This is a genomic window from Sphingobium sp. LB126 (genome assembly GCF_002795205.1).
Lineage (GTDB): Bacteria > Pseudomonadota > Alphaproteobacteria > Sphingomonadales > Sphingomonadaceae > Sphingobium > Sphingobium chungbukense.
Genome location: NZ_NETV01000001.1, coordinates 3,290,779 through 3,348,213 on the forward strand (window position 1 = coordinate 3,290,779; position 57,435 = coordinate 3,348,213).

51 protein-coding genes and 4 tRNA genes (2 of these 55 cut by a window edge) are annotated in these 57,435 nt (G+C 63.2%); 35 read left to right on the top strand and 20 right to left on the bottom strand.

The genetic code is table 11. From position 1 onward, the window contains the following. The 6 genes from CAF53_RS16055 to CAF53_RS16080 all read left to right on the top strand — a co-directional run. Positions 1-498, top strand: the 3' end of a protein-coding gene (locus CAF53_RS16055) for an arginine N-succinyltransferase (RefSeq protein WP_046762978.1). The gene continues 522 nt to the left of window position 1, outside the view; the window shows 498 of its 1,020 coding nt (coding positions 523-1,020); its start codon lies off the left edge, out of view; it ends in the stop codon at positions 496-498. After that, the gene (locus CAF53_RS16060; protein WP_100238599.1) at positions 495-1,754 is read left to right on the top strand and encodes an N-succinylarginine dihydrolase; all 1,260 of its coding nucleotides are present in this window, start codon (positions 495-497) and stop codon (positions 1,752-1,754) included. Before CAF53_RS16055 ends, CAF53_RS16060 begins: the two co-directional genes overlap by 4 nt. 30 nt (positions 1,755-1,784) lie before the next feature. Beyond that, positions 1,785-2,006 carry a hypothetical protein gene (locus CAF53_RS16065; protein ID WP_100238600.1) on the top strand — a complete coding sequence of 74 codons (222 nt, stop codon included), beginning with the start codon at positions 1,785-1,787 and terminating at the stop codon, positions 2,004-2,006. Positions 2,007-2,159: 153 nt separating this feature from the next. After that, positions 2,160-3,611, top strand: a complete 1,452-nt coding sequence (locus CAF53_RS16070) for a cobyric acid synthase (protein WP_100238601.1) — start codon at positions 2,160-2,162, stop codon at positions 3,609-3,611. A 136-nt stretch (positions 3,612-3,747) separates the two neighbouring features. Next, entirely contained in the window at positions 3,748-5,493 is a 1,746-nt protein-coding gene (locus CAF53_RS16075; protein WP_084733068.1) for a type I secretion system permease/ATPase, read from the top strand. A gap of 5 nt (positions 5,494-5,498) precedes the next feature. After that, positions 5,499-6,881: an HlyD family type I secretion periplasmic adaptor subunit gene (locus tag CAF53_RS16080; RefSeq protein ID WP_100238602.1), complete on the top strand. Its 1,383-nt coding sequence runs from the start codon at positions 5,499-5,501 to the stop codon at positions 6,879-6,881. Here the strand turns inward: CAF53_RS16080 and pelF are convergent, their stop codons facing one another. From pelF to CAF53_RS16120, 9 genes are read right to left on the bottom strand one after another with little or no spacing between them, the layout of a single operon-like run. Then, entirely contained in the window at positions 6,882-8,372 is a 1,491-nt protein-coding gene (pelF, locus tag CAF53_RS16085) for a GT4 family glycosyltransferase PelF (RefSeq protein ID WP_242443455.1), read from the bottom strand. After that, positions 8,372-9,241 carry a hypothetical protein gene (locus tag CAF53_RS16090; protein ID WP_100238604.1) on the bottom strand — a complete coding sequence of 290 codons (870 nt, stop codon included), beginning with the start codon at positions 9,239-9,241 and terminating at the stop codon, positions 8,372-8,374. The genes pelF and CAF53_RS16090 overlap by 1 nt, the downstream gene beginning before the upstream one ends. Next, complete coding sequence (locus CAF53_RS16095; RefSeq protein WP_100238605.1) at positions 9,238-10,179, bottom strand: hypothetical protein; 942 nt, start codon at positions 10,177-10,179, stop codon at positions 9,238-9,240. Before CAF53_RS16095 ends, CAF53_RS16090 begins: the two co-directional genes overlap by 4 nt. Further along, positions 10,179-11,705 carry a hypothetical protein gene (locus tag CAF53_RS16100; protein WP_046762986.1) on the bottom strand — a complete coding sequence of 509 codons (1,527 nt, stop codon included), beginning with the start codon at positions 11,703-11,705 and terminating at the stop codon, positions 10,179-10,181. Before CAF53_RS16100 ends, CAF53_RS16095 begins: the two co-directional genes overlap by 1 nt. After that, positions 11,702-13,456 (bottom strand): hypothetical protein, encoded by a 1,755-nt coding sequence (locus tag CAF53_RS16105; RefSeq protein WP_242443456.1) that lies wholly within the window; start codon positions 13,454-13,456, stop codon positions 11,702-11,704. Before CAF53_RS16105 ends, CAF53_RS16100 begins: the two co-directional genes overlap by 4 nt. Continuing rightward, positions 13,453-14,316 carry an endo alpha-1,4 polygalactosaminidase gene (locus CAF53_RS16110; RefSeq protein WP_100238607.1) on the bottom strand — a complete coding sequence of 288 codons (864 nt, stop codon included), beginning with the start codon at positions 14,314-14,316 and terminating at the stop codon, positions 13,453-13,455. Before CAF53_RS16110 ends, CAF53_RS16105 begins: the two co-directional genes overlap by 4 nt. Next, entirely contained in the window at positions 14,313-15,710 is a 1,398-nt protein-coding gene (pelG, locus tag CAF53_RS16115; RefSeq protein WP_100238608.1) for an exopolysaccharide Pel transporter PelG, read from the bottom strand. Before pelG ends, CAF53_RS16110 begins: the two co-directional genes overlap by 4 nt. A gap of 25 nt (positions 15,711-15,735) precedes the next feature. Continuing rightward, positions 15,736-16,971, bottom strand: coding sequence for a cadherin domain-containing protein (locus tag CAF53_RS28090; RefSeq protein ID WP_242443457.1), 1,236 nt, complete (start codon positions 16,969-16,971; stop codon positions 15,736-15,738). Next, the gene (locus tag CAF53_RS16120; RefSeq protein ID WP_242443458.1) at positions 16,968-19,997 is read right to left on the bottom strand and encodes a cadherin domain-containing protein; all 3,030 of its coding nucleotides are present in this window, start codon (positions 19,995-19,997) and stop codon (positions 16,968-16,970) included. The genes CAF53_RS28090 and CAF53_RS16120 overlap by 4 nt, the downstream gene beginning before the upstream one ends. Before the next feature lie 627 nt (positions 19,998-20,624). On the opposite strand from CAF53_RS16120, the gene CAF53_RS16125 reads away from it, so the two are divergent. Further along, positions 20,625-21,476, top strand: coding sequence for an endo alpha-1,4 polygalactosaminidase (locus CAF53_RS16125; protein WP_269748634.1), 852 nt, complete (start codon positions 20,625-20,627; stop codon positions 21,474-21,476). A gap of 136 nt (positions 21,477-21,612) precedes the next feature. Here the strand turns inward: CAF53_RS16125 and CAF53_RS28095 are convergent, their stop codons facing one another. The 5 genes from CAF53_RS28095 to CAF53_RS16145 form a co-directional block, all read right to left on the bottom strand. Continuing rightward, positions 21,613-21,822 (bottom strand): alpha/beta fold hydrolase, encoded by a 210-nt coding sequence (locus CAF53_RS28095; RefSeq protein ID WP_242443459.1) that lies wholly within the window; start codon positions 21,820-21,822, stop codon positions 21,613-21,615. 33 nt (positions 21,823-21,855) lie between these two features. Then, positions 21,856-22,203, bottom strand: a complete 348-nt coding sequence (locus CAF53_RS28100) for an epoxide hydrolase N-terminal domain-containing protein (RefSeq protein WP_242443460.1) — start codon at positions 22,201-22,203, stop codon at positions 21,856-21,858. After that, positions 22,181-22,570, bottom strand: a complete 390-nt coding sequence (locus CAF53_RS16135; RefSeq protein ID WP_100238609.1) for an ester cyclase — start codon at positions 22,568-22,570, stop codon at positions 22,181-22,183. Before CAF53_RS16135 ends, CAF53_RS28100 begins: the two co-directional genes overlap by 23 nt. A 38-nt stretch (positions 22,571-22,608) precedes the next feature. Continuing rightward, a tRNA-Arg gene (locus tag CAF53_RS16140) sits at positions 22,609-22,685 on the bottom strand. 150 nt (positions 22,686-22,835) lie between these two features. Then, a tRNA-Arg gene (locus CAF53_RS16145) sits at positions 22,836-22,912 on the bottom strand. 137 nt (positions 22,913-23,049) lie between these two features. Here CAF53_RS16145 and CAF53_RS16150 point away from each other — a divergent pair. Further along, positions 23,050-23,556, top strand: coding sequence for a hypothetical protein (locus CAF53_RS16150; protein ID WP_100238610.1), 507 nt, complete (start codon positions 23,050-23,052; stop codon positions 23,554-23,556). A 39-nt stretch (positions 23,557-23,595) separates the two neighbouring features. Here CAF53_RS16150 and ppdK read toward each other — a convergent pair whose 3' ends face one another. The 3 genes from ppdK to CAF53_RS16165 form a co-directional block, all read right to left on the bottom strand. Then, on the bottom strand, positions 23,596-26,298 hold the full coding sequence (gene ppdK / locus CAF53_RS16155) for a pyruvate, phosphate dikinase (RefSeq protein WP_100238611.1): 2,703 nt from the start codon (positions 26,296-26,298) through the stop codon (positions 23,596-23,598). Positions 26,299-26,442: 144 nt separating this feature from the next. Continuing rightward, entirely contained in the window at positions 26,443-28,638 is a 2,196-nt protein-coding gene (glyS, locus tag CAF53_RS16160; protein ID WP_100238612.1) for a glycine--tRNA ligase subunit beta, read from the bottom strand. Then, complete coding sequence (locus CAF53_RS16165) at positions 28,638-29,510, bottom strand: glycine--tRNA ligase subunit alpha (protein WP_100238863.1); 873 nt, start codon at positions 29,508-29,510, stop codon at positions 28,638-28,640. The genes glyS and CAF53_RS16165 overlap by 1 nt, the downstream gene beginning before the upstream one ends. 177 nt (positions 29,511-29,687) lie before the next feature. Between CAF53_RS16165 and CAF53_RS16170 the strand changes: the two genes are divergently transcribed. The 11 genes from CAF53_RS16170 to CAF53_RS16215 all read left to right on the top strand — a co-directional run bounded on the left by CAF53_RS16170 (position 29,688) and on the right by CAF53_RS16215 (position 39,135). Continuing rightward, complete coding sequence (locus CAF53_RS16170; RefSeq protein ID WP_100238613.1) at positions 29,688-30,602, top strand: TraB/GumN family protein; 915 nt, start codon at positions 29,688-29,690, stop codon at positions 30,600-30,602. A 1-nt stretch (position 30,603) separates the two neighbouring features. Continuing rightward, positions 30,604-31,146, top strand: coding sequence for a TraB/GumN family protein (locus tag CAF53_RS29045; RefSeq protein ID WP_277949202.1), 543 nt, complete (start codon positions 30,604-30,606; stop codon positions 31,144-31,146). Beyond that, positions 31,077-31,544 (top strand): TraB/GumN family protein, encoded by a 468-nt coding sequence (locus CAF53_RS29050; protein WP_277949203.1) that lies wholly within the window; start codon positions 31,077-31,079, stop codon positions 31,542-31,544. The genes CAF53_RS29045 and CAF53_RS29050 overlap by 70 nt, the downstream gene beginning before the upstream one ends. Before the next feature lie 110 nt (positions 31,545-31,654). Further along, the gene (locus tag CAF53_RS16180; RefSeq protein ID WP_046762996.1) at positions 31,655-32,269 is read left to right on the top strand and encodes a 50S ribosomal protein L25/general stress protein Ctc; all 615 of its coding nucleotides are present in this window, start codon (positions 31,655-31,657) and stop codon (positions 32,267-32,269) included. A gap of 85 nt (positions 32,270-32,354) precedes the next feature. Further along, complete coding sequence (gene pth / locus CAF53_RS16185) at positions 32,355-32,924, top strand: aminoacyl-tRNA hydrolase (RefSeq protein WP_100238614.1); 570 nt, start codon at positions 32,355-32,357, stop codon at positions 32,922-32,924. Between the two features lie 210 nt (positions 32,925-33,134). After that, positions 33,135-34,763 (top strand): alpha-D-glucose phosphate-specific phosphoglucomutase, encoded by a 1,629-nt coding sequence (locus tag CAF53_RS16190; protein WP_100238615.1) that lies wholly within the window; start codon positions 33,135-33,137, stop codon positions 34,761-34,763. Between the two features lie 83 nt (positions 34,764-34,846). Beyond that, complete coding sequence (locus CAF53_RS16195; protein ID WP_100238616.1) at positions 34,847-35,536, top strand: DUF2490 domain-containing protein; 690 nt, start codon at positions 34,847-34,849, stop codon at positions 35,534-35,536. Positions 35,537-35,619: 83 nt separating this feature from the next. After that, on the top strand, positions 35,620-36,720 hold the full coding sequence (gene ychF, locus CAF53_RS16200) for a redox-regulated ATPase YchF (RefSeq protein WP_100238617.1): 1,101 nt from the start codon (positions 35,620-35,622) through the stop codon (positions 36,718-36,720). Between the two features lie 6 nt (positions 36,721-36,726). Further along, positions 36,727-37,251 (top strand): DNA-deoxyinosine glycosylase, encoded by a 525-nt coding sequence (locus CAF53_RS16205; protein WP_100238864.1) that lies wholly within the window; start codon positions 36,727-36,729, stop codon positions 37,249-37,251. Between the two features lie 65 nt (positions 37,252-37,316). Then, entirely contained in the window at positions 37,317-38,597 is a 1,281-nt protein-coding gene (locus tag CAF53_RS16210; RefSeq protein WP_100238618.1) for an ectonucleotide pyrophosphatase/phosphodiesterase, read from the top strand. Between the two features lie 73 nt (positions 38,598-38,670). Continuing rightward, complete coding sequence (locus tag CAF53_RS16215; RefSeq protein ID WP_100238865.1) at positions 38,671-39,135, top strand: MaoC family dehydratase; 465 nt, start codon at positions 38,671-38,673, stop codon at positions 39,133-39,135. A 1-nt stretch (position 39,136) separates the two neighbouring features. On the opposite strand, the gene CAF53_RS16220 is transcribed toward CAF53_RS16215, so the two are convergent. Together CAF53_RS16220 and mutL are read right to left on the bottom strand one after the other, a co-directional pair. Further along, a complete protein-coding gene (locus CAF53_RS16220) occupies positions 39,137-39,661 on the bottom strand; it encodes a hypothetical protein (protein WP_100238619.1) in 525 nt (174 codons plus the stop codon). 14 nt (positions 39,662-39,675) lie between these two features. Continuing rightward, positions 39,676-41,460: a DNA mismatch repair endonuclease MutL gene (gene mutL, locus CAF53_RS16225; protein WP_100238620.1), complete on the bottom strand. Its 1,785-nt coding sequence runs from the start codon at positions 41,458-41,460 to the stop codon at positions 39,676-39,678. A gap of 161 nt (positions 41,461-41,621) precedes the next feature. On the opposite strand from mutL, the gene CAF53_RS16230 reads away from it, so the two are divergent. From CAF53_RS16230 to CAF53_RS16260, 7 genes are all read left to right on the top strand, one after another. Further along, positions 41,622-42,668 (top strand): rod shape-determining protein, encoded by a 1,047-nt coding sequence (locus CAF53_RS16230; protein ID WP_007685698.1) that lies wholly within the window; start codon positions 41,622-41,624, stop codon positions 42,666-42,668. Positions 42,669-42,680: 12 nt separating this feature from the next. Next, positions 42,681-43,601, top strand: coding sequence for a rod shape-determining protein MreC (mreC, locus tag CAF53_RS16235; RefSeq protein ID WP_046763005.1), 921 nt, complete (start codon positions 42,681-42,683; stop codon positions 43,599-43,601). Further along, positions 43,598-44,125: a rod shape-determining protein MreD gene (gene mreD / locus CAF53_RS16240; RefSeq protein WP_046763006.1), complete on the top strand. Its 528-nt coding sequence runs from the start codon at positions 43,598-43,600 to the stop codon at positions 44,123-44,125. Before mreC ends, mreD begins: the two co-directional genes overlap by 4 nt. Beyond that, complete coding sequence (gene mrdA, locus CAF53_RS16245) at positions 44,122-46,203, top strand: penicillin-binding protein 2 (protein ID WP_046763007.1); 2,082 nt, start codon at positions 44,122-44,124, stop codon at positions 46,201-46,203. The genes mreD and mrdA overlap by 4 nt, the downstream gene beginning before the upstream one ends. Continuing rightward, positions 46,200-47,312, top strand: coding sequence for a rod shape-determining protein RodA (gene rodA / locus CAF53_RS16250; protein ID WP_046763008.1), 1,113 nt, complete (start codon positions 46,200-46,202; stop codon positions 47,310-47,312). The genes mrdA and rodA overlap by 4 nt, the downstream gene beginning before the upstream one ends. A 125-nt stretch (positions 47,313-47,437) precedes the next feature. Further along, positions 47,438-47,513, top strand: a tRNA-Lys gene (locus CAF53_RS16255). Between the two features lie 39 nt (positions 47,514-47,552). Further along, positions 47,553-47,628: transfer RNA gene (locus CAF53_RS16260), tRNA-Lys, on the top strand. 67 nt (positions 47,629-47,695) lie between these two features. On the opposite strand, the gene CAF53_RS16265 is transcribed toward CAF53_RS16260, so the two are convergent. Further along, positions 47,696-48,166: an Lrp/AsnC family transcriptional regulator gene (locus CAF53_RS16265; RefSeq protein ID WP_100238621.1), complete on the bottom strand. Its 471-nt coding sequence runs from the start codon at positions 48,164-48,166 to the stop codon at positions 47,696-47,698. 162 nt (positions 48,167-48,328) lie between these two features. On the opposite strand from CAF53_RS16265, the gene CAF53_RS16270 reads away from it, so the two are divergent. The 9 genes from CAF53_RS16270 to CAF53_RS16310 form a co-directional block, all read left to right on the top strand. Beyond that, the gene (locus tag CAF53_RS16270) at positions 48,329-48,556 is read left to right on the top strand and encodes a hypothetical protein (protein ID WP_046763283.1); all 228 of its coding nucleotides are present in this window, start codon (positions 48,329-48,331) and stop codon (positions 48,554-48,556) included. 282 nt (positions 48,557-48,838) lie between these two features. Next, the gene (locus CAF53_RS28105) at positions 48,839-50,230 is read left to right on the top strand and encodes a sugar transferase (protein ID WP_046763010.1); all 1,392 of its coding nucleotides are present in this window, start codon (positions 48,839-48,841) and stop codon (positions 50,228-50,230) included. Between the two features lie 247 nt (positions 50,231-50,477). Beyond that, positions 50,478-50,678, top strand: a complete 201-nt coding sequence (locus CAF53_RS16280) for a hypothetical protein (RefSeq protein ID WP_046763011.1) — start codon at positions 50,478-50,480, stop codon at positions 50,676-50,678. 299 nt (positions 50,679-50,977) lie between these two features. Next, positions 50,978-52,153: a hypothetical protein gene (locus CAF53_RS16285; RefSeq protein WP_100238622.1), complete on the top strand. Its 1,176-nt coding sequence runs from the start codon at positions 50,978-50,980 to the stop codon at positions 52,151-52,153. Positions 52,154-52,181: 28 nt separating this feature from the next. Further along, complete coding sequence (locus CAF53_RS16290; RefSeq protein WP_100238866.1) at positions 52,182-53,003, top strand: polysaccharide biosynthesis/export family protein; 822 nt, start codon at positions 52,182-52,184, stop codon at positions 53,001-53,003. After that, entirely contained in the window at positions 53,000-54,415 is a 1,416-nt protein-coding gene (locus tag CAF53_RS16295; protein ID WP_100238623.1) for an ATP-binding protein, read from the top strand. The genes CAF53_RS16290 and CAF53_RS16295 overlap by 4 nt, the downstream gene beginning before the upstream one ends. A gap of 2 nt (positions 54,416-54,417) precedes the next feature. Further along, complete coding sequence (locus tag CAF53_RS16300) at positions 54,418-55,770, top strand: GNVR domain-containing protein (protein ID WP_242443462.1); 1,353 nt, start codon at positions 54,418-54,420, stop codon at positions 55,768-55,770. Then, the gene (locus CAF53_RS16305) at positions 55,767-56,684 is read left to right on the top strand and encodes a capsular biosynthesis protein (protein ID WP_100238625.1); all 918 of its coding nucleotides are present in this window, start codon (positions 55,767-55,769) and stop codon (positions 56,682-56,684) included. Before CAF53_RS16300 ends, CAF53_RS16305 begins: the two co-directional genes overlap by 4 nt. Continuing rightward, positions 56,681-57,435 carry the 5' portion of a WecB/TagA/CpsF family glycosyltransferase gene (locus CAF53_RS16310; protein WP_100238626.1) on the top strand. It continues 58 nt past the right edge of the window, so the window shows 755 of its 813 coding nt (coding positions 1-755); the start codon lies at positions 56,681-56,683; its stop codon lies off the right edge, out of view. Before CAF53_RS16305 ends, CAF53_RS16310 begins: the two co-directional genes overlap by 4 nt.

Here is a 57,435-nt window from a genome sequence, read left to right on the forward strand (position 1 = left end):
TCGCCTTTCTGGGACGGGTTGGCCGGGCGCTTCTTCGGCATGAGCTTTCAGGAAGCGGACGAGTTCAACGCCGTGAACGGCAACCAGTTCATCGCCGACCTGATGCCCAAGACGCCAATCTATACTGCCATGCTGACCGACAGCGCCCGCAGCGTGATCGGCATGCCGCATCCCAACGGCCGCGCGGCGATGCGGATGTTGGAGACGGAGGGTTTCACCAATCCCGGCTATGTCGATATCTTTGACGGAGGGCCGACGATGGTGGGACAGATCAACAGCCTGAGGACCATCGCGCATGCCCGGGACGTCACCCTGGGTGCCGTGCATGACAAGGGAGGTGAAAAGGTGCTGATCACAACCGGACGACTGGCCGATTATCGCTGCGCCTACGGCTTTTTCCTTGAGAATGACGACGGCAACGTCTCGCTCGACCGGGCTTCAGCGGAATTGCTGCGGCTGGAGCCGGGGCAGAATTTCACCGTGGCGGAGCGGGCATGACGGTCAGGGAAATCAATTTCGACGGCCTGATCGGCCCCAGTCACAATTATGCGGGCCTCAGCCTCGGCAATCTCGCCTCATCGCGCAATGCGGGAGCGGTTTCCCATCCCAAAGCGGCAGCGCTCCAGGGGATAGAGAAGATGCGCTCCAACATCCGTCTGGGGCTGTCGCAGGGGATATTCCTGCCGCAATGGCGGCCCGACGGCGCCTGGCTGTCCGCGCTCGGCACCGATGTCGGCAATGCGGAGGCGCATATCCGTGCGGCCGCCATGTCCGCCTCGTCCATGTGGGCCGCCAACGCCGCCACGGTTTCCCCCGCCGCCGACACGGCGGACGGGCTGACCCATTTGACAGTCGCCAACCTCGTCACCATGCCGCATCGCAGCCATGAATGGCCGCAGACGCTGGCGCAGTTGCGATTAGCCTTTTCGGACCGAAGCGCCTTTGCGGTGCATGGTCCGGTCCCGGCGCCCTTTGGCGACGAAGGCGCGGCTAACCATATGCGACTGTGCGACAGCCATGGCGAGGCGGGCGTGGAAATCTTCGTCTATGGCCAGTCCGGCGGTCCCTTCCCCGCACGCCAGCATGTTGAGGCAAGCAAGGCGGTCGCCCGGCTGCACCGGCTCGATCCGGGACGGACGCTGTTCGTCATGCAATCGGAAGAGGCGATTGCGGCTGGCGCGTTCCACAATGATGTGGTCGCGGTCGCGAATGAACGCGTCCTCTTCACCCATGAGCAGGCCTTCGCCGACAAGGATCGTTTCTATGCCGATCTGCGTGTCTTGCTGCCGTCGGTCGAGATCGTGGAGGTTCCCGCCAGCGCCATCAGCCTGGCGGATGCGATCCGCAGCTATATCTTCAATGCGCAGTTGGTGACGCTGCCCGATGGCGGCATGGCACTGGTCCTGCCGACCGAGGCACGCGATATTCCGGGCGTATGGGCGTGGCTGGAAGCCATGGTCGCGGGCAATGGCCCCATCCGGCAGATCATTCCAGTCGACGTGCGGCAATCCATGGCCAATGGCGGCGGCCCTGCTTGCCTGAGGCTGCGCGTGGTGGCCGATCCCGCCAATATCGACCCGCGTTTTCTGGTCGATGAGGCCCGGCTGGACAATATAGCCGGGATCATCGACGCCTATTGGCCCGAAGCCATCGCGCCGGACGATCTCGCCGATACGCGCCTGATCGCCCGGATCGAACAATCATGGTTAACGCTTGTTGACCATTTGCAGCTTTCGGGCGATTTAATTCCCTAGCGGCAACACAGCGCCTGCGAGTGGGATCGGATGGACCGGATCAAGCGCCTCTTTACCATCAAGACCAAGTTCGAGGTGTTCCTGGTCATCTACGCGCTTGCCCTCGGCGCGACGGAGCGGGGCATCGTCTATATGCAGCAATATCCCGGCACGGGCGGGCATCTGCTGGCGCTGGCGTGCACCGGCAGCGTGTTCATGGCGGGCGGCATGCTTATCGACGCCGTGGAGATGCGGCGCAACGCGTTCGGCTGACGGCCACTAGAGCGCGCTGCGTTAAATCGTACGCAAGTCGCGCGCTCTAAGCTTTTGTTGTCGCATCGCTTTAAGCGCAAAACCGGTTCCCACTTTTGCGCACGATGCTCTAAACGCTTGTAACCATGCCCCGCCCCATGCAGGAGCGGCGGCATGGCTGCGATCATGTTTCAGGGAACGGGTTCGGACGTCGGCAAGTCCCTGCTGGTGGCAGGCGTCTGTCGCGCGCTGTCGCGTCGTGGGTACAGGGTGCGCCCGTTCAAGCCACAGAATATGTCGAACAACGCCGCCGTCACCGTGGATGGCGGGGAGATCGGGCGCGCGCAGGCGCTTCAGGCGATCGCTGCCGGCGTCGATCCGCATACGGACATGAACCCGGTGCTGCTGAAACCCCAGGCCGACCGCACGTCGCAGCTTGTCGTTCACGGCCAATTGCGCGGGACATTGGGCACGGGGAATTTCCGGTCCGCGCGCGGCGAACTGCTGGAGGCGGTTCTCGCAAGCTACGAACGGCTGAAGGCGCAATGCGACATTGTCGTGGTGGAGGGCGCGGGCTCGCCTGCCGAAGTCAATCTTCGCGCGGGCGACATCGCCAATATGGGCTTCGCACGAGCCGCCGGTCTGCCGGTCATCCTGGTGGGCGACATCGACCGGGGCGGCGTGATCGCGGCGATCGCGGGTACGAAGGCCGTGATCGATCCCGAAGATGCAGCGATGGTCCGAGGCTTCCTGATCAACAAGTTCCGCGGCGATCCTGCGCTGTTCGAGGACGGCTATCGCCATATCGAGCAGTTGACGGGCTGGAAGGGATTTGGCGTCATTCCCTGGTTGACCGCCGCGGCCCGCTTGCCGAGCGAGGACGCCGTCATACTGGAACGCGGACAAAAACACGCCGGCGACCGGTTGATGATCGCTTGCCCGATCCTGCCGCGCATCGCCAATTTCGACGATCTCGATCCGTTGAAGTTGGAACCGGGCGTCGAGGTCGTCATGGTGCCGCCGGGACAACCCATCCCCGCCGAGGCTGCCCTGATCGTCCTGCCGGGATCGAAGGCGACCATCGCCGACCTCCAGGCGGTACGCGACCAGGGATGGGATATCGACATTCGCGCCCATCACCGTCGCGGAAGGCCGATATTGGGCATTTGCGGCGGTTATCAGATGCTCGGCAGCAGGATCGCGGACCCGGAGGGCATCGAAGGAGCGCCAGGCAGCGTCGAGGGGCTTGGCCTGCTGGACGTGGAAACGCGGCTCTCCCCCGTCAAGACGCTGAAAAGGATCAGCGGGACCGCATTCGAAAAATTGTTTTCCGGTTATGAGATGCATGTCGGCGTTACCAGCGGCGGCGACTGCGCGCGCCCCTTTGCCGCGATGGACGACGGACGGGCGGATGGCGCTTCGAACCCGGACGGCACCGTTCTTGGCACCTATGTCCACGGCCTGTTCGCCAGCACCGGCTTTCGCGCCGCCTTTCTGGAGCGGCTGGGTGGCCAATCCATGCTCGGCGACTATCAGGCGTCCGTCAACGACGCGCTCGACGACATTGCGGCGCAGTTGGAAAAGCATGTCGACATGGCCGCGCTGATCGATCTGGCAACTGCCTGAATATCTGTTCCAGCGCGGCACAGATCGCCAACTATGCTGATTGATATATTTACCGAAATTTGCCTGAATATTATACTAGGAACATAGGATATAGGCCGAACAATATAGCCTCGGCTTTCGAGGCGAGGGGGCGGTTATGTTGCTTGACCTGCATGAACCGGCAGCCCCCATGAAAGCCGCCCTTTCTTCGTGCAGGCGGCACTTCCTTTCTTCCCTGATCTTCAGCGCCTTGATGAACCTGCTCTACATCGGGCCTGTTCTGTACATGTTGCAGGTCTATGATCGCGTCGTTGCCGGCCAGGGGCGGCTCACGCTGCTTTTCCTGACGATCATCATCGCGGTGGTCATCGGCACCCTGTCGCTGCTGGAACTGGTCCGGTCGCGCCTGCTGGTTCGGGCGAGCATCCGGCTGGACCGCCAATTGGCCGGGCAGCTGCTCGACACGACGCTCAGCGGGCGTGGGTCGACCGGCGAGAGGATGAACAAGCAGGTTCTGCGGGAATTCGACACGCTGCGGCAGGCGCTGACCGGCCCGACCATCCTGTCGATCTTCGATTTTCCCTGGAGCCCGGTCTACGTCCTCGTCTGCTTCCTGATCCATCCCGCCATTGCCGCTCTGGCGGTGGTCGGCGGCGGCGCCTTGCTCTTCATAGCGTGGCGCAACGAAAAGGGCACCAATGCGCCCTTGAAACAGGCGAACGAGGCCGCGAACAAGGCCTATGTCAGCCAGGAACAGACGCTGGCCGGCGCAGAGGTGATCAGGGCGCTCGGCATGCGCCATGCGCTGGTACGGCGCCACCTGCTCGAACGGCAGACGATGCTCAGCCTCCAGGCGAACGCCAGTTTCGCCGGCGGCCATTATGTCGCGATCAGCAAGTTCATCCGCCTCATCCTGCAATCGCTGGCACTGGGTCTCGGCGCGTGGCTGGCGATCAACAACCAGATTTCGGCAGGGGCCATCTTTGCCTCTTCCTTCCTTGTCGGGCGTGCCCTCTCTCCCATCGACCAGTTGCTCGGCGCGTGGCGCAGCGTCGTCCATGCGCGGGCAAGCTATGCGACGCTCAACGACCTGCTGGCGACGCGGGAAGCGGATATCGCCCTCACCCGGCTTCCGCCGCCTAACGGCCATATCGCGGTCGAACATCTCACCCATTTCATCCCCGGCCAGGAACGTCCCATATTGGCCGACATCAGCTTTGCCGTCGAACCGGGCGAGGTCGTCGCCATCGTCGGTCCCAGCGGGGCGGGCAAGTCCACCCTGCTGCGCATGCTGTCGGGCGCGGCGCGGCCCCTGCGCGGATCGATCCGCTTTGACGGCGCGAACGTCCAGGATTGGGATACGGAAAGGCTGGCCGCCTTCATCGGCTATCTGCCGCAGGACACGTCGCTGTTCGCCGGCACGATCAAGGAGAACATCGCCCGGTTCCAGAACTTCCTGTCCGAGGAAGACGAAGCCATCGACAATGCCGTGATCGAGGCAGCCCGATTGAGCGGTGCGCACGACATGATCCTGCAATTGCCGGGCGGCTATAACCGGACCCTGGGGTGGGGCGGACGCGGACTTTCGGCCGGGCAGGCCCAGCGCGTAGGATTGGCGCGAGCGCTCTATGGCACACCGCCCCTGGTCTTCCTGGACGAACCCAATGCGCATCTCGATGCCGAGGGCGAGGTGCGGCTGGTCGCCACGCTGGACGACCTCAAGAAGAAAAAGGCGTCCGTCATCATCGTGGCGCACCGAATGGGCATATTGGGGGTCGTGGACAAGATCATGGTGATGCGCGACGGGAGGCTGGAGACTTTCGGCCCCCGCGATGAGGTGCTGGGACGGCTGAAGGCCATTCGGTCGGAGGAACAGCCCAAGGCTCAGACGGCGGAGGGATAGGCGCCATGGGGGACATTCAGCTCAGCGACGCCAGCGGGGCGATCTGCCTGACCCATCCGGGTGGCTATGAGACACCGGTGATCGATGACCGGCCGGATCGCGACATGCGGACCGGCATCATCATCGCGGTCCTGTTTTTCGTCGTCTTCCTGGGCTGGGCCGCCTTTGCCCGGTTGGATGCAGCCGCCTATGCGGCTGGCCGGCTGACCGTGGCGGGTCAACGTCAATCCGTCCAGCATCGCGACGGCGGCGTGGTCGGCGCGATCTTCGTCAAGGAAGGGCAGCATGTCCGTCAGGGCCAGCCGCTGATGGAGCTGGCGGCGGCGGATGTACGGGCGCAAGCGCGCATGTACGGCGCACAATATATCGAACTCCAGGCACAGCGCGCCCGGCTGATCGCCGAGCAGCTTGGCGCGAACCATGTCGAATGGCCGGCCGAATTCGCGACCCTTCAAGGACAGGAAAAGGAGGATGCGCAGGAGGCGATCAAGCTCCAGACGACGCAATTCAACAGCCGCTCCTCCGTGCTGACGGCGCAGACCGGCGTCCTGCGCGAACAGGCCAGCCAGGTGCAGGAGACGGCGCGCGGTTACAGGTCGCAACTGGCGGCTTCTTCGGAACAGGCACGGCTGATCGGGGAGGAACTGGACAGCCTGCAAGACGTGGCGGAGAAAGGCTTCGTCTCCAAATCGCGCATCCGGGCGCTGGAACGGGCGCGCGCCGACCTTCAGGGGCAGGAGGGGCAATATTCGGCCAGCATCGCCAGGTCGGGCGCCGAGGCTGGCGAAAACCGCCTGAAGGCGCTGGAAGCTGAAAAAGCGTATAAGGAGCGCGCCGCTTCCGAACTGCGCGACGTCGAATTTTCGCTGAACGAGGTTGCCCCCAAATATCGCGCGGCCAAGGATCAACTGGCGCGACTCGCCATTCGCGCTCCCGCGACCGGTACGGTGGTGGGATTGAGCGTTTTCACCGTGGGCGGCGTGATCGCACCGGGCCAGAAACTGATGGACGTCGTGCCCGACCGCGCGGGCCTGGTCATCGAGGCGCGCATTTCGCCGGACGATATCGACGACCTGAAAGTCGGGCAGAACGCCCAGATACGCTTCAACAGCCTGCATGAACGCGACCTGCCGATCATGGACGGCCGGATCACCCGGCTGTCGGCGGACAGTTTCCAGGACGAAAAGACCGGCCTGTCCTTCTACACCGGGGAAATCACGGTGCCGTCGAAGGAACTGGACATCATCCGCGGCAAGCGGGGACAGGATTTCAATCTCAAGGCCGGGATGCCGGTTCAGATACTGGTGCCGCTTCGTGCCCGGACGGCGCTGCAATATGCGTTGGAACCCCTCACCCAGTCGCTATGGCTCTCCTTCCGGGAGCATTGATCATTGCAGTTCCGAAAAGCGGGCCTGGGCGCCGAGCATGCTGTAGATGTGCCGATATTCCGCGATGATGGCGCTGCGATCATAATCCTTCGCCACGCGATCGCGCAACGCTTCGCCCATGGCGCGGCGCAGCGACGGCGCGCGCAGTAGCCGGAGGATGGCCGCCGCCGTCCCGTCCGGGTTGACCAGTTCAGTGACGATGCCGCCGGGCCGATCGACGCGGGGCGAGCGTCCCTCGATCATCTCGCGGCAACTGCCGACATCGGGTGCCACCACCGGCACGCCGCATGCTCCCCCCTCCAATATGACCAGCGGTTGCGCTTCCGACAGGCTGGTGAGGACGAGCAGGTCGATGCGGGGCAGCCATTCGGCAACGTTGACCCGCCCGGCAAATTGTACCGCATTGACGATTCCCAATTCCTTGACCAGCGCCTCGCAATCGGCGGCATAGTCGGGGTCCTCGTCCAGAGGACCCAATATGGCGAAGCGCACTTCGGGCATCTCCGCCAGGACGAATCCGGCCGCCCGGATGAAGGTCTTCACGTCCTTGATCGGCACCACGCGCCCGATCAGCGCCACGAGCGGCCTCGCGGGGTCCCCCTTGTGCTCGAGATGGGCAAAGCGATCCGCGTCTATGCCGTTGGGGATGACCCTCAATCGCTCCTGCGGGGCGCCCAGCCGCCGCTGCGTCTGGTTATTGGCGCCATAGAGCGCGATGATCGGATCGCAGGCATCATAGCAGGCACGCGTATAGGTCTGGAACACGGCCAGCCAAAGATCGCGCAGGTCGTGCCCTTCCCGCTCGAGCGTCAGACCGGTTTCGATCTGGTCGCCGATCCAGTCCGCCATCATGATCTCGATCTGCCGTTCCAGCATGTAGATGCCATGTTCGGTGATGAAGGCAGGCTGGCCGGTTTCATAGGCGGCCCGCGCCGCCAAAAGGCCCGCAAAGCCGGTCGATATGGTGTGATAGACCTTGGCCTTGGGCAAGGGCACGAGCAGCATCTTGAGCAAGCCGCCCAGCAGCACCCGCATCGCCCAGAAGAAGTGATGGAAGGATGCCGAACGAAAGGCTGTGTCGTAATAATGAGTGAAGAGGTCGAATATTTCCGGGTTGGAGAGCAGATCGCCCGCTGCCGGAGGCGGCTTGAGTTGCTCGATCTCCTGCCGCAACCTTATCAGTTCCCCCTTTCCTCCCGTGGACAGGAAGGCGAGCAGCAAACGGCCGATACGCTTCATCTGCGCGGCAGGATAACGGCGCGGCAGGCACGGCTCGATCAGCAGCGGAACTTCGATCACCTCCACGACATTGGACGGGGGCACCACGCGCCAGGGCTGCTGCATCGCCCCGGCCTTGATCGCGACAAGGGAAAATCGAAGGTCGGGCATGGACAGGATCAGGTCTTGCAGCCAGCTTGAAACGCCGCCGACGACGAAGGGATATGCGCCCTCGACGATCAGGCATACATCGCTGTCCGCACTGTCGGACATCAGGGCGACAACTCCATGCGAGAGTTGCGCAGGGACCTGGACTGCGCGTCCCTGTCCCGTTCCATCGCTCGTCCGACATGGGCCCGCACCTCGCGCAGCGCACGACGGCGAATGTCCGCAGCGGACAGTTGTTCGGCGATTTCATCCAGCTTCCGGCCGGCCTCCTGACAAAGGCGGGTTCGCTGGGACTGCGGCAGGAGCTGGTTGAAACAACCATGGTCGGCAAATAACATCGCGAGCGCGTAACGGTCGTCCAGATTCTGGCTCGGCGCGATACGCGCCTGCAATTCGCTGCTCTGCTGGGCCAGATTATAGCTGACCTGCGCGGCAGCGGCGGCGGCCAGGGCGCGGATGGTCTGATCCTCGTCGGACAGGGCCATGACGATCAAGGGGGAAAGCCGCGGTTCGAACGAAATCACAGCCGTTTCCAACGCTCTATAACGCGCTTGCAGGCTGCCGTAGCGCAACATCGTCGCCAATGATCCGATTTCGTCGCAATCAGGGTAGCGTATCCGATCGTCGAGTATCCGACCTAGCCGCTCGACCGGCGAGAGGCTATTGCCGATCCGATAGCGGCGGATGCGGACATTGTTGTAGACGATCTGCCTTTTGCGCCTGGAACTGGCCGCCAGCGGCGCGATCAACAGGCAGAACAACATACCCGGCGGGCCCATCGCCGCCCCTATCGGCAAGGCAAAGCATTGCAGCGCGCTCATGCCCCGCAACTTCCGCATCGTCAGCAGCAGCGCGGCGATGGTGAGCGCCAAATGCATCGGCGCGAACCAGTAAATGGACGCCGCCCCTGCCAGCAGCGCCTGGACAAGCAGCAGAAATTCGATGATCGAACCAAGGGCGAGCAGCGCGATCACGCGACCTTGCCTTCCGGCATCTGCCATTTGGCGGTGAAGGCCGGCTCACGGCCGAACAGCGCGCTGCTCTTCCCCAGCAGATCGGTGACGTGCAGCAATTGCGTCATATAGGCCGCAGTGATCCTGCCGACGCTATGGATGATGATGATCCCCGCCAGCTGATCCCCTGCCCCCATGACCGGCAGGGCGATCGAACCGATCTGCGCCAGCATCGCTTGATCGGCCGGATCGTCATTCTGCAACACCCGCGGCCCGGCAAGCATGGCCTGAACCAGCATCGACTTGGTGAGATCGGACGGCTGGCCCGATGGCGTCCTGCCTCCGAAGCGCGCCACGACCTGGCTCCCGCGCACGTCGTAGAAAGTGAAGTCGTCGGTCTGGGCGGCCAGTGCGATCATGCGGGCGACGGCATCGATCTGACGCTCCGGATCGGATTCGGTCAGGCCGAGACCGGCCGCAATCGCCTCGACCACCGTCCGCTGCTCCGTTGCGATCCGCACCTGCAGCCTGCGATTGGTGTCGGTCAGACGCGCGACCACTTCGGCCAGTTTCTTCCAGTTGCGTTCCATCGCCTGATGCTGTCGCCGTTGATCGGCGATCCGGTTGCGCCTGCTGGCCGTCACCTCGCCGACGATGAGCGCCGTTACCATCCACAACATCGGCTGGATGGACAGGCGCAATTGCTGCTCCAGATGATCCGCCGGCCCCGACCAGATGTTCGACCAGCAAAGCCAGATGGCCGAAGCGATGGCCCCCGCCAGCAATCCCATGCCGGTCCCATAGGCGATCGCCATGACCAGCACCGGCAACCAGTAGGGATTGGGGTTCAGGTCGGAATAAGCGTCACCATGCAACAGCCCCTGATCGATCGCGATCAATATGGCGAACAGGACCAGCATTTCGGCGCATTGCAGAAGGATGGGCTGTTTTTTCAGCATCAATGCCTCCCCAGATAGCGCGTCAGCGCCACGCGCAGATATAGCTGCCGTCCCGAAATGCCCGGCCGGCTGATGGAACTGACGCCACCGCTCGCCTGCAAGCGCCAGCCATCGCTCAACCGCCCCGTGGCGCTGATATTGGCGGTCGGGCCATTGGTCTTGCCCTTCCGGTCGAAGGTCCAGCCGGCGGCACCCGTCAACTGCCAGCGGGTCCAGGACATGCCGGACACCAGTTGGAAGCTGTGGTTCTCCCGGTCGCTCAGCGGAATATAGGCAAGGCCGTTGGGCCTTGTATCAGTGCGATCGACATATTCGGCGTCCAGCCGGTAACTGAAGGCCAGGGACGGCTTTCCTCGCCGCAGCAGATAGTCGAACCCGCCCGCCGCGGTGAAGCTGCGCGTCCGGGCACCGGTGCCTCTCAGCCCATAGCCGTTCCAGGCGCCGTCAGCCTGCACCACCAGTTCCGGCGTCAGGCGGATCGTGCCGCCCAGCCCGGCGCGGCTGATGTGGCCGCCGAAGGTCGACTGTTCGGGCGTGGCGAGATCGGGCAGATGATAGGCCAGCACCAACCGCCCCTGCCTTTCGGGCGGCCCCGCGAACAGGCGCAACCCGGCGCCGGCGACCTTTTCGTCCAGTTGGGCGCTGCCCTGAAATTCCAGGCGCGAGACAGGTCCGAGGTTGATCGTCGCGAACAGGTCGCCAATGGTCGAGCGTGAGGTGCGGTTGCCAAGGATGCCGGTGGGGCCATAGACCGTGTCGGCTTCCGACCGGAACCAGCGCAGACCTGCCCCAGCCGAAATTTGCGGATTGATCGGTATCATCCCGTTGAGGCCGCCCTCTGCTTGCCAGAAGACCTTGCCGCCGCGCAATGTCAGCGCCGCTGCCACATTGCCGCCGGATTCCGCCAGGGTCTGCCGCGCGAAGGGATCGTCCGCCGCCAGATTGCGGTAACGCCCCGCCCCCAGGGCCAGCGCGCCTTCGGCTATTTCCATGTCGGCCAGCAGGCGCTGTATCCGCTTGTCGTCGGGATGCGCGGCCGCCAGCGGAGCAAGCCGCCGCCGCGCCAGGTCGGGATAACCCGCCGCTGCATCGGCCTGCGCTCTCGCTATGGCGAGTTCGAGGTCCATGTCCGGCGATGGCGGTGCGCTGCCGACGACAGGAGTTGCCGGGAATTCGGGTTCCGGAACGAAGCTGACATGGAGGTTCCGTCCGTCGGCGCTGGCCTCCAACCGACGTCCGGCCGCGGAACGCAGCAACAGGCTGTTGTCGTTCCAGCGCAGATCGGCGAGATCGTCGCCCGCTATCCTGGCAAAAGCCTTCAGCCTCTCGTCCGCAATCGGCCGATCGAAGCGGACGACCAGTTCATAGCCGTCATTTTGAAGTTGCAGATGAACATCCTCGCTCCATTGCAGGTCGACCGTCCGCGCCTCGGCCAGAGCCGAAACGCCGGTATCGGGCGGCAGCGCCGCGGTGAGGAAGGGCAGCGGCGGCACTGACAGCAGAAGAGCTGCGACCAGTGGCGTCATGGCCGCAGCACCTTCCTCGCCCGTCCCGGATCCCCGGAGGCGATGAGCAGCCGAGACAGCATGATGTCCAGCCTGCGGTCATTGGGCGTTGCCTGGCGCAGCGTTTCCACCATCGCCATGGCGTCGGACGTACGGCCCAGCCGGTTCAGCAATTCCGCTCGCTCGATCGATGGCGGCGTGTTGGCCAGAAGCCGTTCCAGCCAAGGCCGAGCGGCGGGCTCGCCCCTGAGCTTCGCCTGCGCGTCCGCCATCAGGCGCAGGGCAGCCCGGTCATCGGGCCGATCCCGCAAATAGTCCAGCAATTGCCCAGCGGTTTCCGCCGCGTCACCTCTGTTCCAGCCGTCCCATGCCAGGCTCAGGCGATCGGACGCTTCCCCCTGCCCCGCCGCGATCCGGGCGCGAGCCAGGGCAAGCGCATATCTCCCGGCCCTGTCCGCCGGAACGGTGGCCGTGGCGGCAGCCTTGAGCTGCATGGCGGACAAGGGACGGCCGTCAAGCAACCCGTCCAGCGCCCGTGCCGCCGCCACACGGTCCCGCGCTGCATTGGCAAGCGCGATGCGCTGCACCAGCATGTCGCTGCTATCCGCCGCCGGGCGGGATTCGACGAAGGCCAGCGCCTTGGCGGGCTGTTCCCGCTCAATATAGGCCGCCAGCCAGCGCGGGTCGGCCGACGCGCGGGACCGCAACCAGTCCAGATCCTCTCCTGCCGGGCGCGGCCCCATCAGATAAAGCATGCGCGCCGAAACATCCTCATCGCTCGCTCCCTTGGCCGATTGCTGCCTGAGCAGCGCAATGGCATCGGGGCGGAATCCCTTTTCCAGCAATCGCTGGGCGATGGCGGAACCGTCGGCGCCCTTGGCCGACGCCTGAGCGAGCAAATATTGCCGCATCGCCTGCGGATCACCCGATGCCATGATGATGCTCTCCCGCGCCGCATCTCGGCCGGAGGGCAGCAGGGCAGCGTAGCGAAGGGCCGATCCGCTATCCCCGGACCTTTGAGCAAGGGTCATGGCCAGCCAGGGATTGGCGGCACGCCAGCCGGGCGTACCCGCCCGGTCGATGCGGGAAATCAGATCATAACGCTGCGCCGTGTTCGCCCATGACGCCAGATCGAGTGCCTGCGCCTGGCTGAGCGGCGGAATCGCACCATGTTCGGCGGCGGTGATCAATATTTCGGGCGTGGCCAGGGCATAGGCCGCCTCCACCAGATGCTGCGGCGGCGCGTTTCCGGGCGTGATCGCGGCAGACCGCAGCAGGTCGGCGGCACCCGCCAGGTCGCCCGTCTTGCGATGCAGGTCGAAGCGCAGGCGCCAAAGAGCGGGAGCAGCGCGATCCGGACGGCTCTCCAGAAAGGCCAGGGCGACGTCCGGCCGCCCGCTCGCCAATATGTCATAGCTGACCCGGTCGGTTGCGACAGGGGCATGGCCCTTCGCCAGCGCGTCGGCGATCGCGGAAAGCGTGGAGGCGCTCGCGGTGGTCGCCGATGCCGCCATCAGGCGCTGAAGATCGGGCAAGGCCAGCCGCTTGCCCCCTGAAAAGCGCTGCATCAATTGGGCGGTGCTGGGCGGCGGCAGCGGGATGGGGGCCGGAGGCGGCGAGAATGTACCCCGGCGAATGGCATCCGCGATCTGCCAGCGATCGGGCATCAGCACGACCGTAGCGGCAAGCAGCAGGCCGCCCGCCAGGATCGGGCCGAGGAAGGCCGCGTTCGGCTTGCGCAACGCCGGGATGTTCATGGCTCCAATGTTCATGTGCGGGGCTCCGGAATGAGCCGGTCGAGGGCCAGGGTGGACACATAGGGCTGGAACCCGGCTGCGCGTTCGCGCGCATAGAGGCTGGCGACGGTCGCCTGGTCCTGCGGGTCCCAATAATCGAGTGTGGCGAGGACGAGACGTGGATTGATCTGTCGCGCGGCGAGCAGATGCCCGGCCTGCCATGCCCAATCGTCCGCGGACGTCATTTCATAACGCCCATCCGCGAAGCTCCAGCGGGACGCCATCGCCTCTGCCAGCACCAGATCGATCTGGGTCGCGACCGCCGGCAGCAACGCATAGCCCCGGTTCATCATGATGGTGATGCCAGGGAACCGCGTGCGAATGGCCTCCACCAGCCGGGCGGCGCCCGCGGTCATGCCCTGGTTCCTATCGCCATCCTGCCGTTCCAGCGCCTCGGCATTGTCGAGCGTATCCATGAAGATGCCATCATAGCCCTTCGCCAGGATCGCGGGCACGAGCCGGTCGAGCACCAGCTTCGTCCAGGTGGGATCGCGCAGGTCGACCAACCGCGCCTCGGGCCAATTGGGATTGGGCTGGCGCAAGGCCCCTGCCCTGTCCAGTTCGGCAACGAAGGGACGGCCGCCATGAACTTCGCCCATGCTGATATAGCCGAGCAAGCGGCTCCCCTCGCCTCGCAACGGCGCCACGGGGCGCGGAAAATCGGGTTCCAGCACGAGCAGTTTGAACTGACGGGCCATGGCCGGATCCGTCACCCCGCCATAGTCCACGCCCCAGGCCCCGGCATGTCGGGTTTCGGGAAGCGCCCGTGCCGACAGGCCGAACACCATCAGCGACAGCGCGAAAAGATCGCGACGGCGAAGAGAAACCGGACTCATGGCCAGAATCTCGCATTGCCGACCACCGCCGGATTGTTGCCGACGAAGAGAAGATAGGTGAGATTACCGGTGGCCTGCGCGACCAGCGCCACCGCCAGCGAAGCGCCGGTCACGGCCCCCGCGAGATAGCCGAAACCGAAACCGGCAAAGCCCATGTCGCGGAGCAGCCATGTTCCAATAGCGCTGGCGACGAGGAAGCTGCCCCAGACGGCGACGATCCTGCCTGAAAGGTCGTAATAGGATAGGATGATGCTCATCTGGATGACGACGAGATGAAACACCGCCCCCACCGCCGTCAGGCGGAAACCGAATATGCCCCGCGCATTGAGGTCCAGCAGGCGGACGATTTCCGGCGCCAGCACCCAGCAGAAACCGGCCAATATGGCCTGCTGGACCACCAGCAGACGCAGGTCCAGCCGGATCGTGCTGCCGACCTTGCGCCGTGCCTTTTCGATCCGGCGCCAGTTGGCCGTGCCCGTGCATTGCACCATCAGTTCGGTAAAGGCACGGTCGAAACGCGTCTCCGTCGTCACCAGGATCAACGTGAGGCCGGGGATCATGGTGAGCAGGCCAAGGAAGCTTGCCTGATCGTTGATCGGATTGACGCGGAGTGCACCGACCGCCTGGATGCTCCCCGGCGCCCACCAGAGCAGCCATTTGTCGATCCAGATGGCCAGCGCATTGGCAAGGCCCGCGACCCCCAGTGCAACCACGCCGGGCGTCCGCCCGATCCAGTCGAGCCGCCAGCCGGGACTGCCCGGAAAATCCTCCCTGATCGCGGTGATGAGCAGTGTCAGCGTCACCACCAAACCGGCGGCAATGGTCGCCAGCACAACCGAAGGCGTCGTCGGCCGAACAATGGCCAACGAAAGGGCGGCCATGGCAATGCCCGAGACATAGGCCAGGAAGATCGGCCCATGCCGGGATGTCGCATGGAGGAAGGGGCTGGCGATCCAGATCTGCGCGAACAGGGTGAGGATGGCCGTCGCCAGCAGAAATTGATCCGGACGCATGGCAGCGGCAAGGCCGAAGAGAATATTGCCGGCGATCAGCGCCGCGATCACGGCCAACACCATCGCAACCATCAGGATCGACGGAATGGCATCCCGCTCGCCAAGGTAGAAGCGATCCGATGCCATGCGCGTGGCGATCATCGCCAATGGCGCGGTGACGACGGTCGAAATGCCAAAGGCATAAACCAGGCTGGTCTGGACGATCACATGGTCCGCAGGCTGCATGACCGATCGGGTCCAGCCCTGGAGCAGGAATATGGCGCAGGCGGTTATCAGCCACGGACCGGAACTGATGACGGCGCCCTGGAAGGTGGCATGGGCGATGCCGCCAAGCCCCTCCTCCCGCGCTATGCGATCCAGCCTGAAACCGATTCCAGCCATGTTCCTGCCCTCTTCATGTCCAGGCCTAAAGCAGGAAATCGCTCGCGGTCAGATTGTGCACACCGATCAACCTGATCGCCATTTCCACCGTCGCGGGATTATTGTCCGTGTTCGCCTCGACAAATGTATCCGTGCCGTTCGAATAGACATGGACCTGTCCCGGCGCGGTAAAGGCACCCGTGACGAAGGCGAACGCCTGGTTGCCGGACAATGCCGGGTTGGCATCGATGCTGGACAGGTCGATCTTGTCGAGCCCCTCCTCGAAATCCATGATCCGGTCCATGGCAAGCGGCGTACTGTTGCCCGTCGCATTATAGATGAACAGATCGGCACCAGAACCGCCGGTCAATATATCGGCGCCCGCGCCGCCGGTGATGCTGTCGTTGCCAGCGCCGCCGTCGATGGTGTCGGCACCGCCATTGCCCGTCAACCGGTCGTTGCCACCGTTGCCGATCAGCGTGTCGTTGCCCGCTGCCCCCTTGAGCGTATCTTCCTCGCCCCCGCCGATCAGCGTTCCTCCACCGCTTGGCGCGGTCAAAGACACACCCGTCACATTATTGATCACAACGGTGAGGTTCTGGAAATCCTGCGCTCCCAGACTGTCCGTCGCGAGCACCTGAACCTGATAGCGATTGTCCAGGTTGGAGTCGGTGGGGTTCTCGAAATCCGGAGCCGTCTTGAAGGTCAGGACGCCGGTCTGGGCATCGATATTGAAGAGGTTGCCGTCAACGGCCGAACCCAGCGAATAGGTGACGGTCTGACCGATATTGGCATCGGTCGCGACGACCTTGGTCACGGCGGTGCCGTTTTCCGCCATCCGGATGGTCGACGAAGCGCCACCGCCATTGGAGATGATGATCGGCGGCGCGTTGAGGATCGTGACGGTCACGGCGATGGCTTGTTCGTCGTAAAGCGTTCCATCGGACGCGCGAACCGTCACGTCATAGACATTGTTTCCGCCCGCATCGGTCGGCAGCAGCACATTCGGCGCATTCACGAAATTGAGCTGCCCGGTCGATGAATTGATGGTGAATTTGGCAGCATCGGCCCCGCCGGAAATGGAATAGACCAGCACTGTGTTGGCATCCGGGTCGATGGCCGTCACCTTCATGACTGGTTTCGTCCCGCTGGACACAGAAATGGCCGCTGCATCGCCACCGCCGCCCGAGGTGATCACGGGCGGGGATTCATTCACATTGGTGACGGTGACGTTGATCGCCTGTTCGTCGAACAACGCGCCATCGGACGCGCGGACGGTCACGCTATAGACATTGTTGCCGTTCGCATCGCCCGGCGCATCATAATTGGGGGGCTCAGGAAGGAGAGCGCGCCTGTCGCGGGATCGATCGCAAATGCCGTCCGATCGGGTCCGCCGGTAATGGAATAGACCAGCGTGGTTCCCGCATCGGGATCGGTCGCCTGGACCATCGTCACCGGGAGGGTGTTTTCAGGCACGGAAATCGCCGCCGATGCTCCACCTCCGTTCGACGTGATGACGGGGGCCTCGTTGACATTGGTGATGGTGACCGCAATGGCCTGATCATCGAACAGATAGCCGTCCGACGCGCGGACGATCACGTCGTAGACATTGTTCTGGCCGACATCGGTCGGCGCTTCGAAATTGGGCGCATTGACGAAGGAGAGCACGCCGGTCGTGCTGTTGATCGCGAACTTGGCGGCATCCGCGCCACCGGAGATGGAATAGGCGATAACCGTCCCGACGTCCGCATCGGTCGCGGTCACGGTGGTGACCGCTGTGCCGTTTTCCGCCCTGGAGAGTGCCGCGCTGGCACCACCGCCATTGGACGTGATCACCGGCGGATAGCCGGTTTCCAGCGTGACATTGTGCAAACCATAGCTACCGATATCGAGTGTCACGATTTCGCCGACCTGGCTTACCAGCGTGGCCCCGTTTACCACGACGGCCTTGCCGCCCGGATTGGCGATGTCGATGACGACCTTCCCTTCGCCTTGGAGCGAGAAGGCGAGATTGCGGCCATCGCCGGTGAGGCTCATCAGCACGGAGCGCATCGGCAGGTCCGTGATATGCGTCACATCGTCGGCCGCGGCGCCCATATGGATGGTGAAGGTGCCGCCGCTCTGCGGCAGGAATATGCTGTCCTTGTCATAGGCATACCAGCCGGTCACATTCTGGATGACCAACGATCCCTGCCGGTCGACATCGAGCGACAGATTGCCGACATTGGCTCCGGTGACGGAGGCGGTGATGGTATTGCCGACGACGGTTGAAGTGATGGTGGAGTTCTTCAGCGCCATCATGCGATGAGCCAGATCGTCCAGCGTCACGAATTCCATGTTCGCCGCGACGGCATGTTGCAGCCAGGCGTTGAACATGGAAATGTCATAGGGGCTGTTCGCCGTCGGACTGCCCGACACAAAGTCGGCCGCGCCATAATCATGCCAGGGCCAGACGATGACCGGGGTCCCCGCATTGGCGACGAGCTTGTCGAACTCGGCAAGCCATGCGGTGGTGGCGTCCGCCACGCTCTTGCCCTGGAACTCGACCAGGGTGAAGTCGAAGGACGTGTTGGGTGCGAAATAGATCTGGCTCTGGTTGGCGGGCGTCATGTAGCCGAAGGCATTGGGAAAACCCGCCCCCTGCGCCGCATAGCCGCCCGTCAGATAATCCGTCACATATTTCATGATCTCCTGGGAAACCGGCAGCGTCTCCGGCATGCCGGGGACAGCGGCACCGGCCACCTGGAAGGGGCTGCCGATCAGGCTGTTGAGGATGGCAGTGCTGCTCTGAAACTCAGTCTGGATCTGAGCCGCGGTGAGCTTGTTAGTGTCCTCCGGATGGGTCAGGCTGTGCGTGCCGATTTCATTCCCGAGGGCCAGAATGTCCCTGTAATAGGGAAGCGCGGCCTGCTGGACCTGGGTGCTGGTCCCCGCCACGGCGAAGAAGCTGCCGACGAAATTATAGGCGGCCTTCCATTGGGTCAGTATGGGGATCAGCTTGTCGTAGATGCCGGGCGAGCCATCCGGCGGTCTTATGTCCTCCAGTTCCTGGCTTTGGTCCATGTCGACACGCGCGGCAACGATGCCGGAATCGCGCGTCAGATGCAGGCCCACCGACAGGCCGGTCCCATTGACCGCATAGCTTATCGCCTGTTGCAGCATATTGGCGTCGGCCATGACACCATCGCTGGAGAAGAGGACGTTGCGCGCCGGTCCCGTCTGGGTGGCGAGGGCCGCCGAATAGGTCTGGCCGCCATTGATGGTTTCGGTCGCGATCGTCTGGCCGGTGCCGCTGACGCTGGTGAAGGCATTCCATCCGACATTGGTATAGCTGTTGACGAGCTGCCCGTTCGTATAATGATCCAATACGAGGCCGGTCGGGTCGGTTGCGTTCACCTGCACGTTGCCGGTGCCGCCCGTGACGCGCGTGGCATCGAACAGCACCTTCATCGCGGCATAGGGATCGCCTGGAAGCGGATCGCCACCAATGGTGCCCCCACTCACATGGGGCTGGTTCGTCATGAACTCGCCTGCGGCGACAAGTCCGATGCCCAATTGCTTGCTGGCTATTTCAAGCGTGTGGGTGATCGCCTCCACCTGGTCGACGGGCACGTTGCGGAAGGACGGAAACACCAGCGCATCATAATGCGAAAGCTTGTTGAGGTCGGTAAGATCGGCCTCGGTCAAGATGTCGAAGGGGATACCGGCCTGCATCGCCTGGGACTGGATCGACATGAAGAGCTGGGAATAGGCGGTCGAGTTGAAATAGGCATCGGACGTCGTCTGCGAAAAAACGATACCGATCCGCATGTCGGGCGCCTCGGTCGCGGTCGGCTGATTGAAGACCGTGAAAGGGGCGGACAGATAGTTGGACGGAAGGAAGGTCGTGTCGTTGATATCATAGTAGCTGTACATCGCCGACGGATTGCCGACGGCGGCGGTCGGCAGCCGGAATTCGACGACAGTGTGATCTGCGGACCAGGCAGCGGTCAGGCCGCTGAGCACCAGGGTCTGACCTGCGCCGCCGGTATAGAGATTGATCGTCCCGTCGGCCGCGAAATTGATGTTATATTCCGCGCCTCCTGCAAATCCGAATATCTGATAGCCGGTTGAGGTCTTGCCATCCGTGTTCAGCCAGACAGTCGTGTTCGTGCCGATGGCGACAGGCGCCTTCAGGGCGAAGACAAAGTCGCCATTATCCACGGTTGAATAGATTTGATAGGCGGGATTACTGTTATCGTCGATCCGATCGGTCGCGAACCAGTCATCCAGAGAGCCGTCTATTGTGACGCTGTGGCCAAAGGTCATGACAAACCCCCAAACTTATGGATCCTGAAAATCACGTCATAAGTTTGCGACCGAATATATTTTGGTTTTGTCGGTAAAACCCAGTCATGCACATAAATGGGATAATGAAAGACACGCCTCCTCTTTGGCAGCGATGACAATCGATACCATCCGGGCTGTCCCGGCCATTATCCGCGCCAATGAGGCTGTGTCAGGGTATAAGCATTACTTTGCTCGAATGCCCTTGCGGTCCAAAAGATAGGAAGCTCCGCATATGGCTACAGTCACACCGCGCATCTTGATGGGGCGACTCGGTTTTTAGAAGTTTTTACCCATGGTTAATGTGCTGTTAGGCATGATCTAATGTCAACTTCAATGAACACATATCCCCAAAAAATTTTGCAGGTAATGCCATTGTTATCCGGATATTCAGCATAGGAACCTATTGATTATAATATTATGTCTATATCTATAGATATATCCAAGCATGAACCGTTTTTCTTTATAAAGCTGCCAGCTTCGATCGACCGTCCCGCCGGAAACGTTTCGTTGATTCAGGATCAATGCTCCCAAACTACAGGGACGATGATTGTGTTTCACGCGCGCAAAAAGCTCTCGCAAATCAGTGCCCTTGCCATCGCGGCCTTGATGCTGGCCAGTTGTGGCGGCGGAGGCAGCAACGATAGTGCGCCTACACCGACTCCTGCGCCAACGCCTTCGCCGTCTCCTTCGCCCAGTCCATCACCCTCCCCGCCCCCGTCACCGACGCCGCTGTCCAGTTGGGACTGGATATTGCAGAGTCAGGGATTGCCGGCGACACCCCCGGCGGTCGCCTATCTCGATGTCGACGGGTTCGACACCCCGGCCAGTTATGTGACGCTCGCCAAGGCCAGCGGGATCAGGACGATCTGTTATCTCGACATCGGATCGGCCGAAAATAACCGCCCTGACTATGCCGCCCTGGCCGCCATTTCCGGGCTGTTGGGCAACAGCTATCCCGGCTTTGCGGGGGAACGCTATATCGACATCCGCCGCTATCCCGAGTTCATCCAGATCATGGATGACCGATTGCGCATGTGCCGCGACAAGGGATTCGATTATGTCGAATTCGACGTGATGGATTCATTCGAGGATGGGGCATCGACCACGGGCTTCGCTCTGACGGAACAGAATATGGTCGATTATGTCACCGCCCTGTCCAACCGGGCCCGGAGCTATGGGCTGAAACCTGTGCAGAAGAATGCGGGTGGATCATCGGTCAAGCTCGTTTCGCTATTCGATGCGATCCTGTTCGAAGACTGCGTCCTGGACAATTTCTGTTCCGATGCCGCGCCCTATGTCGCGGCGGGCAAACCCGCCTTCAATGCGGAATATCCGGAGGAATGGCCGACAGGCGCATTCGACCGGACACGGGTATGCAGCGTGTCGGCCAGTGCGCGGATTTCCACCATCATCACCGTCGTGGCGCTCGACCGGCCAGCATCCGACCGATGCAGCTGAAAACCGACTTCGGGCTTATCCCAGATTTTCGAGAAAGTGGCGCCCCGCACCGGATAAACATAACGAATTTGTGTCGCCGCTTGCACTACTCCAGGCCCGCCTATAACCGTCGCCGGCGGCTGTGGTGGGCGCCATGTCAAGGTGAATGCCAAGTCACCGCCTCGGGATGGCTATAGGCCATCCACGTCGCGATCCCGGAACCCCAATCGCCTCCTTGGACGAGATACCGCGTCTCACCGAACAACTCCGCCATGAGGCCGTGCAACAGTTCCGCGATCCGGATCGGCCCGACAATGGTTGGGAGGGACATGGAGAAGGCAAAGCCCGGCAACGACGGGACGACCACATCATGCCCATCAGCGACGAGCGGCGCGATGAGCTACCCGAACTCGATGAACGAGCCGGGCCAGCCGTGCAGAAGCAGGAGCGGCGGCTGGGCGCCGTCGCCTGTGACATAGATGAAATGAAGGCACGGCCCTTCGATCTGCGTGGTGAAATGCGGAAGGAGGTTCAGGCGGCGCTCCGCATCACGCCAGTCGGATTGATTGAACCAATAGTCGATCAGCCGCCCGAGATCCGCCTTCCCGATCCCGGATTTCCAGCCGCCCGCATCTGGAAGTTGATCCAAGTCATAGGCGTCGACCTTCCGCCTGATCTGGGCGAGCCGGTCGTCGGCTATATGGATTGTAAGGGAGTCGCCATCTCTAGAGCCTGAGCTGAGCTTCAATTTCCGCCTTGTCGATCACGGAGAACACCTCGGCGATTTTGCCTGCGGCAAGAGTGTAAAAGGCGTGCTCATGGAACGTGACGCGCCTTCCATCGACAGACAGACCCAGGAATTCGCCGGTCGGTGTGCAATCGAAGCCTATTCGAGACGCGATATGGCCCTCATCAGCCACGACGAGATCGACGTGGAATTGGAGATCGGAAATGTCGCGGCAATTCTCCTCAAGCATTGCCCGATAACCATCCACACCGAGGGGGCGCCCGTTGTGAACTGCGTCGTCCGTCACAAATTCGCCGAGCCTTTCCCAGTCTCGGGCATTCAGGCAGGCGATGTAGCGGTTGTAGAAGATGGTAGCATTGTTGTGCATCGGAGGTGCTACGCGCGACGAAGCTAACCGTTCCGAAATGGCGCACCCGGAACGATTCGAACGTCCGACCCTCAGATTCGTAGTCTGATGCTCTATCCAGCTGAGCTACGGGTGCGTTGTGGAGGCGCAGATATAAGGGGCAGAGCGGTCTGGCAAGCCCTTAAGTTCGCCATTTTCAAATTAAAATTTCGTCGGCTTCACAACCACACGCAAGATGCCCGCACCGCTAACGGATCGGACCATGTGCATCGATGTCGGGGGAAAATGGCGCACCCGGAACGATTCGAACGTCCGACCCTCAGATTCGTAGTCTGATGCTCTATCCAGCTGAGCTACGGGTGCGTTGGAGTGGCGCAGATAGAAGCGTCAGCCCGATTGGGCAAGCCCCTTTTTGCAGATTTTTGACGGCCCGTGCCCGTGGAAGCACCGAACCGCAACCTTTGTCCCGACCCGCTCGTTCCCGCAGCAGGAAAGGATGCATGACGATGACCTTCACCCTCAATGAAATCGCTCTGTTGCTGATCGCACTTCTGGTCGGGCTGGTGCTGGGCCTGATGCTGAGCGGGCGTGGCAAATATAAGCGCTATTGGCGGGACGAACAGCTCGCTCATCGCCAGACGATCCAGGATCGCGAAACGCGCCTTGCGGCCGCCCAGAACAGAATCGCCGAACTGGAGCAGCAATCCGGTCCGATCGGTCCGGGCACAGCAGAAGCGGTGGCAGGCGCCGTACACGGGCGCGACGATCTCAGCCGCATTCAGGGGATCACGCCACAGGATGAAGTCGCGCTCAACGAGGCAGGCTATCATCGCTACCGGCAGATCGCCGCCATCGGCAGTGAGCAGGAGGCCGCGCTGGAAACACGTCTGGGACTAAAGCGGGGCGTGATCGCGCGGGAGGATTGGCGCGAGCAGGCCCGCTTGCTGGATGCACGCAGGGACGACGAACATGCGCGGCTCTACGCGCATCGCGCCCACCAGGCCTGAAAGGGAAAAAGGGCGGGACATCGGTCCCGCCCTTCCCTGTTACTTCCGGTTCGCCAATGCGGCCTGGGCCGCGGCGAGACGGGCGATGGGCACGCGATAGGGCGATGCCGACACATAGTCGAGACCGGTCTGCTCGCAGAAGGCGATCGAGGCCGGGTCGCCGCCATGTTCGCCGCAAATGCCCAGCTTGATGCCGCTGCGGGTCGCGCGGCCACGTTCGGCAGCCAGTTCGATGAGTTCGCCCACCCCTTCGACATCGATGCTGACGAACGGATCACGGGCGAAGATGCCCTTGTCGACATATTGTGTCAGGAAGCGGCCCGCATCGTCGCGGCTGATGCCGATGGTGGTCTGCGTCAGGTCGTTGGTGCCGAAGGAGAAGAATTCGCCCACTTCGGCGATCTCGCCCGCCTTCAATGCGGCGCGGGGCAGTTCGATCATGGTGCCGACCAGATAGTCGACCGAAGCGCCCTGCTCCTCGAACACCTGCTTGGCCACGCTGTCGACGATGGCCTTCATCAGTTCCAGCTCCTTCTTCGTCGCGACGAGCGGGATCATGATTTCGGGGATCGGCGCTTCACCCGAACGCTGCTTGATGATCAGCGCGGCTTCGAAGATGGCGCGGGCCTGCATCTCGTAGATTTCAGGGTAGGTGACACCCAGACGGCAACCACGGTGGCCCAGCATCGGGTTGAATTCATGCAGTTCGGCGGCGCGGCGCTTGAGCGTTTCCACCCCGACGCCCGCGGCCTTGGCCACTTCCTCGAACTCCGCTTCGCCATGCGGCAGGAATTCGTGCAGCGGCGGATCGAGCAGGCGGATGGTGACGGGCAGGCCCGCCATCACCATGAATATCTGCGCGAAGTCGTCCCGCTGTTCCGGCAGCAACTTGTCGAGCGCGACGCGGCGGCCCTTTTCGCTGTCCGCCAGGATCATCTCCCGCACGGCGGTGATGCGCGCCGCGTCGAAGAACATATGCTCCGTGCGGCACAGGCCCACGCCTTCCGCTCCGAAATCGCGGGCGGTCTGGCAATCCAGCGGCGTTTCGGCATTGGCGCGGACCTTGAGGCGGCGGACCTTGTCGGCCCAGCCCATCAGCACGCCGAAGTCACCCGCCAGTTCGGGCTGAACGGTCGGGACTTCGCCCGCCATCACTTCGCCGGTCGCGCCGTCGATGGTGAGGACGTCGCCTTCCTTGAGCGTGCGGTCGCCAATCCGCAGCGTCTTGTTGGCGTTGTCGATCGACAGGCTGCCCGCGCCGGAGACGCAGGGTCGGCCCATGCCGCGCGCCACCACGGCGGCGTGGCTGGTCATGCCGCCGCGCGCGGTCAGGATGCCCTTGGCCGCATGCATGCCGTGAATGTCTTCGGGGCTGGTTTCGACACGGACGAGGATGACCGAATCGCCCAGCTCATTGCGGCGCTCGGCGGTGTCGGCGTCGAACACGATCGCGCCCGAAGCCGCACCCGGCGAAGCGGGCAGGCCCTTTGTCAGCACATCGCGCGGCGCCTTGGGATCGAGCGTGGGGTGCAGAAGCTGGTCGAGCGCGGCGGGATCGACGCGGGCAACGGCCTCTTCCTCCGTGATCAGCCCTTCATTCGCCATCTCGACCGCGATCTTGAGCGCCGCCTTGGCGGTGCGCTTGCCCGACCTCGTCTGGAGCATCCAGAGCTTGCCCTGCTGGACCGTGAACTCGATGTCCTGCATGTCGCGATAGTGTTTTTCGAGGATTTCGAACACCCGCGCCAGTTCGGCATAGGTTTCCGGCATCGCCTCTTCCATCGACAGCGGCTTGGCCCCTGCCCGCTCACGCGCCTGCTGGGTCAGATATTGCGGCGTGCGGATGCCCGCCACCACGTCCTCGCCCTGGGCGTTGATGAGATATTCGCCATAATAGGCATTCTCGCCGGTCGCAGGGTCGCGGGTGAAGGCGACGCCGGTGGCCGAGGTGTCGCCCATATTGCCGAACACCATCGCCTGCACGTTGACGGCGGTGCCCCAGTCGTGCGGGATCGAGTTCAGGCGGCGATAGACCTTGGCGCGGTCGGCCTGCCACGATCCGAACACGGCGCTGATCGCGCCCCAAAGCTGGTCGTTCACATCCTGCGGGAAGGGCTTGCTCCAAAGCTTTGAAACAAGCGCCTTATATTCGGTGACGAGCGCCTTCCAATCGTCGGCGGTCATTTCCGTATCAAGCGTATAGCCCTGGTCTTCCTTGGCGACTTCCAGAGCCTCCTCGAACGCGCCATGGTCGAGTTCCAACACGACGTCCGAATACATTTGGATGAAGCGGCGATAGCTGTCCCAGGCGAAACGCTCGTCCCCGGATGCAGCGGCGAGGCCGAGTACGGTCTCATCGTTGAGGCCGAGGTTCAGCACCGTGTCCATCATACCGGGCATCGAAATGCGCGCGCCGGAGCGGACGGACACCAGCAGCGGATCGGCCTTGTCACCGAACTTCTTGCCGGTGATGCCCTCGATATGGGCGATGCCGTTCGCGACTTGTGCCTTCAGGCTTTCGGGATAGACGCCGCCATCGGTATAATAGCGGGTGCACATCTCGGTCGTGATGGTGAAGCCCGGAGGCACGGGCAGGCCGATGGCGGCCATGCCGTCCAGATTGGCGCCCTTGCCGCCGAGAAGATTCTTGTTCCCCTTGCCGCCGTCATCGACGCCGCCGCCGAAACGATAAACATAACGGGTCGCGGTCGTGCTCATGCTGGCCTCTTCCATTGTCAACATAATCGCGGCTCTCCTGCACTGATTGCCGTGTCTTTGTGCGTTGCAACAAAACTTTAAAACAGGGGAGCGATAAACGCACCTGCTTTTACGATAATTGCTCTCTTACTTCACTGATTTTCCCGCTTGGGCGGGTATCTTTCGGTATCAACCCGTAATTTTTGAGAAATCAGCCACCGCGTGGACCGCGTCCCGCACCCGCGCAAGCAGCGCGAGGCGAGCCGAACGCTTTGCCGGATCGGCATCATTGACGGTGACGCTTTCGAAAAAGGCGTCGATCGGCGCCCGCAATGTTGCAAGTGCGGCCATGGCGCCTTCGAAATCCTCCGCCGTGACGGCGGCTGCGGCCCGAGGCTCGGCAGCGTCGAGCGCGGCGATCAGGTCAGCCTCTGCCTGTTCAGGGGCGTAGGTGAGCTCCACCTTCTCGGCGGTTTCGACGCCTTCCTTCTTCAGGATATTAGCGGCGCGCTTGTAACCGGCGAGCAGGTTGGCGCCGTCGTCGGTGGCGATGAAGGATTGGAGCGCTGTCACACGGGCGAGCAGGCGGACGAGATCGTCCTCCCCACCGAGCGCGAACACCGCGTCGATCAGGTCGTGGCGAACGCCTGCTTCCTTCTGCTGGACCTTGAGGCGGTCGATCAGAAACGGAATGATCTCAAACATCCCTCTGACCGACTTTTCCATTTCTGCTTGGAGTTCCGGTGCTTCGGCAAAACGGCTAGCAATAGCCTGCGGATCGATATCGCCTAAAGGAACATGCTTGAATAGCGTACGAAGATCCGCCTCCATCGCCGGAACGGTTGCAGCTCTGACTCTCTGGCCAACACTCTCTTGTACCGTACCAAGTACAAGCTTTACAAAGGAAATTCTTAATCCAAGCTCCTGGATTAGTCTTAAGCTACCAAGCGCAGCTCGTCGTAAAGCAAAGGGATCACGTGAACCGGTCGGTTGCTCATTTATGCTGAAGAAGGACATGATGGTGTCCAACTTGTCCGCCAGCGAGACTGAAACGGTAACCGGAGCGGTCAGCACCTCATCTCCTTGGCCCACAGGCTTGTAATGATCTCGTATAGCATCCGCTACGACACCAGGCAGACCTTCGGCGCGAGCATAATAGCCGCCCATGATGCCCTGTAGTTCAGGGAACTCGCCCACCATTTCGGTAACGAGGTCGGCCTTGGCGAAACGCGCGGCCTGCTCGGCCTGATCAGCGTCCGCGCCCTTGACGATGCCCTCTTCCACCAGCCAGCGGGCCAGTTTCGCGACGCGCTCCACCTTGTCGGCCACTGTGCCGAGTTTCTCGTGGAAGGTGATGCGCTCCAGCTTCTTCGCGTGGTCCTCAAGCTTCGTCTTGCGGTCCTGCTCCCAGAAGAAGCGGGCATCCGACAGACGGGCGGCGAGGACCTTGCGGTTGCCCGCGATGATCGCCGCGCCGCCATCCTTCGCCTCGATATTGGCGGTGCAGATGAAGGCCGGAGCCAGCTTGCCGCTCGCATCACGCAGAACGAAATATTTCTGGTTGATACGAAGGGTTAGCTGGATAACTTCAGGCGGAACCTCAAGAAAGGCGGGGTCGAAATCGCCCAGCAATGGCACCGGCCATTCGGTGAGGCCCGCATTTTCAGCGACGAGCCCCTTGTCCTCGATCACCGTATAGCCGTGAGCAGCGGCAGCTTCCGCAGCCCTGGCCTCGATGATCGACTGGCGCTCCTGATGGCTGACGATCACATGGCAGGCGCGCAGTTTTTCGGCATAGTCGTGCGCGCCGCCGATGGTGATCTCGCCGGGGTGATGGAAGCGATGGCCGAGCGTCGCATAGCCGCTGCGGATGCGTTCAATCTCTATGTCGACCAACTCTTCGCCCAGGATCGCGACGATCCCCTGCAACGGGCGGACCCAGCGGAGGCTTTCCGTGGTCTGCGACGCCGCGCCCCAACGCATGGACTTGGGCCAGGGGAAGGCGCGGATGACGGTGGGTACGGCTTCGGCCAGCACTTGCGCGGTGGCGCGTCCGGGCTTGTTGACCACGGCGAACCAGACGCCGTCGCGGTCCTCAAGCTGGTCTTGCGTCAGGCCGGTCTTGCGGAGGAAGCCTTCCAGCGCCTGAACCGGAGCAGACGTGCGCGGGCCTTTGAATTCCTCGCTGACGGCGGCGGTTTCCAGCGGCAGGTTTCGGGCGACCAGCGCCAGTCGGCGCGGGGTGACGAAGCTGTCGATGCTTTCGGGCTTCAGGCCAGCCTTCGCCAATTCCTCGGTGAAGAGGCGGGCCAGGTCTTCCGACGCCTTCAATTGCATCCGCGCCGGGATTTCCTCGCAACGCAGTTCGAGCAGGAAATCGGTCATTATGCGGCCCACCCGTTCACTTCCATCCACTTTTCGCAGGCACCCTTGGCCAGATCGCGGACACGGCCGATATAGCTGGCGCGTTCCTGCACCGAAATGACGCCGCGCGCCTGGAGCAGGTTGAAGACATGGCTCGCCTTGATCGCCTGGTCATAGGCGGCGAGCGGAACCCCGGCCTCCAGCGATGCCTTGCACTCCGCCTCGGCATCCTTGAACCAGCGGAACAGCTTTTCGGTGTCGGCGATCTCGAAGTTCCACTTCGACATCTGCCGCTCATTCTCAAGAAACACGTCGCCATAGGTGACGCCCGCGTCGTTGAATTTCAGGTCGTACACGCTGTCCACGCCCTGAATATACATGGCGAGGCGTTCGAGGCCGTAGGTCAGTTCGCCCGCCACAGGCTTGCAGTCGAAGCCGCCCATCTGCTGGAAATAGGTGAACTGGGTGACTTCCATGCCGTCGCACCAGACTTCCCAGCCAAGGCCCCAGGCGCCCAGCGTCGGGCTTTCCCAGTCGTCCTCGACGAAGCGGATGTCATGGACCAGCGGATCGATGCCGATCTCGGCCAGCGACCCCAGATACAGTTCCTGGAGGTTCGCCGGGCTCGGCTTCATGATGACCTGATATTGGTAATAATGCTGGAGGCGATTGGGGTTTTCGCCATAGCGGCCATCCGTGGGCCGGCGGCTGGGCTGCACATAGGCGGCGTTCCAGGCATTGGGACCCAGGCTGCGCAGAGTGGTCGCCGGATGGAAAGTGCCAGCGCCCACTTCCATGTCATAGGGTTGCAGGATGACGCAGCCCTGGCGACCCCAATAGGTATGGAGCGTCAGGATCAGATCCTGAAAGGAGAGCGCTTTGCTTGTCGCCACGGATGGTCCCCAGAAATCACGGCTCGAAAAATGACGGTTCGATTGCGGCGCGCCTTGGCGCAGCGAGGGCGCAGGGTCAAGGAAAAGAGGGTGCGATTGACGGTAAATCCGCTTGCCCTGATGCCCGGCGGCCCGCATGGATGGCAAAACCCTTTTAGGAACGGACCCGCAACAGACATGAAATGGCCCTCCTTCCGCTGGCTCGCCCCCGTCATGATGCTGCTTGGCGGATGCGCGCTGGGACAGCCCGTTTCCGCCCGCGATGCGGCAGCCCGCCAGACCTATGTGACGCCGGCGCTGTGGACGGTGAAGGATGCGGATACCACCATCTATCTGTTCGGCACGGTTCATGTGATGAAGCCGGGGATCGACTGGTATAAGGGCGAGGTCAAATCAGCCTTCGAACGATCCGACGAACTGGTCCTGGAAATCGTGGAGCCACAAGACCCCGATGCGCTGGCATCGACCATGGCGGGGGTCGCGCTGGCACGGGACGGGGTGAAGCTGTCCGACCGGCTCGGCACGGAGGAGCGAGGCAAATATCAAGCCGCGATGACCGCCAACGGGCTGCCATGGCCGGCGTTCGAGATGTTCAACCCCTGGATGGCGGGCATGGCGCTGTCGGTCCAGCCGCTGGCGAAGCTGGGTTATCAATCGGACCTCGGTGCGGAGAAGGTACTGACCGCCGCGGCCAAGGCGTCAGGCAAGAAGGTCGGCGCGCTGGAGACAGTGGAACAGCAGCTCGGCTATTTTGCAGGGCTGCCGATGGAACAGCAGGTGAAGTTCCTGACCGCGACCATAGAGGGGCTGCCCGACATGGACAAGGAATTCGCCAGCCTTCTCGACCATTGGCAAGGGGGCGAACCGGAAAAGCTGGCCGTGGAGATGAACGAATCGCTGGAGGCGACGCCCGAACTGGCAAAGGTGCTGCTGATCCAGCGCAACGCCAATTGGGCGAAGTGGATCAAGCAGCGGCTCGACCAGCCGGGCACCGTGTTCATCGCCGTGGGCGCGGGGCATCTGGCGGGCAAGGGCAGCGTGCAGGATCAGTTGAAGGCGCTGGGCATCTCTTCGGAGCGGGTGAAGCAGTGAAATGACGCGCTGGTGGGCTCGCTGGCTCTGGCTGCTGGGGTCGGGACTGGGACTGAGGCCGGGACTGAGGCCGGGACTGGGGCTGGGACTGGCCGCCCTGTTCCTGATCGTGGCTTGCGGGAGCCAGCCTCCTGCTCCGCCTCCGGGTGGCGGCCCCGCGCTCTGGAGGATCGAGGGCAAGGGGATCGATGGCTGGCTGTTCGGCACGATCCATGTGCTGCCGGACAATGTGCAGTGGCGAACCGCGCCGATCGGTGATGCCGTGGCGCGCGCCGACCGGCTTGTGCTGGAATCGGCGGAAATTCAGGATCAGGCACGGACATTGGCACTGTTCGAGAAAATGGGCCGCAGTCCGGGACTTCCACCGCTCGAGACCCGCGTTCCCGGCAAGGACAAGGCCGCCCTGAACGAGATCGCGAATAAGGGGGCACGTCCAGCCAGGCCCTGTCCGGTTATGAAAGCTGGGCGGCGGCGATGCTGCTTTCCGCTGCGGCGCAGCAGGCACTGCATGTCAGTCAGGATAATGGCGTGGAACCGGCCTTGATCGCGGCATTCAAGGACGCAGGCAAGCCGATCGGCGGACTGGAGACGGTGGAAAGGCAGTTCAGGGCCTTCGACACGCTTCCCGAAGCAGCGCAGCAACGATTGCTGGCCGATACCGTGCAGGAGGCCAAGGATATGCGGACGCTCTATGACCGCATCCTCAAGGCGTGGATCAGGGGCGACGTCGCCACCCTCGCGCGGGAGGACCAGCTCAGCGAGGAACCCGACCCGGTGGTCGAGCGGGCGGTGTTGATCGAGCGCAACCGCGATTGGGTGAAGGCGGTGGAAGCGCTGGACGGGCACCCGTTCATTGCCGTGGGGGCAGGACATCTGGCGGGCAAGGGCAATCTGATCGAACTGCTGGAAGCCAGAGGTTATAAGGTGACGCGGGTGCAATAGCGCGCCTCTCTTGCTTTCCTACCCTTTTCTGCTATTGGGCCGCGGTCCCGGCATGGTCATCCCTGGAGGCGTGACGGGCGCTTACATCAATTTGCTTTTGGAGACACGCAATGAGCGAGCAGCTTACGCTGTCGGCAGAGGCACGCGATCGGGCAGGCAAGGGAGCCTCCCGCGCTCTCCGCCGTGAGGGCCGCGTACCCGCCGTCATCTATGGTAACAATGAAGAACCGCAGTCGATCCACGTCGAGGAAAAGCTCCTGGGCAAGCTGCTCGGCACCGGCCATTTCTTCAATTCGGTCGTCTTCGTCGAAGTCGGCGGCAAGAAGATCCGCACCCTGCCCAAGGATGTGGCTTTCCACCCCGTGACCGACCGTCCGCTGCACGCCGACTTCCTGCGCGTTTCGGAACATGCCACCGTCCACGTCAACGTGCCGGTGCGCTTCGAGAATGAAGACGCCTCGCCGGGCATCAAGAAGGGCGGCGTACTCAACATCGTCGCGCATGAAGTCGAACTGATCGTCGACGCGGCCCTGATCCCCGACGATGTCGTGATCGACCTGACCGGCCTGGATGTCGGCGAATCGATCCACATCGGCGCGGTGAAGCTGCCCAAGGGCGCCAAGGCTGCCCATGACGAAACCGACTTCACCGTCGCTACCATCGTTGCTCCGTCGGCTCTGAAGAGCGCCGAGGGCGACAACGAAACCCCGGCCGAAGGCGCCTAAGCCCTTTTGCCAACCCTTTGGGGTGGAAATTCAAGTCCCGTCCGCCTACCCGGCGGGCGGGATTTTTCTTTGGAGTACGGACGCGATGCAGATCTGGGCTGGGCTGGGCAATCCCGGAACCCAATATGCGATGAACCGCCATAATGTCGGCTTCATGGCCGTAGATGTGATCGCGGACATGCATCGCTTTTCCCCGCCGAAGAAGCAGTTCCAGGGTTGGGTCCAGGAAGGCCGGATCGGGCCGGAGAAGATCATCCTGATCAAGCCCGCGACCTTCATGAACGAAAGCGGGCGGTCGGTGGGCGAAGCGATGCGCTTCTACAAGCTGGCACCCGAGGATGTCACCGTCTTCCATGACGAACTGGACCTGGCACCGATGAAGGTGAAGGTGAAGCGCGGCGGTGGAAACGCCGGGCATAATGGTCTGCGCTCGACCGACGCGCATATCGGGGCGGAGTTTCGCCGGGTGCGGATCGGCATCGGGCATCCGGGGCACAAGGACCGGGTACATGGCTATGTGCTGGGCAATTACCACAAGAGCGAGACCGACGCGCTGGCCGATATGCTGGGCGCCATCGGGGCCGAGGCGGAGTGGCTGGCCAAGGGCGACGATGCGCGGTTCATGAACGAGGTGGCACTGCGGCTGGCCGATTAGGACCTGCGCAGTTGGGTGCATGGCGGTTGGTGAGCGCAAGCCCGCTTCGCCGCCCCGGACCTGCTTAAGCCAGCCGGGCCCGCATGGCGCTGGACGAAATGCAAGCTCGTCCGCCCTCTCCTCACGGCGAGCCGCAAGCGATGGATTGCGGTTCGTAGTATTGCCGGGCCATAGAAGGAATCTGAGTTCCACTTTCCCAAGGGGATACGGGTGATACAGACCGTCTCGACGAAGCCTTTCGACGACCAGAAGCCGGGCACGTCCGGCCTGCGCAAGAAGGTCCGCATTTTCCAGCAGGCCCATTATGCGGAAAATTTCGTCCAGTCGGTGTTCGACAGCCTGGAGGGATATGAAGGCCAGACCTTGGTCGTGGGCGGCGACGGACGCTATCTGAACCGCGAGGTCATCCAGATCGTGCTGAAGATGGCGGCGGCCAATGGCTTTGGCCGGGTGCTGGTGGGCAAAGGCGGCATCCTTTCCACCCCGGCGGCCTCGCATCTAATCCGGTCTTCGGGCGCCTTTGGCGGGCTGGTGCTGTCCGCCAGCCACAATCCGGGCGGGCCGGACGAGGATTTCGGGATCAAATATAATGTCTCCAATGGCGGTCCCGCGCCGGAAAAGGTGACCGACGCCATCCATGCGCGGACGCTGGCGATCCAGAGCTATCGCATCCTGGCAGCGCCGGACGTCGATATCGATGCGATCGGCACCAGCCGGCTTGGCGGCATGACCGTCGAGGTGGTCGATCCGGTGACGGGCTATGCCGATCTGATGGAGACACTGTTCGACTTTGCCGCGATCCGGGCGATGATCGCCGGGGGCTTCACCCTCTTCTTCGATTCCATGAGCGCCGTGACCGGCCCCTATGCGGTCGAGATTTTCGAAAGGCGGCTGGGCGCGCCCGCGGGAACCGTGCGCAACGCCACCCCCCTACCCGACTTCGGCCATCATCATCCCGATCCTAATCTGGTCCATGCAAAGGATCTCTACGACCGGATGATGGGCCCCGATGCGCCGGATTTCGGCGCGGCTTCGGATGGCGACGGCGACCGCAACCTCATCATCGGCAAGCATTGCTACGTGACGCCGTCGGATTCGCTCGCCCTGCTGGCGGCCAATGCACATCTGGCGCCAGGCTATGCGAAAGGCCTGAAGGGCATTGCGCGGTCCATGCCGACCAGTGGCGCGGCGGACAGGGTGGCGGAGAAACTGGGCATCCCGCTCTACGAGACGCCCACAGGCTGGAAATTCTTCGGCAATCTGCTGGACGCCGGGATGGCGACCCTCTGCGGCGAGGAAAGCGCGGGAACCGGCTCCGATCATGTGCGCGAGAAGGACGGCATCTGGGCGGTGCTGCTGTGGCTCAATATCCTTGCCGTCCGGCGGCAAAGCGTGGCGCAGATCATGGCGGACCATTGGGCGACCTATGGCCGCAACTATTATGCGCGGCATGATTATGAGGGCATCGCCAAGGACAGGGCCGATGCGCTGATGGCGGCATTACGGGGCAAAATCCGCGATCTGCCCGGCTTTGCGACCATTCTGGGCACCGTCGTTCAGGCAGATGATTTCGCCTACACCGATCCCACCGATGCCTCGACCAGCAGCGCGCAAGGGGTGCGCATATTGTTCGACGATGGATCGCGCATCGTTTTCCGCCTGTCCGGCACAGGCACCGAAGGCGCCACATTGCGCGTTTATCTCGAACGCTTCGTAGGGCCGGATGGAAAGCTCGACATGGAAACCGGCGCCGCGCTGTTCCGCGTCATCGAGTCCGCGGAGCGCATAGCGGATATCGAGGCATTTACCGGCATGAATGCGCCCAGCGTCATCACCTGACGCCAACGCTTACCTCCCGGACATGACCGGGAAACAGGCAGCGCGCTAGAGGGAGGGCTATTCCCCTCCCCTTGAGGTCTGCAATGCGCCGCCTTTTTCGTGCCCTTTCCTTTTGCGTCTGCGTTCTCGGCCTTGCCGGTCACGCACAAGCCCGCACCACGGAAGACGAGCAGTTCTGGATCAACCTGACCGCCATGGGGCCGGTTTCGGGCAAGCTGGTCTATTTCGCGGAAATCCAGCCGCGCGCCGGCGACGGGATTTCGCGGCTCGACCAGTTGCTGCTGCGGGGCGCGGCAGGATGGAAGCTCTCGCCCGGCCTCACCGTCTATCAGGGCTATGCCCATGTCGTGCTGCCGGTCGATGGCGGCCGGGATGTGAATGAGGAACGCAGTTTCCAGCAGATCAGTTGGGTCATGGGCAAGCCATGGGGCGGCGAGCTTTCCTCGCGCACGCGGCTGGAACAGCGCTGGCGTTCCGATGGGGACGACCTGGGCTGGCGGCTGCGCGAGATGCTGCGGTATGAAAAGCCGCTGAAGCCCGGGAGCAATGCCGTCAACGCGCTCGTCTATGGCGAGGGGTTCGTCGCGCTCAACAGCACGGATTGGGGCGCGAAGGGCGGGTTCGACCAGTTGCGCAGCTTCATCGGCGCGGAACTGGGGCTGGGCGGCGCTTCGACGGCGGAAATCGGCTATCTCAACCAATATATCAACCAGCGCGGCGGAAACGACCGCGTCAACCATGTGGCGTCGGTCACGCTGTTCTTCCGCCACTAGGTCGCCCCGGTCATTGGGAACTGGCCAAAGACCCGCGAAAGCGCTATCGGCGCGGCCAATCATTCTGACGTGAAGGCAGTTCCATGGGTTTTCGTTGCGGTATCGTCGGGCTTCCCAATGTGGGCAAGTCCACCCTGTTCAATGCGCTGACCGAAACGCAGGCGGCGCAGGCGGCGAACTATCCCTTCTGCACGATCGAGCCCAATGAAGGCCGTGTCGCCGTGCCCGACGACCGGTTGCAGACCATCGCGAAAATCGGCGGATCGGCCAAGATCATCGAAACGCAGCTTTCCTTCGTGGACATTGCCGGGCTGGTGCGCGGCGCGTCCAAGGGCGAGGGTCTGGGCAACCAGTTCCTGGCCAATATCCGCGAGACGGACGCCATCGTCCATGTGCTGCGCTGTTTCGAGGATGGCGACATCACCCATGTCGAAGGCAAGGTCGATCCCATCGCCGACGCCGAGACGGTCGAGACCGAACTGATGCTCGCCGATCTGGAATCGCTGGAGAAGCGCGTTCCCAACCTCGCCAAGAAGGCGGCGCAGGGCGACAAGGAGGCGAAGGCCGCCGCTTCGGTGCTGGGCCAGGCGCTCGACCTGCTGCGCGACGGCAAGCCCGCCCGCCTGGCCGTGCCCAAGGATGTCGAGGAAGAGCGGCTCTTCGGCCAGGCGCAGTTGCTGACGGCCAAGCCCGTCCTCTATGTCTGCAACGTCGAGGAAGAAAGCGCCGCCACCGGCAACGCCCATTCGGCGCGGGTGTTCGAGAAGGCCGCGGCTGAAAATGCCAAGGCCGTCATCGTGTCGGCGGCGATCGAAGCCGAACTGATCACCATGCCGTCCGAGGAGCGCGCCGAATATCTGGAAGCGCTGGGGCTGACCGAAGCGGGCCTCGCGCGGATCATTCGGGCGGGTTACGAGTTGCTGGGCCTCATCACCTTCTTCACCGTGGGGCCGAAGGAAGCCCGCGCCTGGACCGTGACCAAGGGGTCCAAGGCGCCCCAGGCGGCGGGCGCGATCCATACGGATTTCGAGAAGGGTTTCATCCGGGCCGAAACCATGGCCTATGCCGACTATGTCCAGTATAACGGCGAGGCCGGGGCCAGGGAAGCGGGCAAGTGGCGCTCCGAAGGCAAGGATTATGTGACGCAGGATGGCGACATCATGCTGTTCCGCTTCAATGTGTGATTGACCATGCTGCGGCCGGGACAGATGCCCGCCCGGCGCAAGGCGGCCTTTCCGCCCAGTGTCGATGAAGGGACGAGGCTGCTGATCCTCGGCAGCCTGCCCGGCGACGCATCGATCAAGCAGGGCGAATATTATGCGCATCGCGGCAATGCCTTCTGGGCATTGATGGGCGATGTGCTGGGGGAGGATCTGCGCGGCCTGCCCTATGCCATGCGGTTGAAACGGCTGAAGGCGCGGCATGTCGGCCTGTGGGACGTGATCGAGAGCGCGGACCGGGAAGGAAGCCTCGACAGCGCGATCCGGGGGGCGGAATTGCGCGATCTTCGCGCTTTTACGGCACGGCTTCCGAATCTGGAGGTGATTGCCTTCAATGGCAGGACGGCGGCGCTGCACGGGCGGCGGCAGCTTGGGGAAGGGAGCGATCTTTCGCTGATCGACCTCCCCTCCTCCTCCGGCGCCTTTGCCAGCATGTCGCGGGACGCAAAGCGGACGGCGTGGATGGCGCTCGCCGCGTTCATCGGCGATGCGTGACGCCATCGTCACTTTACCGTCGCAATCCGCCTGTTAAGCCAGACGCGTAAAATCACAGAGTCGCCATGTCCTTGCGTTACCCGTTTCTTGCTGGCCTGATAGCCTTCGCTGCGGCGTTAGGCGGTTGCGCGCCAGCCGGTCAGCGCCCCGCTCCCGTCGCGGCCATACCGGTCGAACAGCGGCAGCCGGTCACCATCCTGGTGTCGATCGACGGGTTTCGCCCCGATTATCTGAAGCGCGGCGTGACGCCCAATCTGCTGACGCTGTCGGCAGGAGGGGTCGAGGCGTCGATGCGCCCATCCTTTCCGACCAAGACCTTTCCCAATCACTGGGCGATCGTCACCGGAAACCGGCCCGATCGCAGCGGCATCGTTTCCAACAAGATGGAGGATGCTTCGCGCCCGGATGAGAAGTTCACCACCGCCAGCGACGATCCCTTCTGGTGGAACGAGGCTGAACCGATCTGGGTAACGGCGGAAAAGGCGGGCATACGCACGGCCACCATCTTCTGGCCGGGCTCCAATGTCGGCTGGGGCGGAAATAAGATCGCAGGTTCGGACCACAAGATCGCTGGCGGCATCCGGCCCAGTGACTGGGCGCAGTTCAATGAGGAGATTGGCGGGGACCAGCGGGTAAACGCCGCATTGGACCTGCTCCGCCGCCCGGCGGACATCCGGCCGCGCTTCGTGACGATTTATTTCAACGCGGTGGATAAGGCCGGCCATGACAGCGGGCCGGATGCACTGGAAACGACACGGGCGGTCCGGGAAGTCGATGGGCAGATCGGGCTGCTCATCGCCGGACTCAAGACGCTGGGCCAGCCCGCCAACCTGGTCATCCTGTCCGACCATGGCATGGCGCAGAAAAGCAGCGATCGGGTTGTGGCGATGGAAAGGGTCGCTGATGCCGCCGACTATCGCCTTGTCGAAAGTGGTCCCTTTGCCAGCCTCGACGCCCAACCGGGACATGAGACGGCCTTGGAAGCACGGCTCTTGAAGCCGCAGCCACATATGCAATGCTGGCGAAAGGGCGATATTCCGGCCCGTTTCCATTATGGCTCGCACCGGCGCATTCCGCCTTATTTCTGCCTGGCCGACACGGGATGGGTGATCCAGCCGACCGCCCCCGCGAAGCCCTTCGTCGGCGGCGATCATGGCTGGGACGACCGGGCGCCGGAAATGCAGGCCCTGTTCATCGCCAAAGGTCCGGCCTTCGACACACGCTTCCGCCCGCCGGCCGGCTTCACCAATGTCGATGTCTATCCTTTGCTGGCAAGGCTGTTGGGGGTGGCGCCGGCTCCCAATGACGGCGATCCGGCGGCGCTGGCCGGGCTGGCCAGGCATTGACGTTTTCGTCAACGGAAGCTTGACGGGAACGTAAGGCACCCCTACCTCCCACCCGTTGCAGAAGGAAACGGGCATGAGCAAAATCGTCTATTTCGAGGATGTGAAGGTAGGGGACCAGACCGAATTCGGTCCTCTCAACATCGGCAGGGAGGAGATCATCGCCTTTGCCGACGAATTCGATCCCCAGCCTTTTCACTTGTCGGACGAGGCGGCCGCACAAACCCATTTTGGCAGCCTGGCCGCCAGCGGCTGGCATACGACGGCGCTCTGCATGAAGATGATGGTGGCTCGCTGGCAAAAGGAGCCGGGCGTTCAGGCGGCGAGCCTGGGCGCAATAGGCGTGGACGAACTGCGCTGGCTGCGACCTGTCCGGCCGGGCGACACATTGCGCGGAACTTCCGAAGTCGTCGAGACGAAGGCTTCGAAGAGCCGCCCTGAAATGGGTGTGGTAAAGTCGCGGATCACGCTGTTCAACCAGCGCGACGAACCGGTGATGACGATGATACCGATCGTCATGTTCCGGACGCGTCCCGCCTGAATTATCGAGGATTCGGCTGGTTCGCCCGGGCGTCGGCAGCCATGATGCGGATGACGGATTTGGGAGAGCCCGCGACCTGCACGGTGTGAAGCCCCGGCGGCAGGTCGAACCAGACGATCTTGCGGATACCCGAACAGTCGGGGCCATGGCCATGATCGACCGACGAAAGCGCGGAGGCTCCCGTCGCGACATCGACCCATGCTCCTTCCGACAGGGCAATGCCGACGCGCGCCGGGTCCTTGAGCGCCAGGGTGAAAAGACCGGCAAAGCTTTTTGGCGCAGTCTTGCCCGGCGGAACGGCGAACTGGACCTGGACGCCGGGTCGCAGGCTGGCCGTGACGGGCTTGCCCAGGATCAGGCGCGGCGCTGTCGAGACGGTGCCGCCGCCAGTCGCCGCGCCGCTTTGCGTCCAGCTTGTCCAGGGTTCGGCCAATGGCCCAGCGCCAGCACAGGAAGCCGGTGCGGGAACCGAAGCGGCATGGGCCGCGACCGGGCAGAATGCCAACAGGAACAGCAGCCGCTTCATCCTCATTTCCCTTTCTACTTCCGGCCGAACAGTTTTTCGATGTCGCCATGCCCCAGCTTCACCCAGGTCGGGCGGCCATGGTTGCACTGGCCGCTGCGGGGGGTGATCTCCATTTCGCGGAGCAGGGCGTTCATTTCCGCGACGCTCAGCACCCGGCCCGCGCGGACCGAGCCGTGGCAGGCCATGGTGGCGGCGACCAGATCGAGCCGTTCCTTCAGGGACAGCGCGCTGTCATAAGCGGCGAGATCGTCGGCGAGGTCGGACACCAGGCCCTGCACATCGCCCTGCCCCAGCATCGCCGGGGTTGCCCGGACCAGCATCGCCGCGGGACCGAAGCGCTCCAGTTCGAGCCCGAAATCCTTCAGCTCCGCGATCCGCGCCTCGAGCCGGTCGCAGGCGGGCTCGTCCAGTTCCACCACTTCGGGCAGCAGCAGCGCCTGCGCCGCGACGCCCTGCCCCTCCATCGCACGGCGCATGCGTTCCAGGGTCAGCCGTTCATGCGCAGCGTGCTGGTCGACGATGACGAGGCCGTCCTCCGCCTCCGCAACGATATAGGTGCGGGCGACCTGCCCCCGCGCGACGCCCAACGGGAAGCTGGTGCCTTCGGGCGCGGGCGCGGCGGCGGGTTCGGCGCGGGCCTGCGGCGGGGGTGTAAGGAAGCTCGGGCGGCGATCGGCCAGGGAATAATTTGGCATCGACCTGGGGATGGACACGTCCGCCGCTTCGAAGATCGGCATCGCCCCGATCGGCGTTGGGGAAACGGGCTCGGCCTTCCATGCGGAAAGCCCGGCGGGATCGGCATGCTGGACGGCACGGAAACCCTCCGCGTCCAGCGCGCGGCGCAGGCCGGAGACGATCATGCCCCGGATCAGCGCCGGGTCACGGAAGCGGACCTCGGTCTTGGCCGGGTGGACGTTGACGTCGACCTCCAGCGGCGGAACGTCGAGGAAAAGCGCCACGACCGGGTGCCGATCCCGCGCCAGCATGTCGGCATAGGCACCCCGCACCGCCCCGACCAGCAGCCGGTCGCGGACCGGGCGGCCATTCACGAACAGGAACTGATGATCGCCAACACCCCGATTATAGGTCGGCAGCGAAGCCACGCCGGACAGGCGCACGCCTTCCCGTTCCAGCGCAACGATGACATGATTGTCCGCCAGCGCCCGGTCGGTCAGCGCGGCGACGCGATCCTCCCGCGCCTCGTCCGCCTGCACGCCCAGCACCCGGCGGCCGTCATGCTCCATGTTGAACGCCACCGAGGGATGCGCCATGGCGAGGCGACGGACGACATCGAGGCAGGCGGCATATTCCGCTTTCGCCGAGCGCAGGAACTTGCGACGGGCGGGCACCTTGCCGAACAGCTGTTCGACCGTGATCCGGGTCCCCGGCGGCAGCGCGGCGGGACCTTCGCCGACCACCACGCCATTGTCCACGGTGCGATTCCAGCCGTCCCGTCCATGCGGCCGACTGTCGATGGAAAGCCGCGCGACGCTGGCAATGGAAGGCAGCGCTTCACCCCTGAAGCCCAGCGTGGCGACATTCTCGATCGCATCGTCCGGCAATTTGGAGGTGGCATGGCGTTCCAGCGCCAGCGCGATCTCCCCTGAATCCATGCCGCAACCATCGTCGCTCACCTCGATCCGGTCGAGGCCGCCATGGGAAATGCGGACGGAAATCCGGCCTGCCCCGGCATCCAGCGCATTTTCAACGATTTCCTTGAGTGCGCTGGCAGGCCTTTCGACCACTTCACCCGCGGCGATGCGATTGACCAGATGTTCGGGCAGACGGCGTATTGACATTGATTAGTGACTAGCCCAAGCGAGCGCTTTCCGCGAGACGCCTGCCCCAGAAAATTTGGTTGCCAAAATTGGTGAACCCGGGGGGCGGGCGAATTGCGGGGCGAACTTTCCGACTGACCCGGTTCGCTTCGCCGGGGGGGTGGGGCTGAACAGGAACAGGCATGTCGATCTTCTCCCGACTTTTCAAACTCTCCTCTCAGGACATGGCCATCGACCTCGGCACGGCGAATACCGTGGTCTATGTGCGCGGGCGCGGCATCGTGCTCAACGAACCGTCGGTGGTGGCCGTCGAGACGCTGAACGGCGTGAAGCGGGTGAAGGCGGTCGGTGACGACGCCAAGCTGATGATGGGCAAGACCCCCGATTCGATCGAGGCGATCCGGCCGCTGCGCGACGGCGTGATCGCGGACATCGACGTCGCGGAGCAGATGATCAAGCATTTCATCACCAAGGTGCATGGCGGCAAATCGCGCCCCTGGCGCTTCCCGGAAATCGTGATCTGCGTGCCATCGGGTTCGACCAGCGTGGAGCGCCGCGCGATTCGCGACGCGGCCAGCAATGCGGGTGCTTCCCAGGTGTTCCTGATCGAGGAACCCATGGCCGCCGCGATCGGCGCCGACATGCCCGTGACCGAACCGATCGGGTCGATGGTGGTCGACATCGGCGGCGGCACGACCGAAGTCGCCGTGCTGTCGCTGCGCGGCCTGGCCTACACCACCTCGGTCCGCGTGGGCGGCGACAAGATGGACGAGGCGATCGTGTCCTTTGTGCGCCGGCATCACAATCTGCTCATCGGTGAAGCGACCGCCGAGCGGATCAAGAAGCAGTTCGGCGTCGCCCAGCCGCCCGAGGACGGCGTGGGCGAGACGATCCACATCAAGGGCCGCGACCTGGTGAACGGCGTGCCCAAGGAAATCTCGATCAACCAGGGGCAGATCGCCGACGCGCTGGCCGAACCGATCAGCACCATTGTCGAGGGCGTTCGCATCGCGCTGGAGAACACCGCGCCGGAACTGGCCGCCGACATCGTCGACCAGGGCATCGTCCTGACCGGCGGCGGCGCGCTGCTGAAAGGTTTGGACGACGAGTTGCGCGACGAGACCGGCCTGCCCGTCACCATCGCTGAAGATCCGCTGACCTGCGTCGCGATCGGCACTGGCCGCGCGATGGAAGACCCGATCTTCCGGGGCGTCCTTCAGACCGCTTAAGGGAGCGAGTGGATGGCGCGGCCACCCAGCCGACGCCCCGGGCACAACCGGAAGGCGCAATATAGCCTCTTCGCCAGCTATGTCGTGGCGATGACCGGCGCCGCCGTCGGCCTGCTTCTGGTGGTTGTCGCCATTTTCGATCCGACCGGCTTCGCCGCGATCCGCATCGCGACGGCGGAAATGACTCGCCCGGCGTCGGTCACGCTGAAGAATATGGTAAGCGGGGTTTCGTCCATCGACGAGGTGCTCGCCTCCTATTGGCAGGCGGGATCGCAGAATGTCGCGCTTCGCCGGCAGGTGGAAGCGGATCGCAACCGGATCATCGAGGCCAAGGCCGTCGCGCAGGAAAATCTTCGCCTCAAGAAACTGCTGAAGCTGGTCGAGGATGACGGCAGCCAATTGCTGACCGCGCGGCTGATCGCCTCCTCCTCCTCCAGCACGCGCCGCCTGGCCCGGCTGAATGCCGGGCGTTGGCAGGGGGTGCGGCCGGGCATGCCGGTACGCGCCCCGGAAGGGCTGATCGGGCGCATCCATATCACCACGCCCAATACGGCCGAGGTGCTGTTGCTTACCGACACCAGCAATATCGTGCCGGTGCGCCGGGCCAATGACAGCGTACCGGCGATTTCCACCGGGCTTGGCGATGGAACGCTGGAAATCCGGGCGCTGGCGGCGGGACGCAATCCGTTCAAGCCCGGCGATCTGCTCGTGACCTCCGGCATTGGCGGCGTCTATCAGCCCAATATCCCAGTGGCGGTGATCGTGCGGATCGAGGGCGAGATCGCCTATGGCGTACCGCTGGCCAATCCTTCCAAGGTGGATGCCGTGGTGGTCGAGCGCTCCTTCGAGGAAACGGTGACGCGAACCGATCCCAACGCGCCGGTCGAGCCGGAAGCGGGCACGAACGCGCCTTCCGGCGCACCGCCGCCATGATCGACTCGCATTTCCAGCATGTCCCGCGCCTCGGCCGCCATCCGTCGCGCCTGCGGTTGACCGGGACGCCCGTGATCACGGTCATGCTGGGATCGATTGTGACCGCGTTGCCGGTGATCGCGCAATCGCCGGTGATGCCGCCCTTCGGCCTGCTACTGCTGTTGACCTGGCGGCTGTTGCGGCCTGAGTTGTGGCGGGCCTGGATCGGCCTGCCGCTCGGCCTGTTCGACGACATGGCCAGCGGTCAACCGATCGGTTCGGCCATGTTCCTGTGGACCGTCACCCTGATCGCCATCGATGCGGTGGAATCCCGCATGGTCTGGCGCAGCTACCGCCAGGACTGGCTAATCGCCACGGCGGCGATTATCTTCTGCATTGCCGGCGGCGTCTTCTTCGCGCGGATCACCGGCGGAGGCGACGTGAAGCTGATCCTGGTGGCGCCGCAAATGCTGTGGACGGTCCTGCTCTTTCCCTTTGTCGTCCGGCAATGCGCCCGGATCGACCGCTGGCGCGTGATGGCATGAAGCTGCCCTTTTCCAAAAAAAAGACCGTTACCGAAGCTTCCCTGTCCTTTACCTTCACGCGCCGTGCGATGGTCGTCGGCGGGTTGCAGGGGGCGATCGGGACGATGCTGGTGGCCCGCATGGGCTGGATCAGCGTGGCGGAGAACGAGAAATATAATCTGCTGTCGGAAAGCAACCGGGTCAACCTGACGCTGATCCCCCCGCGGCGCGGATGGATCATCGACCGTAATGGCCGGCCACTGGCGAACAACCGCACCGACTTTCGCGTCGACCTGATCCCGGAACGGGTTACGGACGCGGAGAACACGATCCGCAGCCTGGCCCATCTGCTCGCGCTGACCGATGATGAGGTCGAGCGGATCAAGGAGGAACTGGACAAGTCGGCGGGCTTCCGCCCGGTGCAGGTGGCCGAAAAGCTGACCTACGACCAATATGCGGCGGTCAGCGTGCGCCTGCCCGACCTGCCGGGGGTAGCGCCGAGCCAGGGCTTTTCGCGCAACTATCCTGCAGGCGCGACGGTCGGGCATCTGCTGGGCTATGTCGGTGCGGCGTCAGCCAAGGATTATGAAGAGCGCAAGAACCCGCTGCTGATCACGCCGGGTTTCAAGGTCGGCAAGGATGGTCTGGAGCGATCCTTCGACCGGGAACTGACCGGAAAGCCTGGCGCGAAGCGGGTGGAAGTGACGGCACGGGGCAAGATCGTGCGCGAACTCACGACCAGGCCCGACACGCCGGGCAATGCGGTGAAATTGACCATCGACGCCGGATTGCAGGAATATGCGGGACGGCGGCTGGCGACGCAGAGCGGGTCGGTGGTGGTGATCGACTGCCATAATGGTGATGTGCTGGCGATGGCGTCGATGCCCAGTTTCGACCCCAACAGCTTTTCCGACGGCATCAGCCATCTGGAATGGGACATGCTGTCGAAGGACGACCATGTGCCCTTGCGCAACAAGACCTTGCAGGGCCTTTATCCGCCGGGATCGACGGTGAAGCCCATGGTGGCGCTGGCGCTGCTGGAGGCGGGGATTTCGCCGATGGACACGGTGAGCTGCTCCGGCGCCATCCGGGTCGGCAACACGCTGTTCCACTGCCACAAGAAGCGCGGGCACGGGTCGCTCAACATGCGCGGAGCGATCGCCCAGAGCTGCGACATCTATTTCTACCAGATGGCGCAGCGCATCGGCATGGACCGCATCGCCAGCATGGCGCATCGCGTGGGCATGGGCCAGAAATTCCCCCTGCCCTTCCCCAGCCAGAGTTTCGGCACGGTTCCCGATCCGGCGTGGAAGCTGAAGAAATATAACCAGAAATGGCAGGTCTATGACACGGTCAACGCGACCATCGGCCAGGGTTATATGCTGATCAACCCGTTGCAGATGGCGGTGATGGCATCGCGGCTGGCGACGGGCAGGCAACTGATGCCCAATTTCATCTTCGGTGCGCAGCGGCCAGCCCCTGCGCCGGTGGGCGTGAATGAGGAGCATCTGGTGACGATCCGCGACGCGATGAGCGCGGTGGTGAACGGCGGCGGCACAGGCGGTGCCGCGCGCATGACCGTGCCGGGCGTGCTGATGGCGGGCAAGACGGGGACGGCACAGGTCCGCCGTATCACCATGGCCGAACGCGGCGGCGGCGTCCGCAGCAACGCGTCCCTGCCCTTCAAGCTGCGCGATCATGCGCTGTTCCAGGGTTTCGCGCCGTTCGACAATCCGCGCTACGCCATTGCCTGCATCATCGAGCATGGCGGCCATACCAATCGCAACGAGGACGCGCCGATGATCGCGGCCGATACCATGACCTTCCTGTTCGACCAGGCCAAGGCGATGGAAAAGCTGGAAACGCTGGAAAAGGGCTGGGGCGGGCCTCCGGCCGAGCGGATGGCAAGGCAGATGGCCGCTTATCGGCTCGCCAAGGCGATCGAAAAGGGGGAGGCGCCGCCGCCCGAAGCGTCCAACGCGATGAATGGCGCTGAGACAAGCAACAATATGGCCGCTGCCGCCGTACCCCAGCCCCCTGCGGCCGCAACGCCGGCGGACGCCGATGACGCCCCCCCTCCGGCGGACAGCGCCCGATGAGCATCGTTCCGGAACCCTTGACCGAATTCCCCTGGCGCGTGCTGGGCATATTGCTTGCCATAGCGGGGTTCGGGACGCTGGTACTCTACAGCGCCGCGGGAGGCAGCATCACGCCCTGGGCGATCAACCAGGGCGTGCGCTTCGTCATCTTCTCCGTTATGGCGCTGGTGCTGAGCCGCATTCCGCTTGAGACCTTCGCCCGCTTCGCCTTTCCCGCTTATGGCAGCGTGCTGGTCGCCCTGTTCCTGGTCGAGTTGATCGGCGGGGTGGCGGGGGGCAGCCAGCGGTGGATCAACTTGGGCTTCATGCAATTGCAGCCTTCCGAATTCATGAAGCCGATCATCGTGCTGGCGGTCGCGCGCTTCTATGCATTGCTCCCGGTGGGGGAGATCAGACGCTGGAACGCGATCTGGCCGGCGCTGGTGCTGATCGGCGTACCCTTCATGCTGGTGCTGGTTCAGCCGGACCTCGGCACAGCGACGATGATCGCGGCGGGCGGGGTGACGGTGATGTTCCTCGCCGGATTGCCGCTGCGGCTGTTCGTGGGGTCGGGGCTGGCCTTCGCCGCCATCGTGCCGATCGCCTTCAGCTTCCTGCATGACTATCAGAAGAACCGCGTGCTGATCTTCATGGACCCGGAGAGCGATCCGCTGGGCGCGGGCTATCATATCAGCCAGTCGAAGATTGCCATCGGTTCGGGGGGCATTTTCGGCAAGGGCTTCCTCAAGGGCACGCAGAGCCATCTCGATTATCTGCCCGAAGGCCATACCGATTTCGTCTTCGCCACCATGGCCGAGGAATGGGGGCTGCTGGGCGGCGTGCTGCTGATCGGGGCCTTCATGCTTCTGTTCCGCTGGGGCATTGGCGTGTCGCTGCGCGCGCAGGACAAATATGCGCGGCTGGTGGCGGCGGGGCTGACCACGACGATCTTCTTCTATGTCGCGATCAACCTGATGATGGTCATGGGCCTGGCGCCGGTGGTGGGGATCCCCCTGCCCTTCATGTCCTATGGCGGATCGTCGATGCTGACGGTCATGCTGTGCGTCGGCATCATCATGGCGATCGAACGGTCGGGACGGCGGCGGAGCAGGCCGGGAAATTGGGGCTGAAACCGGCCTGTTCACAAAAATTTGCGACCAGAAGCGATTTCCTGTTTGCAAAGTCCGATGCGACTGCTAACAGCCCGCCCACGCCAAGGCGACGCCTCATCTAGGGCCTAGCCGAAAGCCGGTGTGGACGCATAGCTCAGTTGGTAGAGCAGCTGACTCTTAATCAGCGGGTCCTAGGTTCGAGCCCTAGTGCGTCCACCAGATTTTCAGCGGATCGGGACACAAGCCCAACGCCGGCGTGGACGCATAGCTCAGTTGGTAGAGCAGCTGACTCTTAATCAGCGGGTCCTAGGTTCGAGCCCTAGTGCGTCCACCAGGAAAATGCATCCACTCGGAAAATGCATTCCCCGGAACATTGCCGGATCGGCAAGCCCGTCTCCGGATCAGACCGGCAATGCGGTCGTGAATTTCGTCATCGACAAAGCGAAATGCGACGCAGCCCCCGCCACGGAAGAATGGCCGAGCAGCGTCATCATCAGGAAGCGGTTATAGTCCGCCACGTCCGCGACCACTATGCGCAGCAGATAGTCCCACTCTCCGGACATGGAGAAGCATTCGACGATCTCCGGGCGCCCATCGACAAATTGTTCGAACGCACGGCGCGATTCCTGCGCATGGCTGCGCATCCGGATATTGCAAAGGACGTTGACGCCGAGCCCGATCTTCTCCGGATCGACCAACCGCACGGTCCCGGCAAGGATACCCGCGCTCTCCAACGCCTTGATCCGGCGCCAGCACGACGCACTGGACGCGCCCACCTTCTCCGCCAAATCGGCATGGCTGAGTGTGGCATCCTCCTGCAAGGCTGCAATGATTTTGCGATCTATCGCGTCGATCTGCCGTTCCTGTTTCATGATCGGCAGAATAGGCAATCCCGTGATTTCATCCAAGAAGGTTCGTGGAACACCCACGCTGGTGCGGTGGGCCAGAAGAAAAGGTTCCGTAAATCTGTTTCCCTTTTCGGTCAGCCGGGCTATTCTGACGCCGGGTCGAAATTCGATGACCGGGGCTGCGAAATGATCGACCTTTCTCCTCAACCACGCGACAAGGGTTCAGGCACGGCGCATCCGGCGCCTCGGCACGACGCGGTCGATCGCAACGGGAAAGAGGACCGGTCAAGCCTCGCATGGTGGCGTCATTCCCATATATGGGCGGAGACGGCGATCCAGCGCCTGTCGCGCTGGGCAGGACCGGTCGCTCTTGCCCTGACGCTCGGTCTGCTGGGCTGGTGGATAATCCACTGATCCGCCTCATGATTCGGATTTAGCCAGGCTCGCTCCACCCCAAATCGTCTCGCGATGCAGCACTGCTCCAAAACGGATCGTCGCAAATGCAGGGCGGAGTGTCCTTTGAGACGAACGGATCATCGGAAAAGCGGGTCCGCGCGTCCCACGCCCGATTGCCAGCCTTTCGCAATTATGTCCTGCTGCTGCGCAACATAAATCAAAACGCAGCGGATGTCTGATGCTTACACACTGCCTCCCGGCGGTGATCCGTTTGACGTCATGACATAAAAAGGGTTGCAGATGTCGAAAATTGATCTGGCGATCGAAGGTGTTCCCAGTCGCCAGCCCGCAACAGCCGCCGGACAGCGGAACGCCAGGCTTTGGCTTTGCCTGTTGCTGCTGGTCGCCGATATGGCGGCGCTCGCGACGGGCTTCGCCTTCGGCCTGCGCGCGGCAGGCTTGCCCTGGCTCGCGGACGGACAATGGCAGCCGCTGGCGGGCGGAATGATCGTCTATGGCGTGCTGGCCTTCCACAACCAGGCTTACAATCCCCATTGCCTTACCCGCATGACCCAGTCCTGCCGCAGCGCGACCATGGCCTTTGCCGGGACGCTGCTGATCTTCCTGCTGGTGGTCTTCTCGCTGAAGGCAACGGGCAGCTTGTCCCGGCTGGGTGTATCGGCGGGCATAATGTGCAGCGGGACGCTGATCGTGCTGCAACGGTTGCTCATCGTGCAGACCGTCCGCCGCAACTTCGCCGACGGGCTGTTCGCGCAACTGTTGATCATCGATGACGGCGTCATTCCCGAAGATGTCAGCGGCATGGTGATCGTCGATGCGATCGCCATAGGCCTGAAGGCCGATCTCGACGATCCCTATATGCTGCACCGTCTGGGGACCATGCTGCGCGATTATGATCGGGTCGTGATCTCCTGCCCCGCGGAACGCAAGGCCGATTGGGCGCAGATGCTGAAGGGCGGCAACATATTGGGCGAGATCATCGTGCCCGAACTGGACCCGATGGCGCCGCTGGCCGTGCAGGCCTATCGCGGGACGCCGACGCTGGTGGTGTCACGCGGGCCGCTGAACCTTGCCAACCGGGCGAAAAAGCGGTTGCTGGATATCGTGCTGACGGTGCCGGTCCTGATCGCGCTCGCGCCGCTGATGGCGGTGATCGCGATCCTGATCAAGCTGGACTCGCCAGGTCCGGTCTTCTTCCGGCAGGAACGGATCGGGCGCGGCAACATGCTGTTCCATATCCTGAAATTCCGCAGCATGCGGGTCGAGCAATGCGATGCCGCCGGCGCGACATCCACCCAACGCCACGATAACCGGATCACCCGCGTCGGCGCCTTCATCCGCAAGACCAGCATCGACGAATTGCCGCAACTCATCAATGTGCTGCTGGGCGAGATGAGCCTGGTGGGGCCGCGCCCCCATGCGCTCGGCTCGACCGCGGAGGAACAGCTTTTCTGGCAGGTCGACCGCCAATATTGGCACCGTCATGCTCTGAAACCCGGCATTACAGGCCTGGCGCAGATCAGGGGCTTTCGCGGCGCGACCGAAACCCGGCGCGACATATTGAACCGGGTAGAGGCGGACCTGGAATATCTGCATGGCTGGAGCCTGATGCGGGACATTGCGATCCTGCTGGGCACGGTCAATGTCCTCGTCCACAAGAACGCATATTGAACACGACTCGAACGGGGATGCCAAGACGAAGCATTGGATCAAAAGTTCCTGAAAAAAGTTACGCACCCGATGTTTTTACGATGAACCGTTGAGCAAAACGGTTCATCCCTATCCCAGATCAAGAATCACCACGCCGTCGACTGTCATATGCGACGAATTGATGTCACTTCCCCCTGCGCTCCAACTATTTGTTAACCGCAAAATCGGATATTAACGTCATCAGCAATCGGGCGGCGGGAATATCGACGTGGCGGAAGATTTTGCGGGCATCGCGGTAGTGCAACCTTCATTGATGGACAAGGCGGAGGCGCGCCGGGAATTTCCGGTGCGGGCCGATGCGGCCACCTTTGCCGACCGCGCCGAGAGCGGCATCCAGTTCGTCTCGCGCTGGGCCGGCATCCTGGCCTTCGTCGGCGCCGTCGCCGCCATTGCCTGGCTGATCCTCTGAAGCGGACTCGCGCCGCTTAGCTTTCTCCCAGATGAACAGCCTCAGGGTGCGTCGGACATGGGTTCGCCGCGCCCTTTTTGCGATGAACCGAGCCGTTGTTTTGACACGACAAGCCGATTTCCAGACGGTGGCTTTACGGTGAAATCCTTCTAGCATGCCCTGATTGCTGCAATGCAATAAGGGTCATAAGATTGTATAGAGATAATAATCCGCGTTTGCGGGGCAGCTTTCACGCGCCCTGCGAACGAAAAATTTTTCGGTCACGCGCTTTCATCGCGGCGGCATGGAGTGGCGCTGCAATGTTGGCGATGTTACCGCTCGTCTTGCATGCGCAGGAGGACGATGACACGACTGTCCAGAAGCAGCCGAAAAATCCCACGGAACAAAAGCGAATCCAGGATTATGGGCTTCATCTGACGGCGGGCTTGGATCTTCTCTATGACGACAATGTCTATCGCGTCGATGACAGGGTCGAAAATCCGAAAGACGACCTGATCGTCACCCCTTCGCTGGAGGCGACCTATGGCATGCCGGTCGGCCGGCACGACATCCTTCTGCGCGGCAAGATCGGCTACGACCGCTTCGTATCCGAAGGACAGCGCAGCAAGTTGCGGCTGGATACGGAGGCGAAGGCGAACATCCGCTTCGGCGCGACCTGCCTGATCACGCCCCGCGCCGCCTATCGCCAGCAGCGGGCCGATTATGGCGACATCAACTCCGCGACCGAAAATCTTCAGAAATTCGCGACCGTTGGCGCGGATTTCACGTGCGAACGGCCTGGACTGTTCCCGGTTGCAAGCTATGAGCGCGACACCACGCGCAACGCCGCACAGTTCGACTATGCCGATCAGACCAGCGACACTTTCATGGGCGGCGTTGGCTATAGCAAGCCCAGCCTCGGCACGCTGACCGCTTATTATGAGCGGGTGAACAGCAAGCGCGACACGCTGGGGATCGAGAACCGGATCAACAGCTATGGCCTGCGCTTCCAGCGGTCCGTTTCCCCGATCACGCAGATCGATGCGGATATCCGCTGGCTGGACGTGAACAGCGATAGCGCGGCGGTGGGCGGCTATGACGGCCTAGGCTGGAAGGTCAGCCTGTCGACGACCGCCATTCCGCGCCTGAAGCTGACCGCGACGACCGAGCGGGCGATCATCAATGACAGCCTGATCGCCAGCGGCTTCGCCATTGACACCAGTCATCGCATCCAGGGCGAATTCTCGATCTCCGAACTGACATCGGCCGGGCTGTATGCGGAATGGGACCGACGCAAGTTCCGGCAGGATGCAGCGCTTCGTCCCTATTCGATCACGGCCGATCGCAATCGTCGCTTCGGTGCCATGCTGACGAGGAAACTTTCGGACCGTTTCGATCTTACGCTCGATGCCCAGCATTATATCCGCAGAACTGACACCAGCGTCTCCAACTATAGCGGTACGCAAGTGACGCTGGGTGCAGCTCTGCATTTCTAGATCCTCATATATTTGGGAGCCAATGGCTGTGAAAGCTGAAACTCTCGCCAAAAGTCTTTCCGCCCTGCTGATGATTGCGGGGCCGGTGACGGCGACTGCACAAAATAGCACGGGCGCTGCCGCGATGACTGCGACCGTTCCACCCCCGTCGGCGGCCAGCGCTGGTTATCAGCTTGGGCCGAACGACGAACTGAAGATTTCCGTCTTCGGACAGCCCGACCTGTCGACCACGACCCGCATCAAGGAGGACGGCACGGTCGTCCTCGCACTGGTGGGGCCGCTGACGGCGAAGGGCAAGACGACGTCGCAGCTCGCCCAGGATATCGAGGCGGGCTATGCCAGCGGAGGCTATCTCACTAAGCCCTCGGTCAGCGTAGAGGTCAGCAATTATGTCAGCCGCTTCGTCACCGTCCTGGGCAATGTGCCGCAGGCAGGAAACTATCCGCTCGACCGCGATTATACGGTGGCCTCGATGCTCGCCAAGGCGGGCGGGTCGACCAAGGATGGCGCCAATGCCGTCATCCTGACTCCTGCCGACGGCAGCGGGCCGGTGCGCATTTCGCTGGCCGACATGGCGGCGGGCGCGATGCGGCCGTTGAAGGCGGGCGACACGCTGTTCGTGCCGCCCGCCGAGAAAGTCTATGTCTACGGCCAGGTCCAGCAGCCCGGCGCCTTTTCCTATGTGCCGGGGCAAAGCTTCCGGCAGGCATTGGCGCTGGCCGGCGGACCGACGCTGGCAGGTTCCACGAAACGCATAAAAGTGCGCCGGGAGGGGAAGGAAATACAGGCCAATCTGGACGATCCGGTGAAGCCTGAAGATGTCCTCATCATCCGGGAGAAGCTGTTTTGACGACACTCGATCAAGGCTTCACGCAACCACGGTCCGGTCTTTTCGACCGGTTCATGTCCCTGACCCGCAGCGCCGACAAACGCAACGAGCGCATCATTCCCGACGATGTGCCGCTGCATCTGGACGTGCCGGCATTGCCCGGCTTCCGGCAGGAGGCGCTGGAGATGGAAGCGGGAGAATCCGCCCATCGCCCGCTGTCGATGAGCGCCATGGCCGCGCCGATCAAACCGATCAGCCTGCGCCGCGACAGCATCTATGCCGCCTTCAACACCGCCATGCCGGTGACGGACCGCCATGGCCTGGCGGGGCGCAACAGCGAGTTGGAGAAGCTGGTCGAGGCGATCGTCGTGCAGCGCAAGCATGCCGTGATCTTCGGCACGCGCGGATCGGGCAAGACCTCGCTCGCCCGTGTGTTCGGCGATCTGGCCGATGAGGCTGGCTGTATCGCCCTTTATGCCTCGGCCAACGGCGAAGCGGATTTCGATTCCCTCTTCCGCCCCTTCCTGACCGAACTGCCGATGAGCAACACGGGACAGGAGCGGGTGCGCAAGATGATGGGCGAACGGCTCGACGTCTCCCGCCTCTCCGCCCTGCTGGTGGAGGAGGTGCGCGAACGTTCGATCCTCATCATCGACGAATATGACCGGGTGCAGTCCGAAACCGCCAAGCAGGAAGTCGCGACGCTGCTCAAGCTGCTGACCGACATCCACTCGCCGGTGCAGGTCGTGCTGGTCGGTATTGCGAGCGACATTGACGGGCTGATCGCAGCCCATCCATCGCTGCGCCGCCACCTGGCGTCGCAGCGGGTAGCGCCGATCCCCAAGCCGGAGCTGGAGCGACTGCTGCTGAGCTGCGCCGGCAATGCCCGGCTGTCCATAGACGACGATGCGTTGGACATGCTGTCGGGCGCGGCGATGGGTTCGCCCTATCATGCCCGGCTGTTCGGCATGTCGGCGGCCCTGGCGACGGAGGCCGGCGGTCGCGACCGCATGATCCTGTCCGACATCGAGCAGGGCCTTGTGTCCGCTCTCGAGGATTGGGAGGAGATGAGCGGCCAGACCTACGCGCTGTTCCGCCGCATCCTGTGGGAAGCCGGCTCGACGCGCCGGATGATCGCGCTGGCCGCCGTTGTGGCGTCTCAGATGTCGGCCATTTCCTATGAGCGGCTGGTGAAGCTAGGCCATGAAGTGCTGGGCGGCGGGTCGATCAACGAAGGACAGGCGCGCGACGCCATGGCGCGGTTGCAACCCGCCCTGGTCGCAACGCCCAATGGCGAACTGTGGATGTTCGAAGATACGCTGGCGCCGCAATTCCTGCTGCTGATGGCGAAGCAGCCGGTGCAGAGCGCGCCGCCTGTCCAGACGCCTGCCGAGGAAATGCGCGCGCTGCTCAAGGGAGTGGACGGGCTATGACCATGAACCCCATCGATTTGCTGGCGGCGCTTCAAGCGCGCTGGCGCACGGCGGCGATGATCGGGGGCATATTGTTCCTGATGATCGCCATCCTCGCCTTCATCCAGCCGCGCCAATATATGGGTACGGCTTCGCTGCTGCTCGACCTGTCGCAGACGGACCCGACCGACGCCAATGCGGCGCAGGGTGCGAAGCCGGACACGGACTCCATCCTCGGCACCCAGACCGACATCATGCGCAGCGGCAAGGTGATGAACGCCGTCGCCAAGGAGGCGGGCTTCGTCGACGCTCAGCCGACCGACATGCCCGCCGATGCGCGGTTGCAGAACGCCGCCGCGGTGGTGAGCAAGAACATGCTGGTCACCACCGGCCGGCAGAGCAACGTACTCCAGGTCCAGTATCTGGACCCCGATCCGCAGGTCGCGGCGAAGGTCGCGAACCTGATCGCCAAGATCTACATGCGCGAGCAGGTCGAACTGCGCGCCTCTCCGGCCCGCGGCTCCGCCAAATGGTTCGATCAGCAAACGGAAGAGGTGCGCCGCCGTTACGAACTGGCGCAGAAGAAGCTGTCCGATTTCCAGCGGGCGCATGACATCATCGGCATCAACCGTATGGACCTTGAGGCCGAAAAGCTGAAGAACATGTCCTATCAGCTCACCCAGGCGCAGGCGGAAGCCGCCGCAGCCCGGTCGAAGGCCGGCGCGGGCGCCGTGTCCGACATCGAAGGATCGCTGATCGTCCAGAATTTGCAGGAACAGGTGGCGCAGCAATCCGCCCGCGTGTCCGAACTGCAAAAGACACTCGGTCCCAATCATCCGTCCATGGCGGCGGCCAATGCGCAGCTTTCAGAACTCCAGTCCAAGCTGGCGGCGGCCCGATCCAGCCAGGCAGGCGCGGTCAATGCGAACAGCGTGGCGGCCAGCCGTCGTGAGGGCGACCTCAAATCCAACATGGCGGGCCAGGAGGATCGCATGATCCGCATGTCCGATGTGCAGGACCAGTTGATGGTCATGCAGCGCGACGTCGATGCGGCACGGCAGACCTATGACACGGTGCGCCAGCGCTTCAACGAGGCGGCGCTCAAGAGCCAGATCTCGCAGCCCAATGCCAGCCCGCTGGACGAGGCGACCGTGCCCCTCCTGCCTGCCAAGCCCAACATCATGCTGTGGCTGGTCGGCGGCGTCGCGCTGGGTCTGGTCGGCGGGATCGCGGCCGTGATCCTCATGGAGATCGTCCATCCGCGCGTTCGCTCGGCCGCTGGCGTGGCCCGCGCGACCGAAGTCGAAGTCATCACCGAACTGATGCCGGTCCCGACCCATGGTGGCTGGTTCTTCAAGCAGCAGGAGGCCGCATGAGACTGCGTTCCACGGCAGGCGCACCGCCTCAACTCGCATCGAGTGGCATGGGGGGCAGCCCAAGCAACCTGCGTCCCCGCGCCCGCGACAGCCATAATTTCGCCCGCCTCGCGGTGGAGCATGGTTTTCTCGCCGAAGACGATGTCCACAAGGTCGAGGCCCATGCCCGGTCCCAGGGTCTGGCGCTGCATGATGCGGCGGTCGACCTGGGGCTGTTGAACCCCGAGGACGCGGGGATACTCGCGGCCTTGCAGGGCGGCTTCGCCCTGCTGCCGGAGGGCGACCAGCGGATCGATCCGCTCGTGGTCGCGGCGTTCGATCCTGCCAATGCCTATGCCGCCAAGGTGCGGACCATCCGCGCCAAGATGCGAGCGGCCGCCAAGGATGGCGATCCAGCCTCCCTGCGGCTGGCGGTACTGGCGATCGAAGCGGGTGACGAAGCCGCGATCATGGCGGCCAACCTCGCCGTCGTGCTGGCGCAGATGGATGGGCAGACCATGTTGATCGACGTCGACATGGGGCGGCCTTCGCTCGACCGGCTGTTCCGCATCGCCAACAAGGCGGGGCTTGCCGAGCAGTTGATGGGCAGCGCGGCGCTGCTTCCGGCCGCGAAGACCGCGGTCGAAGGGCTGTGGCTGATGACCGCTGGCCGGGCTTCGGGCAGTGCGACCAGCCTCATCACCCGTGGTCCGCTGGCCGAAACCGCCAATGGCTGGGGCCTACGCGACACGTCGATGCTGTTCTACCTCGCCGAGCGTAAGGGGGACCAGACGCCCTATGGCAGCATCCTTGCAGGCTTCGACGCGGTGGTGATCGTCGCGCGGCGCGGCGATACGGCGATCGCCGACATGCGCCGCGTGATCGACGATCTCGACCGTCATGGCGTGCCCATTGCCGGGACGGTGATTGCATGAGCGCCGAACAAGCGCTGGCGCGCCGCCAGCCCCTTCCCTCACCCGGCATCGGCCAGGACGCGCCCGTCGCTCAAGTCGGCGGCGTACCGGTTTCCACATTGTCGCTGGACGCGCTGATCGCCAAGATGCTGATCGAGGCGCCCCTGCGGCGAAGTCTCGATCAACCGCCCCTGCTGGTGTTCGACGCCAACGGGCAGGGTCTGTCGATGAACGCCAGCGACCCGGTTTTCCGAACCAATCTGGCGCAGGCGGACCTGATCCATGCCGATGGACAGATCATCGTCATGGCGTCCCGCTGGTTCGGCGGCCCGCCTATCGCGGATCGTTCCAGTACCACCGACATGTTCACCGACAGCCTGAAACCGGCGGCAGAGGCGGGGGTCCGCTATTATCTGCTGGGCGCGGAGGAGAAGGTGAACGCGCAATGCGCCAGCCGGATCGTCGCCATGGCGCCGGGGCTTCAACTCGCGGGACGCCGCAATGGCTTCTGGAGGCCGGAAGAGGAAGATGCGGTGATCGATGCGATCAATGAAACCGCACCCGACATCCTGTGGGTCGGCACCGGCAAGCCGCGCGAGCAGGCCTTCTGCGTGCGCCACCGGCACCGGATCAAGGCCGGCTGGATCGTCACCTGCGGCGGCCTGTTCAACTATATCACCCGCGATTATCCGCGCGCGCCGCTGTGGATGCAGAAATCGGGGTTCGAATGGCTGCACCGCATGGCGACGCGGCCCAAGGAACTCGCCTGGCG

Excerpts from the sequence above, each read along its gene's own strand:
- CAF53_RS16285 (WP_100238622.1), top strand. The coding sequence starts at position 50,978 with ATGTTGGCGATGTTACCGCTCGTCTTGCATGCGCAGGAGGACGATGAC.
- CAF53_RS16125 (WP_269748634.1), top strand. The coding sequence starts at position 20,625 with ATGCTGGCCAGTTGTGGCGGCGGAGGCAGCAACGATAGTGCGCCTACA.
- CAF53_RS16195 (WP_100238616.1), top strand. The coding sequence starts at position 34,847 with ATGCGCCGCCTTTTTCGTGCCCTTTCCTTTTGCGTCTGCGTTCTCGGC.
- ychF (WP_100238617.1), top strand. The coding sequence starts at position 35,620 with ATGGGTTTTCGTTGCGGTATCGTCGGGCTTCCCAATGTGGGCAAGTCC.
- CAF53_RS28105 (WP_046763010.1), top strand. The coding sequence starts at position 48,839 with ATGTCGAAAATTGATCTGGCGATCGAAGGTGTTCCCAGTCGCCAGCCC.
- CAF53_RS16120 (WP_242443458.1), bottom strand. The coding sequence starts at position 19,997 with ATGACCTTTGGCCACAGCGTCACAATAGACGGCTCTCTGGATGACTGG.
- CAF53_RS16080 (WP_100238602.1), top strand. The coding sequence starts at position 5,499 with ATGGGGGACATTCAGCTCAGCGACGCCAGCGGGGCGATCTGCCTGACC.
- CAF53_RS16070 (WP_100238601.1), top strand. The coding sequence starts at position 2,160 with ATGGCTGCGATCATGTTTCAGGGAACGGGTTCGGACGTCGGCAAGTCC.
- rodA (WP_046763008.1), top strand. The coding sequence starts at position 46,200 with ATGAGCATCGTTCCGGAACCCTTGACCGAATTCCCCTGGCGCGTGCTG.
- mreC (WP_046763005.1), top strand. The coding sequence starts at position 42,681 with ATGGCGCGGCCACCCAGCCGACGCCCCGGGCACAACCGGAAGGCGCAA.
- CAF53_RS16270 (WP_046763283.1), top strand. The coding sequence starts at position 48,329 with ATGATCGACCTTTCTCCTCAACCACGCGACAAGGGTTCAGGCACGGCG.
- glyS (WP_100238612.1), bottom strand. The coding sequence starts at position 28,638 with ATGACCGATTTCCTGCTCGAACTGCGTTGCGAGGAAATCCCGGCGCGG.
- CAF53_RS16170 (WP_100238613.1), top strand. The coding sequence starts at position 29,688 with ATGAAATGGCCCTCCTTCCGCTGGCTCGCCCCCGTCATGATGCTGCTT.
- CAF53_RS16110 (WP_100238607.1), bottom strand. The coding sequence starts at position 14,316 with ATGAGTCCGGTTTCTCTTCGCCGTCGCGATCTTTTCGCGCTGTCGCTG.
- CAF53_RS16135 (WP_100238609.1), bottom strand. The coding sequence starts at position 22,570 with ATGCACAACAATGCTACCATCTTCTACAACCGCTACATCGCCTGCCTG.
- CAF53_RS16150 (WP_100238610.1), top strand. The coding sequence starts at position 23,050 with ATGACGATGACCTTCACCCTCAATGAAATCGCTCTGTTGCTGATCGCA.
- CAF53_RS16265 (WP_100238621.1), bottom strand. The coding sequence starts at position 48,166 with ATGAAACAGGAACGGCAGATCGACGCGATAGATCGCAAAATCATTGCA.
- CAF53_RS16180 (WP_046762996.1), top strand. The coding sequence starts at position 31,655 with ATGAGCGAGCAGCTTACGCTGTCGGCAGAGGCACGCGATCGGGCAGGC.
- CAF53_RS29050 (WP_277949203.1), top strand. The coding sequence starts at position 31,077 with ATGCTGCTTTCCGCTGCGGCGCAGCAGGCACTGCATGTCAGTCAGGAT.
- CAF53_RS16305 (WP_100238625.1), top strand. The coding sequence starts at position 55,767 with ATGAGACTGCGTTCCACGGCAGGCGCACCGCCTCAACTCGCATCGAGT.
- CAF53_RS16105 (WP_242443456.1), bottom strand. The coding sequence starts at position 13,456 with ATGAACATTGGAGCCATGAACATCCCGGCGTTGCGCAAGCCGAACGCG.
- pelF (WP_242443455.1), bottom strand. The coding sequence starts at position 8,372 with ATGTCCGACAGTGCGGACAGCGATGTATGCCTGATCGTCGAGGGCGCA.
- CAF53_RS16065 (WP_100238600.1), top strand. The coding sequence starts at position 1,785 with ATGGACCGGATCAAGCGCCTCTTTACCATCAAGACCAAGTTCGAGGTG.
- pth (WP_100238614.1), top strand. The coding sequence starts at position 32,355 with ATGCAGATCTGGGCTGGGCTGGGCAATCCCGGAACCCAATATGCGATG.
- mrdA (WP_046763007.1), top strand. The coding sequence starts at position 44,122 with ATGAAGCTGCCCTTTTCCAAAAAAAAGACCGTTACCGAAGCTTCCCTG.
- CAF53_RS16100 (WP_046762986.1), bottom strand. The coding sequence starts at position 11,705 with ATGACGCCACTGGTCGCAGCTCTTCTGCTGTCAGTGCCGCCGCTGCCC.
- CAF53_RS16300 (WP_242443462.1), top strand. The coding sequence starts at position 54,418 with ATGAACCCCATCGATTTGCTGGCGGCGCTTCAAGCGCGCTGGCGCACG.
- CAF53_RS16075 (WP_084733068.1), top strand. The coding sequence starts at position 3,748 with ATGTTGCTTGACCTGCATGAACCGGCAGCCCCCATGAAAGCCGCCCTT.
- CAF53_RS16205 (WP_100238864.1), top strand. The coding sequence starts at position 36,727 with ATGCTGCGGCCGGGACAGATGCCCGCCCGGCGCAAGGCGGCCTTTCCG.
- mutL (WP_100238620.1), bottom strand. The coding sequence starts at position 41,460 with ATGTCAATACGCCGTCTGCCCGAACATCTGGTCAATCGCATCGCCGCG.
- pelG (WP_100238608.1), bottom strand. The coding sequence starts at position 15,710 with ATGGCTGGAATCGGTTTCAGGCTGGATCGCATAGCGCGGGAGGAGGGG.
- CAF53_RS16095 (WP_100238605.1), bottom strand. The coding sequence starts at position 10,179 with ATGCTGAAAAAACAGCCCATCCTTCTGCAATGCGCCGAAATGCTGGTC.
- CAF53_RS16215 (WP_100238865.1), top strand. The coding sequence starts at position 38,671 with ATGAGCAAAATCGTCTATTTCGAGGATGTGAAGGTAGGGGACCAGACC.
- CAF53_RS16220 (WP_100238619.1), bottom strand. The coding sequence starts at position 39,661 with ATGAAGCGGCTGCTGTTCCTGTTGGCATTCTGCCCGGTCGCGGCCCAT.
- mreD (WP_046763006.1), top strand. The coding sequence starts at position 43,598 with ATGATCGACTCGCATTTCCAGCATGTCCCGCGCCTCGGCCGCCATCCG.
- ppdK (WP_100238611.1), bottom strand. The coding sequence starts at position 26,298 with ATGTTGACAATGGAAGAGGCCAGCATGAGCACGACCGCGACCCGTTAT.
- CAF53_RS16060 (WP_100238599.1), top strand. The coding sequence starts at position 495 with ATGACGGTCAGGGAAATCAATTTCGACGGCCTGATCGGCCCCAGTCAC.
- CAF53_RS16210 (WP_100238618.1), top strand. The coding sequence starts at position 37,317 with ATGTCCTTGCGTTACCCGTTTCTTGCTGGCCTGATAGCCTTCGCTGCG.
- CAF53_RS16230 (WP_007685698.1), top strand. The coding sequence starts at position 41,622 with ATGTCGATCTTCTCCCGACTTTTCAAACTCTCCTCTCAGGACATGGCC.
- CAF53_RS29045 (WP_277949202.1), top strand. The coding sequence starts at position 30,604 with ATGACGCGCTGGTGGGCTCGCTGGCTCTGGCTGCTGGGGTCGGGACTG.